Source organism: Alkalibacillus haloalkaliphilus, assembly GCF_007991275.1.
In the GTDB taxonomy this organism is placed as follows: domain Bacteria; phylum Bacillota; class Bacilli; order Bacillales; family Alkalibacillaceae; genus Alkalibacillus; species Alkalibacillus haloalkaliphilus.
On the sequence record NZ_BJYA01000016.1, the window covers coordinates 1 to 40,540 of the forward strand.

The window sequence follows — 40,540 nt, forward strand, 5'->3', positions numbered from 1 at the left end:
TATTTATTTGGCGTTCGCACATCATAATTTGGCGTTCATGTTATTTATTTGGCGCTCGCACATCATAATTTGGCGCTCATGATATTTATTTGGCGTTCGCGCATCATAATTTGGCGTTCATGTTATTTATTTGGCGCTCGACCCTATTAATTTGGCGCTCGCACCAAAACGCTCTTCTCGCACCTACACAAAAAAACGCAGATGAGCTTGTCTCATCTGCGCACCTTTATAAACTATTTTACTTTATACCAACCTAAACCGATGCCGCCTTCACCGAGGTGTGTGCCGATTACTGGTCCAAAGTAGCTGATAACAAATTCTACGTTTGGATATTTTTCTGATAGCTCGTCCTTCCACTTCATAGCGATTTCTTCTCGCTCGGCGTGGATGATGACTGCTTTCATTTGCTCGGCTTCTTGTGCTGCTTCGCTTAGTAAGTTTTCCATACGTTTGTAAGCTTTTTTGCTTGTACGGATTTTTTCGAATGGGACGATTTTTGTGTCTTCAAAGTGAAGTAATGGTTTCACTTGTAATAAGCTTCCGACCATTGCTTGTGCACCTGTTAAGCGACCACCACGTGCTAGGTGGCTTAAGTCGTCTACCATGAAGTATGCGCTCATGTCTTGTTTCATTTCTTTAAGACGATTTAAAATTTCATCAGGTGTTGCACCGTCTTGTGCCATTTGAGCCGCTTCTAGTACGTAAAAGCCTTGTGCCATACAACTAATTTCAGAATCAAATGGATGAACTTCTAATCCTTCAACCATATTGCCTGCTGAAACAGCCGCTTGGTATGTCCCACTAATTCCACTTGATAAGTGAATTGAGACGACGGCATCATAGTCGTTTGCGATCTCTTCAAATTTCGTTGTGAAGTCACCTACTGACGGCTGGCTTGTTTTCGGTAAATCTTTTTCAGTTCTTACTTTTTCATAAAACTCTTTAGTTGTTATATCAACTAATTCACGATAACTTTCATCACCAAATGTGACACTGAGCGGCACCATATATATATTCCAATGATCTAATTGTTCTTGAGGTATGTATGCCGTGCTATCAGTTAAAACAGCTGTTTTCATACCATCGACCTCCCTAATCCATATTTTACAATAACGTGTACCTTTTTGCATCGATAATTTTAAAAGAAAAAATCACCACTCACAATTCGTGAGTGGTGACTTTCTACCTTACAAGTACCCAGCCATTTTTAATTGCTGTAACAACGGCTTGTGTTCTGTCGTTTACATTCATTTTTTGAAGAATGTTAGAGACGTGGTTTTTCACCGTTTTTTCACTAATATAAAGATCTTCTGAAATCCCTCTATTGCTGCGCCCATCTGTCATCAGTTGTAAAACTTCGCATTCGCGGCGAGTAAGTAGATGAAGGGGCTTTCGATATTCGATATACTCAAATGCTGCATCTTGGCTTTCGCCACCAACATTTGATAGTCGGCGATATTCATTGATTAATCGGTGCGTCACTTTTGGATGGATGTATGATCCACCTTTGCTGACGACTTTGATGGCATTCACTAGTTCTTCTGTGTCCATCTCTTTTAGCATATATCCTAGTGCACCTGATTTAAGAGCGTGTGTAACGTAAGATTCATCATCATGGATTGATAGAATAATGACTTTAAGGTCACCGTGTTGTTCGATTAATTGTTTAGTAGCCTCTACTCCATTAACATCCGGCATGTTAATATCCATAATAACGACGTCTGGTTGATTATCCTCAATGACAGCCAAAGCTTCTGACCCATCGCTAGCTTCAGCAACGACATTAAAACTTTCTTCAAATTCTAAGATGCGTTTAATTCCTTCGCGGAAAAGTTTATGATCGTCTATAAGAACGATATTTGTTGACATGATACTCCTCCTTCAATCCTAATCGTTACTCAAGCCGCTCTTGATCCCCCGTAAAATATTAATATAATTATACTACAAATATGGTCATCTAGGTACTATTTCATGCAAATTTATAAATAAAACTGAATTACTAATACATAATTGGCAATGAAATCGAAACTTTAGTCCCTTTACCCTCTGTAGACTTAATGTCCATTTGACCATTTAACATTTCTACACGCTCGCGCATTCCTGTTAAGCCAAAGGAATCTTCTTTTTTCTCATCGACATTGAACCCTTTCCCATAATCAACAATATGGATGTTCAACTTATTATACGCCTGTTCAAAGCGTACTTGAATTAAGCTCGTATTGGCATGCTTAATTGCATTTTGAACACCTTCTTGCACTAACCGGAAAGCAGCAGCTTCAAATTTTTGTGAGTAACGATCTCCGTCTTTGTTTGGTTTAAATTCAACTTTTATGTTGTGATATTCTTCAATTGTAGATAAATATTTTCTCAATGTCGGAACTAGACCTAAATCATCTAACGCCATTGGTCTTAAGTCATAGATAATTCTTCTTACTTCATACAAAGCCCCACGAACCATTTCCTTAACGTCTTTCATCTCTTTCAACGCTTCGTCAACACCACGCTCACGAATCGTCTTCTGCACAATATCTGAGCGAATCATAACATTAGCTAACATTTGCGCTGGGCCATCGTGTATTTCACGTGACAGCTTTCGGCGCTCTTCCTCTTGAGCATCAATAATTTGTAGGCCGAATTCATATTTTTCTTTCGCTGAAGAGATCGCTTCATTTACATTTTGGAAATCGTTCACTAAGTAATTTAACACGACATTAACTTTACCAATGAGGTTCTCTGTTCTCTCAATATTTTCATCTAAACCTCTAATACGATGTTCTAATTCGTCTCGTCGCTTAATAAGTCCAACTTCTTGTTGGCGCTGGACAACTAATTTTGTCTGTAATTCGTGTGTATCATTGTAAGCTTTCTGGACTTGCTCTTCAGAATACTTACTGAAGTTTCGACTAACTTCAGTTAACCGTTGACGAGCTAACTTCAACCTTCGCTCCAGTTGGTCATTTTCGTCAATCATTTTGCTAACGTCTTTACGAATTTGCAGAACTTCTTTAGCAAGCTCTTGTTGTTCTTTACGGGCATTTTCACCTAGGTCAAATATTTCTTCTTTACTATTTGAAACGACTTTGACCATTTCTTCGATGATTCGATTTAAGGCTTGGTCTTGTTCTAAAACTTTTGACATAGAGATTCCTCCACCATTATTACTATATTGTTCGTCTTTTATGCAAAAACTTTTGGGGGTTTTGATTTATTTTGTCCTTTTTTTCATTTCCCTGTAACTAAATGGGTATAAAATTCGTCTATATAATTGCCCAACATATTTAGTTTCTATATAATGATAGTTTAGGAGGATATCATTATGTTAGAAAATTACTTAACTGTAAAAAATGAAGGAAAACATGAAATCAATATACAAAAATCACGATTTATCGGTCATATCAAACGTACCGAAACTGAAGAAGAAGCGCAAGCATTTATACAAAAAATCAAAAAAGAACACGCTAGTGCAACACACAATTGTTCTGCCTATATGATCGGTGAACAAAATTTAATCCAAAAAGCACAAGATGACGGTGAGCCAAGTGGTACAGCTGGTGTGCCAATGCTTGAAGTGTTAAAACAAATGGACTTAAAAGACACAACGGTTGTCGTCACTCGTTATTTTGGAGGAATTAAGCTTGGTGCAGGTGGTTTAATACGCGCTTATTCTAATTCAACTTCAGAAGCAATTCGCCAAATTGGTGCTGTTAAACGCTCTTTAATGAGAGAAGTTATTATTACTGCTGACTATGGCATGTTAGGGAAGCTTGAAAATGAACTAAGAAACCATAAGCAGTTAATTGAAAACATCGATTATACTGAGCGAGTATCTTTCCACGTCTTAGTTCCAGTATCAGATGTCGATTCGTTCAAGGGCTGGATTATTGATTTTACAAGTGATCAAGTCGAAATGCGTGATGGTGAGGAAAAATATATTGAGCGTGATATTCAAATATAAAAGGGGAATCCGAAATGAGTTTTAAGAAAAAGTTATTAATTGGAACACTGGTGACTTTCCTATTAGCAGCTGGTGGTGTTACCTATTACTTTTTCAACCTTTATCAAGAAGCTGAAAAAGCGGTAACAGAATCATATCAAGACCTTGAACGAGGTGAACACTCTGAACAACGTGAGGAAGAAGTTGACCCGAGTGAAGACAATATTTCTATTTTGTTCGTCGGTGTCGATGATAGTGATACAAGACAAGGTACATCAAGCTTAGCAGACGCACTTGTTCTAGCTACATTTAACAAAGATGATCTATCAGTCAATATGGTTAGTATTCCACGTGATTCATATGTCGATGTAAGTTATCAATATTCAAAGGATAAAATTAATCACACCCATGGATTCGGCGGCCTTGATGAAACGGTCTCAGTAGTTGAAGACTTATTAGATGTTCCAGTTGATTATTATGTTAGGTTAGACTTTATGGCTTTTGTCGATACGGTTGATGCTTTAGGCGGAGTAGACTTCGATGTCCCTTACTATTTAGAAGAAACAGATAGCACAGATCAAGGAACTGTCGTCATTCAACCTGGTGAACAAACGTTAAACGGCGAAGAAGCGCTTGCGATGGCAAGAACGAGGCAACATGACAATGACCTTGAACGCGGTAACCGTCAAATGGAAATACTTGAGTCAATTATCGATCAAACGTTATCGTTCTCCTCGATTACTCGTTACAATTCGTTAATTCAATCAATTGGTGACCGAATGACAACGAATATATCATTTGACCAGCTTGTTAGTTTACACGAATACGTAACAGGTAACGATGGACTTGAAATAGAACAACACCAACTAGAAGGTAATGACTTGTGGGCTAATGATATTTATTATTTTGATTTAGATGAACGTAGTATTAGTGATATTAGTAAGGAGTTGCGATCGCACTTACAAATTGATAGCCAGTATGTTGAAGCGAAAAATGAAGATGATGAAGATCAAGGGCTTTAAAGCTAGGGTTAATACTCTAGCTTTTTTTATTGCAACAAAGTGCTTGGAACAAAAAAAGGACCACCTAAACGAATTAGGTGGCCAAGAAAAAAGATAGCGTCTAATCAACCTTTATGATCGAGGTTAATTACATTTTATTATAGTTATATACCATTTACAATCCTTTCGACATTGAAAAATAAATTCAAATAACGAACAACAAGATGGTAAATAAACAAAACTTTAAACAATTTTTTAGAATTATTATAAATTAATAATCATTATTTATCTTCGTCTTTATTTAACTTAAACTTCTCTTCTCCTAAGATTAAGTAAGCTAACTCTTCTCTTGTGTACTTCATTAGCTCTTTACGACGACCAATATAGAAAATGGCACCAATTACAACCCAGACTAATAACGCAATTAGAGATTCAATTCCTAATGCAGCTGGTGATGCTGGGTACAACAACAATACTAAGAAAGATAAACTTGCGACCATACCTAATAATGTAACGACCTTTTTACCAGGTGATACGATGTGCAGTTCTGGGTCGAATTTAGGATCTTGATCATTCCATCTTAATAATTTATAAGCTGTGTACGTTGTGTAGAAAAAGGCAATTGATACACCAACTGATGACATATCGACAATCCAACCTAATACTTCACGGCCAAACCACGGTGCAATAATAGCAACAATAGCAGCAAAAATGATCGCAAAGTAAGGTGTATTATACTTTGAATGTAAATTAGAGAAAGCTTTCGGTAACACTTTACCTCTCGACATCGCAAATAGGACACGGCTTGATGAAATTAAGAAACCATTCAAACCAGTGAAAATTCCCATCGTTAATGCTGTCGCTAACACAATTAAACCGCCTGTACCTAATACTTCTTGTACGACAACACCAGTTCCCCAAGCGTGGTTCGCTTCAGAAAGTTGTTGCCACGGCATTGCGACACCTGTTGCAACGATCATTAATGAATAAATGGCAGCCGCAAAGGTAATAGCCAGTACGATTAGGGTTAACGCTTTTTTAGAGGAAAACTTAAACTCCTCTGCTGCTTGCGGTACATTATCAAAACCAACGTAAGCAAACGGAGCGATCGCCACAATAGTTAATATGGCAGCAAGTGCGGATATTTCTGGTGTAAACACCGGCGTTAAATTACTAAACGACGTCTCTGCACTTGATGTCATTCCGATTGTAATCGTTAAAACACCTGCAATTAATATAGCAACAAAAATAAACTGCAATCGACCTGAGATCGTTGTTCCTCTAATGTTTAATAGAGTAAAAATACCAATTAATACAGATGCGATAATAATTTCAGTTAAATAAACTTCCCAACCTGCTATTTCATAAACTTTTACTTGTTCGATAAAATTCGGGAAAATAAATTTAAGCATTAATGAGAACGCAGTTGCATTAAGTGCGACAATACATATGTAACCAAGCGTTAAAAACCACCCACTAATATACGCATGTAATCGACTTAAACCAAGAAAAGCGTAGGCGAACTCTCCGCCTGACACTGGATAATTACGAATTAGTACACCATAGCTAATGGCAATAATAATCATGAGCAATGCACCAATCGTTAAACCTAAAATAACACCTAACGGACCAGATTGACCCATCCAAGTGTCCGGCATAACGAAAGAAGCCCAACCTATAGACGAACCAAGTGCGATCGCCCATACCCAATGTGGTTTGAGTGTTTTGTCTAATTTCTTCCTTGTTAAATTCTTACCACTCACACAGAAAACTCCTTTATTGAATATTTTTAAAACTTCGACACTTATTATCCCACACTAAAATTGCATTTGAAAATAGTATTTTTAATAATAAATAAGAGTATTTGCTAGGATTTATCCATAACAACCGACGGGGTTTGCAAGGAAACAGTATACCGAGAAAATTAGCTAAAAATGTCTAATTTTCTCGGTATAAAAAACTAAAATTTGGGCAACAATGCTTGCAGAAAGGTAGGTCGTCTACGATGCGCAAAATGTTTTTAGTTATGACCTTTATTACTGCTTATGCCGTTTACCACTTTTCTTTTCATTACTTGGACTTCTCGAACACACCATTTAATGAAGAACAAAATGAAGATGAAGTGGATGAACATACATATGCTCAAATTATTGAAGAAGATTACTTGGAAGTCTCCTACGCCAACCAAGTCATTCATATGGAAGAAACTGATTTAGTTGCGCAATATGAAGAGCAATTTGATGAATTAGAACAATCGATCTTAAGTGACATTGAATCGTTAAAAGACGATGTTTTAGATGAGGTTGGGTCAGGTCAAAGTGTTTTAACTCAAGGGTTTAATCTATTGAAGTATGAACGCGAAGCAAATGAAATAGAAGAAAAAGCTGACCAACAGTTTGAAACGCTTATAGCGGAAATGGAATCTGCAGCTGATGATCACTTAATTCCTAAACAAACAATTGACGAATTTAAAGAAGAGTACGAAGCGAGAAAAGATAGTATTAAAAATTCTATTTTCAAAGAGGTCAATAGTTGGTTAGAAGAAAGTGAAGCTTTCTGACAATTTTAGGTTCATTTACCTATAAAATTTAAAAACAACCTATTATTTTGTAGAAATTTTTGGATGAAAAGGGGCTATTAAATCTTTGAAAAAAACTATAATATTATAATTAGAATAATAATTTCGGTGTAGAAAAAGGCAAACCTTTTGAAAGAAAGGGACGCAAAGCTGTTGGTCTAAGGGGGAACCTATGATTGCAAAGCTACCTCATCTATTTGGGGGAATGAGGATGCGTACATTGGCTATGGAAGTTCGTTTAATCAAGGGGCTTGACAACGAGTGGGTTCAGCTAATGAAAGAAGCAAGAGAGGCCGGAATTAGTAAAGACGAAATTAGAGAGTTTTTAGCTGCAAGTAAGGTAACGGAATAATTAAACGGGGTGGCTCTTCGCCACCCCGTTTAGTTATTTTTCTCATATTATTCACTTGAATATAAATAACTAGTCAACTCTAAAAACTGATCCTTATCCCCTAGAACTAATGATCGATCAATTAGGCGATAAATATTTTGCTCTACTAAATGTGATACAACTAAATCAACTTCGGCTTGTGTCACACGAGGCTGCTCATCAAAGTATTCATCTGTTATATTGTTTAACTGCTCTTCGAACGATTCAAACTTCATCAGTTTATAGAGTGGCAACTTAATATAGTTAACCCCTTTTTGAAACACAAACTGGTCCTGTTTATTAACAATTTCACGATTGTAACGGTCAATCACAATTTCTCTTGCTTCTAACGGAATGAAATGATATAGCTGTTCATCCATAACAACTGAAAAGTATTGGAAAGCTAATATAATACGAACAAACCGCTCATCTTTCTTCACGTAATAAGGTTTTAACATTTTTACAGATTGCATGGCCACCACCCCAGAATTTGAAAGTTTGAATATTCTGTTTATTATAATTATGCACGAAAACCTAAAAAAATTAAAGAAAAACACATTTTAATTTACTGTATAACTTATATAAACCTCCAAAATTAGATATAATAATAGATAATAGTTTCACATTTTTTTCCGCTATATTAGAATAGTAACAAATGGAGAGAGAAACCAAAGAGAGTTGGTGAGATTCAATGCCAGATGGAAAATGGTTTAGAGTTGGTTACGGGATCATTATTTTTTTCTTAATTATTTTTCTAGCGACACAAGTTAGTTTTATTTTTCAGCCCATTTTTGTGCTTTTTCAAACCTTATTTATACCTATTATTATCGCTGGAATTTTATACTACTTAACCCGTCCTTTTGTGGACTTTTCTTCAAAATACATACCAAGGCCGTTATCTGTTTTGTTAGTTTTCGTGGCAGGACTTGGTATTATTACTGGTTTAGTCATGGTCATCGCACCAGAATTACAACGACAATTTAACAATTTAGTTAATACATTGCCGGATTTAATAGAAGACGCTAATCAAATGTTATTAAGTATTCAAGCGAGTGAATGGTTTTCCCGCATATCACCAGAGGAAGATGCGATTACTGAGTTTTTTGAAGGGTTGCAACAAAACATAGATAACATTCTTTCAACAATCGCATCACAGATCACACACTATCTCGGTGTTGTGGCGAACATTTTAATCTCAATTATCGTCGTACCTTTTATTTTGTTTTACTTATTAAAAGATGGCGAGCGCCTACCAAAGCGTATTCTTGGATTCTTACCGAAACGTTACCAAGATGATGTTGGAGGTATTTTAGATGAGATGGATGATGCACTTAGCTCATACATTCAAGGTCAAATCATCGTGAGCTGTTTTGTCGGTGTGCTTGTTTTTATCGGTTACACGATTATCGATTTACAATTTGCGTTAATATTAGCAGTCGTTGCTTTGTTCACGAACTTCATTCCGTTTATCGGACCGTGGATCGGGACAATTCCTGGCGTTATCGTCGGTTTGTTAGAATCACCATTCCAAGCATTGCTCGTAATCATTATTGTTGTTATTATCCAACAATTAGAGAGTAACTTGATCGCACCACAAGTCATGGGTAAAAAATTGCAAATACACCCAATCACCATTATATTCCTCTTACTGTTCGCAGCTCGATTCGGTGGTATTTTAGCCATGATCATTGCGGTACCAACCTACGCAGTAGCGAAAGTAATCGTCAGTCACATTTATCGAATTATTAAATTAAGGAATAAAGATGCCTTCGAGTAAATGAAGCGAACGTCGAATGACGTTCGCTTTTTTATGTGAGCTCTGATTTTTGTGTTGAGCGCTGATAAACTTGCCTGAGCGCTGATAAACTTGCCTGAGCGCTGATAAACTTGCCTGAGCGCTGATAAATAAATCGCTGGGCTTCACCCAGCGATTTATTTCCTACTTCTCAACAATACATGGCTTTCCATCAATAAACGTCTGCACAACATTTATATCTTTTATAGTCATCGGATCAATCGTTAATGGATTGCGATCAAGTACTGCGAAATCCGCTTCTTTTCCAACTTGAATTGAACCATTCGTCTCCTTTGTATCGTTTAGTCGTGCACCATATAAAGTCATCGTTTTCAACGCTTCGTACGTGTCAATTTTTTCACTTTCACCTAATACATGGCCATCACGAGTCACGCGATTAACCGCTGCCCAAATTGAAAATAGCGGCGAGATCGCAGTTATTGGATTGTCTGAATGTAGTGTATACAACAGTCCATGCTCTCTGACACTGTTTAGCGGATCAAGTTTTTCTGCGCGCTCTGGGCCTAAAAAGATATCGCGGTGACGATCGCCCCAATAATACACATGGTTTATAAATAAAGACGTGGCGATATCATATTCGGCCATCCGCTTTAAGTCCTCTTCTCTCACCGTCTGAAGATGCTCAATACGATGTAAATGACCTTCACGAGGAAACCTCTCTAAAGCATTCGTCAACGCTTGAATAATCGAGTCGATTGCCAAATCACCATTACCATGACATGCAATTCTAAACCCGCGATCATGAGCGTTTTGGAACATTTCATTTAACGTTTCTTGTTTATGAATAAGCGCTCCATTATGTTCAGGGTGCAAATGATAGCCATCTCGAAGTGCACCCGTATAGCCTTGAATCGAACCGTCTTGGAAAAACTTCGCACTATCAAGGCGCGCTTGACCATTTGACTGAAAACTAATATAAGAGTCTACTTCATCAGCTGTCATGTCGGCAAAAGGCTTTTCATTTAACACATCGTCCATTACCATATAACGCATCTTCAGCTTAAAATCAGTGTGCGTGACTGCGCGAATGTGCTCTTCGTACTCTGAAAAGCCTCCATCAAGCCCAACTGCTGCATCTGTATTCGTCGTAATGCCTTCTTTAATATAATCTTCAGATGCTTCGATCATTAGGCGAGTCAATTCATCGCTCGTTAGTTGATCTAAATGGCGCATCACTTTTTCTAACACAGGTATCTCATACAACACGCCGTCTAACGTACCATCTTCATGACGCCCGTAGTGACCACCAGAAGGGTCCTCGACCTCATCACTAATGTCACTTAATTCAAGTGCTTTTGAGTTCACAACAGCTAAATGACCAGAGATGTGACGAATGAAGACTGGATGATTAGGTGCAACACGATCAAGCTCTTCTCGTGTAATATGACGCTGTTCTTCAAGCATCGTGTCATCATATCCGTACCCAATAATCCACTTTGCTTTATCTTGATTTTTCGCTTCTTTTCCTAGCTTATTTAACAAACGATCGACACTATTACTTTCAGGCGGGCCACAATAGACCTGACTTTTCATTTTTGAATACATTAAAATGTGATTATGCGTGTCAATAAAGCCGGGAATGAGCGTTTTTCCCTCAAGGTTATACCACTCTTTCGCCGTTACTTCCTCTGAGTCAAAATCACCTGTCCAAATTTTCGTAATCGTACCGTCTTCTACCCCAACGGCTTGAACATCGATCAGCTCTTCTTCAAGCGTAATAATGTCACCGTTGTAAATGATTAAATCATAGGTCATGAAATCACCTTTCTGACTACGTTCTCGTATTAAAATCTTCTTTATATACAGCTTTCACGTTCTCAGCTTTTGAGTGTTTCGTTAGTAAGCTGACTACAATTAAGACGATAAACGATGTTAAGAACCCGACAATCGTTTCATCGAAAAAGGCTGTAATAACTTCAATCGTATCAGCCGCTAACATGTCCGCTGTCATATTAGAAAACCATGCGATTATTTCTTCTTTGAAATAAGGCCAAATAATCGTTACAGCACCTGCAATCATCATGGATGATAGCGCACCTGCTGTCGTTACACCTCTCCAGAACATGATTGCTAAGAACGGTAATACTAGTGTAACAGCTGACAATCTTAACGCCCACTGATACAACGTGACAATATCTTGTACTTGGAATGCGATGATCAGACCTAAAACTGAAATAATGATGACTGTTAAACGAGAGACGAACATCATTTTTCGATTGTCTGCGTGCGGGTTAATCATACGTGCATATAGATCTTGCGTTAAGTTTGAACTACCTTGCAAAATAAACGAGTTCGCACCTGTCATTAAGGCTGATAATAAACCGACTAACACTAAACCACCGATAAATGGCGGAAGTAACTCAACTGTTACGTAAGAAAAGATTAAGTCAGGGTCAATATCACTCGGAACGTATTGACGAGCCATCACACCGATCGCATACGGTAAAATCGAAATTGCCGTACCTATTGCAATCGCAGTAAGACCAGCTTTTTTCGCCACTTCTTCTGTACGAGCAGCAAAAATACGTTGCCACGTCGACTGCCAAATTAAATAGAACGGACCGACAGACAAGGCGAAGATTAATACAGCTAATCCACCTTGTTCACCAAACGGCGTTAAATAATGAGCAGGCGTGTTTTCAAGTACTTCTCCTATGCCACCGCTATAATTCAAACTTGCGACAAATAAGACGACTATTCCAATTGTAAGAACAATTGACTGTAGTGCGTCTGTAATAATCGTCGCTGGTAAACCACCTAAAATAGTAAAACCTAAAATAAGCGCAAATGCGACTAAGATTCCCGTTTGTGGTTCCATATTAAACGCGATATTAAACACTGTCGACATACCGACAATTTGTAGCGCTAAGGTTGGCACAGCATAAATGAACGCTGACAAGATTGAAGGAAAAATACCAAGCCTTCCCCCAAAACGTTCACTAAACAAATCCGCCAACGTATAAAGCTTCTGACGTCTTAACTGTTTAGCAAAAAAGACGACTAAAATTAATGTGAAGAAATAAGCTGGCAATGCAAACTCGAAAAAGCCTGACATACCAACTGAGAATCCCATACCGACCCAACCGATAAAGACAGCAGCTCCACAAAACGTACTAATAATCGTACCGACGATCGGCCAGAATCCCATATTCCAACCTGCAATTAAATAGTCATCGGAATCTTTAACTTTAAAATAATAATAAATTCCAAAACCAAAAACAATACCAAAATATACGAAAAAATAACCTATGTACCAGGCCATGATTCATACTCCTCCTTGTAAAACAGATAGGGTCAAGGATACCCGTTTTAAAATTAATTGACGAACATCCGATGAACTAACATATAAAAGCATATAAGAATAATTTGGTGATTTTTGTCGAAAAAATACGCGAGAATGGACGAAATGACTAATTTTAACCGAAAAAAACTAGCGCCCTTAACGCGAACGCTAGTTTTTAAATAGGGATTACCTATTTAGTAATTTTTTAGTGATTTTCCAAGAGAAGAATAGTGCGATTAGAGCACCGAGCCAATATAGAATAAGGCTTAATGCATCTGAAGAGTTATGAGGAGCCATTGAAGATAGCATTAATCCTCCTAACAAAGCACTACAAAACGGAATTCCAAAAGCAAATAATGGATGTAACGATCTGAACATGAGAAACTCTCCACTATATTCAGAAGGCGACTTTTCATAAATAACGATCGCTAATACTGTGAAAACTAAGCCAGCAATCACTGGAACCCAAATGTTTAATTCATCGAAGAAGAAGTTATTTAAATAATTAAACCAAAATAGATCTTCAAACACCCAGCCTGTTAATTCAACCTCGCTGAAATCAAATCCATGTACATTAAAGAATTGTCCAACTAAAACAAAAATGCCTTGTGGGAAAACTAAAAATATAAGTGTCAGCGCGATTTGTGATTTTATTTCACCAGAGATTGTTCCGATAAACATCGCAAATGAGTAAATCACAAAATAGGCAGCTAATGGCAACCAATACGAGTTAGTGAGATCTACTTCAGCTAACAACTGACTAAACTCTGACTGATAAATCGCAAAGTAAGCTAGCCAAAATGATAAATTATAGCCGATTAATACGACCGCTAACCCCATGGCATATTTCGTTAAAAACATCTCTCTTCTTGAAAACGGTAAAGCCATGGCAAAATCATGACGCTTCGTATTTTTCTCCAAACCTATTAGGAAGCCTGCCATTAAAATAACAACACCGACCGCAATCATGCCAAAAAAGTTAGGTTCAAAAATACTATTAACTTCAAAGGCTTTTGCATGTTCCCAGTGATCAGGCTGATGTTCTTGATAAAAACGCCAAGTATCAAAACGCATAAAGGCAGATACAACATAAGCTAATAAAAACGCAACTAACAGCCCTAGTGATACTAAGAAATTATGCTTCCATTCTTTCTTCCATAACGCTTTATGAAACATATAGGTCACCTCCTAATTTGGCAACGAAAATATCTTCTAACGATAACGGTAATTCTTCATATAAAATAGGGTCATAGTTTTGAAGAATTGCTTCGCCATCTTCATCGTCAGAATCCAATAGCACAACGCCTACACGACCATTCTGACTTAACACTTCAAGGTTTTGTAATACGTCTTGAGGGAATTCACCTTGGTAAGCAACTTGCACTTTCTTATACTGCTCTTTTAACGTTTCCATTTCGACTTCTGAATCGACTGAGCCATCTTTTAAAACGACAATATGATCCGCCATTTTTTCTAACTCATCTAAACGGTGTGATGAAATGATGATCGAGACGTCTTTATGAGCGACTTGCTCGGCAATAAACTGCAATATTTCTTTTTTGATAATGACATCTAAACCATCAGTAGGTTCATCAAGTAAAATGTACTTTGCATTTGTTGAAAAGGCTAAGATTAATGAAAATAATGCCTTTTGCCCTTTTGACATCTTCTTAATTTTTCCCGATTTATTAAATTTGAATTGATCTAATAAAGAATAATAATACTCTTCATCGAAATTTGGATAAACGACTTTATAAAACTTCACAATTTCTTTAACCGTATATGTTTTTAAAGCATCTGTTGAGTCAGGAACAAAAACAATATCTTGTTTAACTCGAGGTTGTTGAAATACATTCTCACCTTCAACAGAAATATCACCTTGATCAGGTTTTATAATGCCTGAAATCATTCTAAGTAGCGTCGTCTTGCCCGCACCATTTCGACCAACAACACCTGTGATCGTCCCTGGCCTTACGTTAAATTGAACATCGTTTAGGACTTCAGTTTTATGAATTGTTTTTGTGACGTTTCTGACTTCAATCATGATCCCCACCACCTTTTTGAAATATTTCATCGATCCATTGCTTCATTTCTTCTTTTGAAACGCCAGCTTGTTTGGCTGACTGGACTAATTTTTCAGCTTGCTCTTTCAAATGTTCCACTTCCTTTTCTTGTACAAGCTCATGAACATCCTCATTAATGAACGTCCCTTTTCCTCGGAAAGTGACAAAGATCCCTTCACGTTCTAGCTCTTTGTACGCTTTGCTAACTGTGTTTGGGTTCACCGTTAACTGCGCAGACAACTCTCGAACTGACGGCACTTTATCCCCTGCTACAACAACACCTTGCAAGATCCGCTCTTTAACTTGTTGGATGATTTGTTCGTAGATCGGCTTGTTGCTCGTTGGGTTTAACAGTATATGCAAACAATCACCTCTTTCTTATCTGTATTAAGTGTACTACACACAATAGTACACTTGCAACAGTTTTTTATTAGGGATTTTGGTGCTATAATGTCATAAAACGTGTGGGGAGTGTTGAGAGTGGAGAAATTTTTTAGTTATTTACAGTCGCTCGAAGCTGAGTTAGTCGAGTTTAGAAGAGATTTACATATGTATCCTGAAGTGTCACACGAAGAAGTTGAAACACCGAGAAAAATCGCTGCCTATCTCGAAAAGTTAGGGTTAGAAGTTCGAACGGGTGTTGGCGGTCGTGGCGTTTTAGGCATTTTACATGGAGGTCAGCCTGGTCGGACAGTTGCTCTGCGTGCAGATTTTGACGCTTTGCCAATTCAAGATGAAAAGGATGTAGACTATAAATCGCGTGTTGACGGTGTGATGCATGCGTGCGGTCATGATGTGCATACCTCAGCGTTGTTAGGTGCCGCGAAAGTTTTATCTCAGTTTAAAGATGAAGTGCCTGGTACAATTGTGTTCGTCCATCAGTTTGGCGAGGAAATGACCCCAGGTGGAGCAAAGCCGATGATCGATGACGGCTGCCTGGACGGTGTTGACGTTATTTATAGTGCTCACGTTATGTCCAATTTACCTGTTGGGCAGTTCGGTGTGCGCGCTGGTTATATTTCGTCAGCACAAGATGATTTTACAATTGAAGTGCACGGAAAAGGTGGCCACGGTGCTATGCCGCACATGACAGTTGACGCGCTCGTAACAGGAAGCCAACTCGTCACTAACTTACAACAAATCGTTAGCCGCCGCGTAAGCCCAATGGACTCAGCAGCTGTAACAGTCGGGTCATTCCATAGCGGCGAAGGCCATAATGTCATTCCTGAAAAAGCAGTATTGAAAGGAACAGTTCGGACTTACAGTGCTGAAGCGCGCGACATGATCGAACAAGCACTCCACAACATCACGAAAATGACTTGCGAAGCAGCAGGCGCAGGATATGAAATCGACTACGTCCGCGACTGCCCGTCAATGTATAATGATCCATTAGAAACAGAGCGAATTAGACAATTAGGCGTTGAGGTTTTCGGCGAGGATCATACAGTTGAAGCCGAACCACTCATGGGAAGCGAAGACTTCGCCTATTTCCAAGAAGAAGTCCCAGGCGTCTACTTTATACTTGGTGGCGGAAACCCTGAAGTTGGCGCTGATTATCCGCACCACCACCCAATGTTCAACGTCGACGAACGCGCGATAGGGAATATTGCTAGAATGATGTTGACTGCTGTGATGAAATAGATTGGTTAGATCCCGCCGCGGCGGGATCTTTTTATTCTATGAGCTATTTTTTCGATCCTATGAGCCATTTCCCCAAGTCTATGAGCTATTTTTTTAATCCTATGAGCCATTTCCACGATTCTATGAGCTATTTTTTTAATCCTATGAGCCATTTCCACGATTCTATGAGCTATTTCATCAATTCTATGAGCCATTTCCACGATTCTATGAGCTATTTCAAATAATCAAAGTCTTTTTCGTAATCATAGTTTAATAAATACTTGGTGTGCCGACGACTTCCGACCTTTTGAAGACCTGCATCTTGCAAAATATTCCTTACTGTATGTCGTGATTCAATCCCTGAGAAATCGGAAAACTCGCTGTTAGTTATTTCATTACCTCGAAGTAAGTAATAATCTTTTAATGAATGAATTGCTGCACCTTGATCTCGCAATCCACATTTTATACATTCTAGTCTCTTCCTTATCATTCTCATCGTTAACAATCCGCATTTATTGCAATACGTTCCTTTTACTAGTTCTTCAGACGCTACCCCAAACCGCTCCAATATATCAGGATCGTAATCTTCATGGCACTGTTTGAAGTAGTAAGCGAGTTGGCGGGCGTTATTAATTGATAAGACTCGCTGGTTATACCGTTCATTTACGGTGCGGATGTAGGCTGGTAGTTTGGCGATTGGGATGACTTTTTTGACATGCTCTTCATGCGACGGGTGGATGTTCATGCGGACGTTTGGGCTAGTCATGACGACGACGGTTTCGATTGGAACCTTTCCGTAAGATCTTTGTTCAAGCCAGTTAACGAGTTGAAATTTTTGTTCTTCTACTTGGTTGAGTGGGTCGTCGTACGTTTGGTTGTGGTGAAAAATTTGGTGGGATCCTTCTTTCATCATGACTTCTCCGCTCATATTTTTTGACTCGATGATCAAAATGAAATTTGACGTCACTAGTAAAAAGTCCATTTGAAAGTGTTTGTTGGAGAAAGCGGTTTGAAGTCTTGTGTTGTGAAGGACAAAATTCGGGAAATCCAATTTTTTCAGCGGATATAGTACTCTCTTTTCGCCTATGTAGCCAGATTGTTCGCGACGGATTCGGTCTCGCACTTGTTCGTATTTTTTGTGATAAGGGTCGAGGCGGTTGGCTAAGCCTAACAACTTCAGATAGTACGGCGTGAATGAAATGTCTTTTACAATCATGAGGGAGGGCCTCCTTGCGCGGGGATTTCTTAAAAAAATGGCTTGCCTCAGCAAGCCATTCATTTAAAAATATACTATTTTCCTGAACATTTGTCCATTGCTTGAATGATGGCGCCGCGGAAGCCGTTTTGTTCTAAGGCATCGACGGCTTTGATCGTCGCACCTCCTGGTGTACACACTTGGTCTTTTAGTTCGCCTGGATGATAGTCAGTGTCTCTTACCATTTTGGCTGCGCCTAGCAATGCTTGGGATGCATACTCATAAGCTTGTTCGCGTGGAATGCCTTGTTTAACTGCGCCATCTGCTAATGCTTCAATAAACAGATAACCGTATGCTGGTGAGGAGCCGCTAACAGCTGGAATTGCATCCATTAACTTTTCACTAACTTGATCAACCTCGCCGTACAGTGAAAATAACTGCTCAACTAGTTGAATGTCTTCATCTGTCACATGCTCATTAGCGCAATAAACTGTCATTCCCTCTCCGACCATTGATGGTGTATTCGGCATCGAGCGTATAATTTTCGTTTCCTTACCGAAAGCCAATTCAATATCTTTTAACCGTACGCCGATCGCAATTGTAATAATAATCGTGTTTTCATTAACATGTTTGCGGATCTCTTCAATTACGTTAGGGTACACGTGTGGTTTAACAGCTAGAAACAACAAGTCACTCTCACTGGCGATTCGTTTATTGTCACTTGCAATGTCGATTTCAAATTTCTCTCTCACGTAATCAATCGTTTCTTCGGTTACAGCAGAGGCATGGATTTGTGCCGGATTAATGTTGCCGTATTGAATCATCCCGTTAATAATCGCTTGAGCCATCTTGCCACAGCCGATAAAACCAATCTGTTGGTCAACCATTAATAAAAATCCTCCTTCATGACGACTTTCTAGTACATTCCATTGTACGCATTTTCGCAAAAAAATACCAACTGTACATAAAAAGTCTACCTAGTAAAAGATTTTCAAACATTCTTCATTTAATAGAAAAAGAAGTTGATGCCTTAATTAGCACCAACTTCTTATGTTTACACGAGATCGACTGTTTCTTCCGTTTGTAAAAATTGACCGACTTGCTCTGCTACTTCACGACCTTCGCGAATCGCCCAGACGACTAGGCTTTGACCACGTCTAGCATCTCCGGCCGCAAAGACGCCCGCTTCACTCGTACTGTAGTCTTTCGTTCCATCAACAGTCCAAATGCGACCTCTTTCATCTAACTCAAGGCCAAAGTGTTCTAACACTTCACGCTCTGGACCTGTAAAACCGATGGCGACAAGTACGAGATCAGCTTCCCAAATTTCTTCTGAATTAGGAATTTCTTTCGTCACAAGTTTGCCGTCTTCCATCACTTTTTCTACACGGACAGTACGTAGAGACTTCACGTTACCGTCTGCATCTGATTCAAACGCTTGAGTTAAAATTTCGTATTTACGCGGGTCTTCTTCATTTGCTTCTAAAGACTCTTTGTAGCCGTAATCTAATTTAAAAGTCATTGGGAATAACGGCCACGGGTTATCTTCCTCACGATCTTCAGGGCTCGCTGGGTGTTTACCGAATTGTACGACTCTGTTACACTCCTGCCTTAGAGCCGTTGCAACACAGTCTGCTCCTGTGTCACCGCCACCGATGACGATGACATTTTTACCACGTGCGTGAATTGGAGCTTGATCAGGGTCAGTTTTTAAAGCTTTCGTTGACTCTGTTAAATAATCCATCGCAAAATGAATCCCTTTACTATCACGATTTTCAGCAGGGACATCACGGTGTTCTTGTGCGCCAGTACATAAAATAACGGCGTCATACTGCTGCTTCAACTCTTCACGTGTAATATCTTTTCCAACTTCAGTATTACACTCAAACATAATACCTTCTTCTTTTAGCAAGTTGACACGACGATCAATTGTATCCTTTTCTAACTTCATATTAGGAATACCGTACATTAACAAGCCACCAGGACGATCGTCACGTTCATAAACGGTGACATAATGGCCTTGTTGATTCAGCTGATCCGCTGCTGCTAAACCAGCCGGACCAGAGCCAATTACGGCGACATGTTGACCTGTTCGATGTTGAGGAGGGTTTGCTTCAACCCAACCTTCATCGAAACCGCGCTCGATAATTTCATTTTCAATTGTCTTAATTGCGACAGGGTCATCGTTAATCGCAAGCGTACAAGATCCTTCACAAGGTGCTGGGCAAACACGCCCTGTAAACTCAGGGAAGTTGTTCGTTTCTTCTAATCGTTCAAGCGCGTGCTTCCAGTCACCTTCACTTACTAACTCATTCCACTCAGGAATAAAGTTGTTAACAGGGCAACCGATATCTGATTGATCAAAATTAATCCCTGTATGACAAAATGGCGTACCACAATCCATACAACGTGCGGCTTGTTGTTTTAAATCTTTATCATCTAAACGAATCGTATATTCTTCCCAATCTTTAATTCTTTCAATTGGGTCTCTTGTTTCTTGGTCTTTTCGGGAAAATTCCATAAAACCTCTTAAATATCCCATTTGCGCACCTCCTTAACGGTTATTGAACGACTTTGCTAGTCTGTTTATCTTCTTTTTCTTTAAGGAGCTTTTCTTTATATTCGATCGGGATGACTTTAACTAATTGATTAGCCGCTTCACTCCAGTTGTTAAGCAAATGTTTAGCCCGTTTACTACCTGTGTATTCAACATGATTGACTAACATTTGTTTCACTTCATTAAGTTCTTCTGACTCTTCAATTGATTCGAACAGTACCATGTCGTGGTTTGATTTTTCTTTAACAGCTTCTAAATCTTGGTTCCAGATATATGCAATACCACCTGACATACCAGCTGCAAAGTTTTTACCAATCTCACCTAAAATAACAACACGGCCACCTGTCATATATTCACAACCGTTATCACCGACACCTTCGACAACAACTCTAACTCCACTATTTCTAACAGCAAAACGCTCACCAGCAGCACCATTAACGTAAGCTTCACCACTCGTTGCACCGAAAAATGTTACGTTACCGATAATTGTTTCTGCCATACGGTGAACGGATGGTGGATTGTGTGGCTTAATCGCCAATTTACCACCTGAAAGACCTTTACCGACGTAATCGTTCGCATCACCCGTAACGTGCATCGTAATTCCTCTCGGTAAAAAGGCGCCGAAACTTTGACCCGCAGAACCAGTAAAGTGTAGGTTAATTGTATTTTCAGGCAATCCTTCTTCACCGTAACGCTTTGTTACTTCATGGCCTAATTCAGTACCTACCGTTCTGTCGGTATTCCCGATCGGCAAGTGTAACGTCGTTGGCTTTTTCTCATCTAAGCTTGCTTGAACGTTCGGTAAAATTTCAGTTTGGTCGATGTGCACTTCATCGTAACGGTTAATGTGAGGACGCTCACGTTTTAACCATTCATCATTTGAATATTGCATTAATGGCTCTAAGTCTAACTGTTTAGCTTTATGATGACTTTGTTTACGACGGTGAACTTTTAATAAGTCAGTACGTCCAATCATTTCATCTAATGAGCGAATACCTAACTGAGCCATAATTTCACGGACTTCTTCAGCGATAAATCGCATGTAATTGACAACATGGTCTGCTTGGCCGGTAAACTTTTTACGTAAGTCTGGATCTTGTGTCGCAATTCCGACCGGACACGTATCTAAATGACAAGCACGCATTAAAATACAGCCTAATACGACCATTGGTGCTGTAGAAAATCCATACTCTTCAGCTCCTAATAATGCTGCTTTCACAACGTCTTTACCTGTCATTAATTTACCGTCAGTTTCTAATCTAACTCTTTCACGTAAGTCGTTTAACACTAATGTTTGGTGTGCTTCTGCTAAACCTAACTCCCACGGCAATCCTGCGTGGCGAATACTCGTTTTTGGTGAAGCACCTGTTCCACCTTCATAACCGCTAATTAAAATAACGTCAGCTTTACCTTTAGCGACACCAGCAGCAATTGTTCCGACACCCGCTTTTGATACGAGTTTCACGTTAACGCGTGCATTTGTATTCGACTTTTTCAAATCATAAATAAGCTGTGCTAAGTCTTCGATTGAGTAAATATCATGGTGTGGTGGTGGTGAAATTAAGCCTACACCTGGTGTTGATTTACGAACATCCGCAATCCACGGGTGGACTTTCTTACCTGGTAAGTGACCACCTTCACCTGGCTTAGCACCTTGCGCCATTTTAATTTGTAGCTCTTCAGCATTAGATAAATAATGACTCGTAACGCCGAAACGACCAGAGGCAATTTGCTTAATCGCACTGCGACGATGGTCACCATTTTCATCTGGCGTAAAGCGATCAGGGTCTTCTCCGCCTTCACCACTATTACTTTTACCGCCAATACGGTTCATCGCAATTGCTAAAATTTCGTGTGCTTCTTGACTTAATGCACCATATGACATGGCACCTGTTTTAAACCTTTTCCATATCGATTCCACCGATTCAACTTCTTCTAACGGAATCGGGTCTTTACCTACAACATCAACGTCTAATAAGTCACGTAAATACGTCACTTTTTCGTTAGCGACTAAATCAGTAAACTGATCATATTTATTACGATCGTTCATTCGAGCTGCATGTTGCAATGTGTGGATCGTTTTCGGATTAAAGGAATGGTGTTCACCATCACTGCGCCATTGCATATCGCCACCAGAAGGAAGTGTTCCTTTCGTCAGTGGATATGCTTGACGATGACGTTCTAAACTTTCTTCAGCAATCGTCTCTAAGTCAATTCCACCAAGTTTAGAAGCTGTACCTCTAAAGTACTTTTTCATTACATCTTCACTTAAACCAATCGCTTCGAAAATTTGTGCCCCACGATAACTTTGAATCGTCGCAATACCCATCTTAGACATGACTTTAACGATTCCAGAAGTCGCCGCATCACGATAACGGTCAAATGCTTCTTCACGCTTGAAATCAGTAATATATTCATCATCAATTAACTTATCAATCGAACGATAAGCTAAATACGGATAAATCATATCAGCACCAAAGCCGATTAACGTTGAGAACTGATGGACATCACGTGCTTCTGCTGTTTCAACGATTAAACTCGCTTTCGTGCGCAAACCTTTTTCTACTAAATAATGGTGCAAGCCACTAACAGCAAGTAGTGACGGAATGGCTATTTTGTCTTCTGACTGCTTTTTGTCCGTTAAAATGACTAACGAAACACCTTGGTTAATCGCTCTTTCGACACGTTTAAACAGTTGATCTAATGCTGGTTCAAGTCCTTTAGCACCGTTTTTCACATCATAACAAGTGGATACTTTTTCAAAACGGAAATCACTGCGCGAATTGTGAACAACCGCATCAAACTCAGCCTTTTTCAAAATCGGTGTGTACAGACGGATCCTCTTACAATGCTCAGGTCCATCGTCTAACACATTCGGTTTTGGCCCTAAGTAAGACGTAGTTGACGTCACTAACTTTTCTCGGATTGCATCAATTGGCGGGTTCGTTACTTGGGCAAACAGCTGTTTAAAGTAATTAAACAATAGTTGCGGTTGCTCAGATAGTACCGCAAGCGGCGTATCATTACCCATCGAGCCAATCGGATCGCGTTGCTCTTCAACCATTGGCAAAATGTTTTTCATCACTTCTTCTTTCGTAAAGCCATTAGCCATTTGGAACTGAAGCAACTTTTCATCGGAAATGTTCTCGTTATATGGATCCATCGGCAGCCCACTTAATTGGACTAGTGAATTGTTTAACCAATCACGATAAGGGTACTTCGTTGCAATTTCTCGCTTAATATCATCGTTATAATAAATCTCATTATCTTCTAAATCGATTAATAGCATATCACCAGGGCCTAGACGTCCTTTTTCAACAACGCTGTCAGGCTCCACATCTAATACACCGACTTCAGATGAATAAATAATCCGACGGTCATCCGTAATGTAATAACGAGCCGGCCTTAAACCGTTACGGTCGATCGATGCACCGATTCGTTTACCATCTGTATAAGCTATCGCTGTCGGTCCATCCCAAGGCTCCATAATACAGCTTAAATACTCAAAACATGCACGCTCAGGGTCACTCATTTGTTCATTTAAATCCCAAGCTTCTGGAACCATCATCATCGCTGTTTCCGACAACGTACGTCCATTCATCACTAAATACTCATACGCTTGGTCAAGCATCCCTGAGTCACTTGACGTCTCATCAATTACGGGTAAAAGGTCTTTGTGACGCTCACCGTAAACGTGTGATTTCGCCGCTGTTTCTCTAGCTTTCATCCAATTGACGTTACCTGTAATCGTATTAATCTCACCGTTATGCATGAGCATACGGTTCGGGTGTGCACGCTCCCACGATGGGAATGTATTTGTACTGTAACGCGAGTGGACCATACCGAAGTTCGTCTTCGCACTCGGGTCAGCTAAATCTAAATAAAATTGGTCAAGTTGCTCGGCTGCAAGCATGCCTTTATAAACGATTATATTTGGAGAAAGACTCGCCACGTAAAACGGCCCTTCTTTTAATTGTTCATCTAATTCTACTTTTTTCTCTACTATTCTACGAATCAAGTAAAGATCACGAGTAAACTTCTCCTCTAACTTTACTGACTCGGATTTTTTAATAAAAATTTGCGAGATGAAAGGCATGTTCCCTTTTGCAGCATCAGAAATAACACTTTCATCAACCGGAACATCACGCCAACCGATGACACGATGACCTTCGCGCTCTACTGCTTCATTAAATAGTGTTTGTGCCTTCTCACGTCTTACTTCGTCTTGAGGTAAAAATACCATTCCAACAGCATACTCGCCCCGCTCTGGTAACACCTCATTCCACGTACGACGAAAAAGTTCATCAGGTATTTCTAACATGAGTCCAGCACCGTCACCTGTGTGACCATCAGCACCGCGACCACCTCTATGATCTAACCGAATTAATATCGTAATCGCATCTTCAATCATTTGATGAGTCGAAACACCATCCATCTGTGCGACAAAACCTATTCCACATGCATCACTTTCAAACTTTGGATCATATAATCCTTGTTTTTGTGGAAAACCTGTTCGTATCATCGTGTCACCTCATCTTTCGATAGTTTAAATTTTCAGACAGTATCGTGTTTCTATCTTATGCTTTTTCTGTTATGCTTTCAATATATATATTCGATCATATTAATCGCAAAATTAGATAAAGCGCTTACAAAGGTTGGTAGACATGGAGTTAAGACAGTTAAAGTATTTCATAAAAGTTGCAGAGTTAGAGCATGTAAGTGAAGCAGCTGACCAATTACATGTGGCACAATCAGCTGTCAGTAGACAAATTGCTAATTTAGAAGAAGAACTAGGCGTCGAGCTTTTTCTTCGTGGTGGAAGGAAAATTCGTTTAACACCCGTTGGAGAAGTCTTTTTAGAACGAATAAAAATGGCGATGACAGAGATTGAAAATGCAGAGCGAGACGTTCGTGAATTTTTAAACCCTGAATCTGGTACAATTAGACTTGGTTTTCCAACAAGCCTTGCAGCGAAAACGTTGCCGTCAGTTATTTCAGCATTTCGAAAAGAACACCCACAAATCGGGTTTCAACTACAGCAAGGAACTGTGAATGATTTAATTGCTGCTGTTAAAATTGGACAGATCGATTTAGCTTTCGTATCACCAGTACCTCTTAACAATCCAGATGTTAAAGGGGATATCTTTTTTACTGAAAAGATTCAAGCGTTACTGCCACGTCACCATGAATTTGCCCAAAACGAACATTTACGACTTGACCAATTAAAACACGAACCGTTCGTATTGTTCCGCCAAGGATATATTATGCGTGATTTAGTGACGAAAGCTTGTCAGCAAGTTGGGTTCGAACCGAGAGCGGCATTCGAAGGCGAAGATGTGGACACGATTAAAGGGTTAGTGGCTGCAGGGTTAGGCATTAGTTTACTACCGGAGATTACATTGAATGAAAGACCGACTAGAGATACACGAATTATTAATGTTGTTGAGCCTAATATGACCCGAACAGTAGGAATGGTGCGCCCAAAATATCGTGAGGTCGCACCATCAGAACAAATTTTCTTCGATTTTCTACTGAATTATTACCGTAAACTAGATCAATTCGGTTGGTAATTATCCGACGATATTTTCTAAAACACCGACATCTTCAATTTCAATGCGAATGCGATCGTCTGGTTTTAAAAATTTCGGCGGGTCAAAACCTTTACCGACACCACTTGGCGTTCCTGTCGCGATTACATCCCCTGCCTGTAACGTCATCCCATCTGATAACGTCTCAATCAGTTCACCGACAGAAAAAATCATTTGTGACGTGTTCGAATGTTGGCGCAACTCATCATTAACATACGTTTTAATGTCTAAGTTTTGTACGTTACCGACACGGTCTTGTGTAACGACAGCTGGACCAAATGGCGCGAACGTATCTAATGATTTACCTCGGAAGAACTGCTGGTGCTTCTTTTGTAAGTCGCGTGCTGTAATGTCATTTAAAATCGTATAACCGAACACGTAATCTAAAGCATCTTCACGTGAGATGTTTTTACCAGGCTTTCCGATCACCACAGCGAGTTCACCTTCATAATCAAGCTGACTAGTATCCATCTCGTGTGCATCAATCGTTGCATTCGGACCGATAATTGCACTTGGTGACTTCGTGAAAATGACTGGCGCTGTTGGCACTTGGCTTTCGTCATTACCTGTCATCTCAAGTGCATGCTCACGATAATTTTTTCCGATACACATAATGTTCTTGTTCGGGCGAAATGGCGCTACTATTTCGACTTCATGAAGTGGAACATACTGATTAATTTCTTGGAAAAAATTAATTCCACCGTAGTTCTCAATTACTGAAAAAAGCGTCGGGAAAATGTTGACGAGCTTATCCGAATAGTAAACACCATCTTCCTCTTGAACTCCCCAAAATGTTTGATTTTTAAATTTAAACGTAATAAAGCGCATGCGAGTTCCTCCAAGCAACCTATTTTCTTTTAGTTTATCACGAATGTGGTGTTCATCGTTAATACGAACAATGAATTTTTACCCTAAAATGATCAGTAAGACAGAGATCGATACGACACTTAAAATTGTCGAAACTAACGTAACACTTGAGACGAGTTCAGGTTTAGCTTTAAATTCTAAAGCATACATCGTCGTCGTTGCCGCTGTCGGCATTGCGGCTAGTACTATTAGTGTCGTAGCTACCGTTGAAGATAATGGCATAAACGACACAAGAGCCCATGCGATTAATGGAGAGACAACTAAACGAACCGTCGTCCCTGTAACGACTTTACCTGTCTCAAACTCTTTGAATGAAATGTTCGCTAACTGCATACCTAAGCCAACCATCATGAGGGGTAGGGCAACGTCAGCCATGAATTCAATCGTCTCAGCAGTACTTCCCGTAATTTCGATATTTAGTGATTGCGCTATAAACGCAGCAATGATGGCGTATGTCGCTGGCATTTTCATGACAGCTATTAGGGCAAAACGAATGCCACTTGAGCTTCTAGATGCATAATAAACCCCGAAAAAATTCATAATTAACGCTTGAAGTGCCAAAAATACAACAGCAATCACAAACGCTTCTTGACCGAAAGCGAATAAAACAACAGGCGCACCATAGTTACCAGCGTTCATAAAGGCACTAGAGAGAATCATGCCGCTTTCTTCTTCCTCATCCCACTTCATGATCCACTTTAAAATTTTATTTAAAAGAATTAGCGCAAATAATAATAGAAACCCAAACAATACAATCGTCCAAAACTCTTGTCCTAACTCAGTCTCATAAAAAGACTGGAAAACGAGCGCAGGGATAAATACGTAGATCGTCACGGCGGACACAGAGCGAACGTCAAGTTTACGCCACTTTTGTAAGACGTAACCGATAAAAAATATAAGGACAATTGGTAAAACAACTTCTATAAATACACTCAAAACGGACACCTTCCTAAATGGAAACGGGAGATCGGAACATGACTTTCCGGCGATTTCCCTTGCTTTTCCGGCGAAAAATCTAATATTCCGGCGAATTTTTTTATATTCCGGCGATAATTTTAATAATCCGGCGAAACGTATTAATTTTCCGGCGAACTGACTTTCCAATACAATAATAACTTTATTTTAAAGTTTCATAACTATACTGTACACTATGAGTAGAACATTCGGAAAATTTTTAAGCTCTAATAAGGGGGTTACAAAATTGAAATTTTCATTATGCCAAATGGACATTGTACCTGGAGATCCTGAAGCGAATCGCAAGCGCGTTCAATCGTGGGTTGAATCGATCGTAAAGGAAGAAAAACCTGATACGATCGTTCTTCCTGAAATGTGGACGACTGCCTATACGTTACCGCAACTTGAGGAAATAGCTGATCATGACGGCGAGCCGTCACGCACTTTTTTACAACAACTTGCACAAAAACATGACGTCAACTTAATTGCCGGGTCTGTTGCTAATAAAAAAGACGATGGAATTTACAATACAGCGATCGTCATTGACCGTAAAGGTAATGCCGTCTATGAATATGACAAAGCTCACCTTGTGCCGATGTTAGATGAACCAAAGTATATGCAAGGCGGGAAGAAACGACCTGAAGTGTTCGAGCTTGAAGGGTTAAAGATTGGCCTGATCATTTGTTATGATTTGCGTTTTCCAGAAATTATACGCCCACTTGCCTTAGACGAAGCGCAAGCATTATTTATCGTTGCGGAGTGGCCTGAAGCTCGCGCAAACCATTGGGAACACTTGCAAATTGCTCGCGCGATCGAAAACCAAATGTACGTCCTATCTGCCAATCGAATTGGAAGCTATAATAATGTAGAATTTAGCGGGCGCTCGATGGTCGTCAACCCATGGGGCGATGTCCTTGAAAAAGGATCGCAACATAAAGAGGAAGTCATCACGACAACGCTAGATTTAGAGAAAGTGAAACAAGTTCGAAAAGACGTGCCGATCTTCGAAAGTCGCGTGCCTCATTTATATGATTGAGGTTGGGGTGAGCGCTGATAAATCTGGTGCCAGCGCTGATAAAACTTCGTGAGCGCTGATAAATTCGGTCCGAGCGCTGATAAATTTCTGTGAACGCTGATAAGTTCGGCACGAGCGCTGATAAATTTTCGTGAACGCTGATAAATTCGGTCCGAGCGCTGATAAAATATTTGAACACTGCCCCCATCCCCTCAACACCAAAAAAAGATCCAAGCGAAGTCATCATACCTCGCTTGGATCTTCTATTACATTAGTAAGAAAACGATCAATAGTGTTTAGGACATCTTTTTGCTCCTCAAAAACTAGCGAAAAATGGTTGGCATTTGTCATTAGCACATTAATTCGTGGAACAATCTTTTCTAATTCAGAAAATGACTCGTTGAAATAAAGCGGTCTGCCTGCTCCTATGTGACCCATCGCTTTAACTAAAAGGACGGGCACTGTAATGTGTGGCAATACTTCTTCGTGATGAAAATCAAAAAAACTATCGAAGTCTTGTTTGATCACTTCAGCTTTTGAGCGGTGACGCACCACCTTTTCACCGACCACTTCTGTTTCATATCGCGCAATCTCTTCTAGCTGTCGTGACCAGTTAACACCTAACTTTTCATACGTACGTTTTGTAAAATCAATATAATCAGCTTTGGATTGATAAGCTTTTTCTAGCCGTTGTAATGACGGTAAAATGAGATCTTTTTGACCGTAATCAGCGACCCCTGCACCATCTAGTAAAATGAGCGAACGAACGCGACTACTTAGAGCTGTCACTTTGGCACAAATATAACCACCTATTGAGTATCCGACTAATGTGACCTTGTTAAGATTTAACGTCATTAATAAGTCTATTAGATCACCTACATGGTGGTCAATCGAAGTGGGATGATCAGCTCCATCACTTAACCCCCGTCCTCGTAAGTCATAACAAATGACACGATGGTTGTTAGCGAGTGCGTCTTGATAGTAAGCCATTTGTTTATAATTACCGGTTAAACCGTGAACTAAAATAACAACATGTTCTCCTTCGCCCCGCTCACATACGCGAAGCTTTTTACCGTTAGTTAATTTAACATGACGTTCCAATGCGAACACCTCAGCTTTTAATTCAATTCCCCAACTTGATAAATCGAGTAAATGACCTTCCCTGCCATCTGCTTTCCACGAGATACAAACAAACGATTGTTCAACCATTGATACTGATTAGAAGCCGTCTCGAAAATCGGTGCTGTATGAAAATAGTACTCATCGATCGGTACTTCAACACCATCATCTAACGTTTTAATAACTGAACGATCGCCTGTCCGTATTCCTTTGTCAGACATCATAATTAACTGTTTATCATTCGTTTCTAACAAAATGCGTACGTCTTGAATCACCGTGCCATCATCACGGACGGTGATCCAATCATCGCCACCTGGGACAACATTGCCTTGAAGCCTTTCCCCTTTGAAAGCACCACCTGTCACACGAAACACTTGCCGATTGCCAACGGGGGTTTTTCCTACTAAATGCGGCTTTTCCACCGTTAACTCTAAATCAAACAAGTGAATGACCTCTGGCTTTGGTAACAACGGCATATTTACACCCAACCTCCTTTACAACTGAACGCTTTTTGAGGTTAATCTAAACTCTAGCAATTACTCACTTCTCTATCACTACATTCTATGTCCTATATGAAAAAATAGACCACTAGAGTATGTAGAATGCCTTTAAAACACAAAAAATCCCTAACGTCTTAATTGACGTTAGGGAAGATTATAATTCATTATTTTGGAACAATCTTCGAAAACTGACCACAGTAATAACCTAAAGGTTTCCCTTCATCATAATCATAGTTTTTCACTTCACCTATGAATAACACATGATCACCGCCATCATGCTCAGCCCATGGTGCACACTCAATATGTGCCAAACTATCTTTAACTCGCTGACCACCTTCAGAACTTTCCCATTCAAATGGAGGTTCTTCATTCGGCTTACCAGCGAAATGGATTGCTGTATCTTGTTGCTCTTCTTTTAAAACATTGACAATAAAATGATTGCCGCGTATTTTTTCTAAAGCTCTCGTATTCCGGTCAACTGAAACTAACACTAATGGCGGCTCTAATGAAACAGAAGTAAATGAGTTTACTGTAAAACCGTGTGTCTCTCCGTCTGCTTCACATGTAACGACTGTGACACCTGTTGCAAACTTCCCCATGCAATTACGAAAATCTCGTTGGTCCATTTAAACCTCTCCTTTATACCTTACTACAACCGGTTACTACTAAAATTATTCATATAATAACGCAATATGCTTGTTATAAATGTGACCTCTATTAAATCCACCAACAACCCTATCATACTAAACTTAATCTATAGAAAAAAGCCTCGAAGACCGAGGCTTTTCATTAAGAGTATGGGAATTGACGTTTTTTATGTTGAATTGAAATCCACTTCTTAGTTGTAAATGCTTCTAAACTCTCGTTACCGTTCAATCGACCGACTCCAGACATTTTTTCACCGCCAAAGGCTACGATTGGTTCATCATTAATTGTGCCATCATTGACGTGGATCATGCCTGTTTCAATACGCTTACCTAATTCTGCACCGCGCTCAGTGCTAGCAGTATGAACAGCACCACTTAAACCAAAATCAGAGGCATTCGCAATTTCGATCGCTTCTTCATCTGATTTGAAAGTAGTAACAGCTACCGCTGGGCCAAACATCTCTTCGTTCGCTACACTCATCTCTGGTGAAACGTCTGTTAAGATCGTCGGTGTTACAACATTACCATTCACTTCACCACGAATTAATGGTACTGCACCTTCTTCAATACTTTTCTCAATCGTATTTTCTAACGTCTCAACTTGTCGTTTATTAATTAGTGGGCCGATAATGGTATCATCTTCTCGAGGGTCACCAGCTTTTAATGACTCTACTTTGCTTTTATACTTTTGTAGGAATTCGTCTTTCACACTTTCATGAACTAACACTCTATTTGCTGACATACAAATTTGACCTTGGTGTGTGAAACGGCTAAACACAGCCGCACTTACTGCGTAATCAATATCTGCATCATCTAAAATAATTAATGCACTGTTACCACCCAGTTCAAGAGAAGCCTTTTTAAGGTTTCTACCTGCTACTTCTCCAATTTTTCTGCCAACTACTGTAGAACCTGTAAATGAAACAACTTTGTTTAATGGATGCTCTACAAAACGGTCACCTATTTCTGAGATCTCAGTGACAATGGAGTTTACTAAACCTTTTGGTAAACCAGCTAATTCAAAAATCTTAACTAGTAATGTACCGCCTGTTACTGGCGTATCTTCATGTGGCTTAATGACTACTCCATTACCAGCACCAACCGCTGTCGCAACCGATTTCATTGATAAATAAAATGGGAAGTTAAACGGACTAATAACCCCAACTACACCTACAGGCTCCTGATATACTCGATTTTCTTTACCATCTACAGGAGATGGCAAAATCTCACCCGTCATTCTTAAAGGATATGTAGATGCTTCCTTAATAATATTAGTAACTAAACCAATTTCAAATCCAGCCTTTAACCTTGTGCCACCTAATTCTTCGATGATTAGCTCTGTAATTTCATCATGGTTTTCTTCTACTACTTTCGCCGCTTGTAATAGTAAGTCACGACGTTCATATGGATTTATATTAACCCAATCCTGCTGAGCCTCATTTGCACTTTCATAAGCTTGATCCAAATCATCCTTAGACGCGCTTGTCATTGTAGCAATAACTTCCTCACTAAAAGGGTTTAAGTTGTTCATTTCAATTGAGCCTTGGCCCTCTCTCCACTTTCCACCGATTGCTTGTTTTGATAATTGATCAAAATTAAAATGTGTCATGTATCAATTCCTCCAATGTTATCTCTTTAAGTTGTCATCAATTAGAGTGCTTAACTTTTCTACATCTTCTAAAACATCTTGAACGGCTTGCGACATACTTTCCATAGCATCCGACTGTTCAGCTGATTGTTGATTCACGTTTTGTACCATTTGCTCGAAATTTTGTACATTCTCAACTAATGCTGAAGTAATATCGCTTATTTCTTCTGAAGACTTCTTAGATTCATTTGCTAACTTTCTAACTTCATCAGCTACAACGGAGAATCCTTTTCCATATTCTCCAGCTCTAGCAGCTTCAATTGATGCATTCAGTCCTAGAATATTGCTTTGATCAGAAATTTTAGTCACATCGCCTGAAAACTCATCAATGCTCTTAATGTTTTTATTCATATAACTGAACTGATCTTTTGTTTCTTCCAAGTTTCGAGATAACTCATCACTTGTTGATGTCACTTCTTCAATCACTGAAGTTATGTTTTCAAACGTTTCATATAACTTATTACTAACTTCTGAGAGTACTTCTGCTCTTTCTATGCTTGTCCCTATTCCGACGCCACCAATAATTTCTCCGTAATCATTTCTTAGCGGAATCGCTCTAGCAATTACAGGTACACCAAAAACCTCTTTAGGTACTCTCATCGTTTGTGGCTGCCCTTCACTTATAGCTTTTGTAATAATATCCCCTTCTTGTAACGGGTCACCTTGTTGTACTGGTAACTGAAAAGTCTCACCTGGAATGTTGATTAGTAGTTTTTCAGTATCATAAATCCCTACTGTTACATCCTCTTGTATTAAAGGGTTTAATAATGGTGCAACTTTTTGAAATGCTTCTAACAAACTTAAATCACTTTTAACTGTTTCCAAACTTTAACCTCCTTAAAAATTGAGGTAAACCGTTTGTAGTCTCCCCGGCAGCACGGCCACCATAGCAATCGCCTTAGGTCCGTAACTTTGCGTGTCATTTTTTCAAATGACTTGCCACTCTTTTCGGTTTACATAAAAATTTCCTAACTTATGAAGCTTATCACACTTCATAATCAATTGTCCTATCAGACGCTTTTAGTTTGAATAAACATCTCAACCTCTTCTTTCGATGGCATGCCAGACTGCGCACCTAACTTACTAACCGATAAAGCTCCAACTGCATTTCCGAATAAACAACCTTCAGCTAACGAATCACCTCGCGTTAATGCAACAGCCAACGCGCCATTAAATGAATCGCCAGCTCCTGTCGTGTCGACGACTTTCACAGAAAATCCAGGAACTAAGTGTGACTGACCATTTTCAAAATACTCGACACCTTTTGATCCGTGAGTGATTACGAATTTTTCACGATTTTGTTCATAAAATGTCTTCTTCTCTTCATCATCTAATAGCACCGCTAACTCATGCTCATTCGGTGTTATATAATCGACTGAAGCCATAACTGAAATTGAGATCGGTTGAACAGGTGCAGGGTTTAAAATAACACGAACACCGTGCTTATTCGCCAACTCTACCGCTTTTTCTACCGATTCAATTGGAATTTCGAACTGAAGTAAGATCGTCTCACTCGCTGCAATGACATGTTCATATTTCTCGACTAACTGTGGCGTAACAGCATGATTAGCACCAGGAACAACGATAATATGATTATCATTCTCGGCAATTGTAATCGACGCAACACCCGTTGGTTCGCCTGGAGCTTCTTCAATATAATTTGTATTGATCCCTTGAGTTTCAAAATGTTGGTTTAACGTTTTAGCAAAAGCATCATTTCCAACACAGCCAATTAAATTAACATTCGCACCAAGTTTACTTGAAGCAACGGCTTGATTAGCCCCTTTTCCACCTGGGATGGTTGAAAAAGATTTCCCTAAAATCGTCTCACCTTTATTCGGAAATTGAGCTGCTTCAGTCACTAAATCCATATTAATACTTCCAATCACTGTTACTACTCCTGATGACATAATGCTCCTCCTTAACTTACTTATATGACACTCACCGACAATTATATGTAAATTTCCCGGGAAATTACGTTACTTCATTTTACATAAAAAGCTATAAAGTGCCTACGCACAAGACATAGGCACTTCATTACTCTATTGTTCCATTAAAATGAATTGGTATAACTTATAGTCTATTTTCCCTTGTTCTTGTTCTCTTTCTTCAAAGTTCTCCGAATGAATATAACTTCTTAATGCTTTATAAAACGTTTCATCGGTAACGTCTGTCGCATCGTGTAAATAGCCTAATTGTGTAAAGCGACGAACGAGCTTTTCACGTTTTTCTGCATCAATGTCCATAATATCTTCCGCTTCCGGGCGAGTGAAGTACAATTGATGCAAACGATAAATTCGCTCGAGTTCATTAATTGGCGTTTCATGATCATCAACTCTTAAATCAACCATACGATCATTTAAGCCAGCATAACCGCCTTTTTCTTTAACGATAAATAGAGCGGCTGACTGCATACCACGTGAATCTCCACCAGCTTTTTGCCCTTCTTTTAAAGCATGGAGAAGTTTTTCAGCTAGCGGCTCACCAGGTTTCTCTTCAAAACCTTTTGCCATTGCGCTAGCCGTCTCTTCACTTACAAGGATATTACCTTGTGCGGCATAGTTTTCTCCTGTTTTGCCGCCAGCCCAGTCGTAACAACCATCACCTGTAAACGTTGCAACGCCACCATTAGCATCAACGATTCCAGCTTGACGCATCGCTTTGTCTGGATCTTTTTCGACTAAAATATCCATAGCTTCTTGTGCAGACTTACCTTCTTTCAACAATTGTAAACCTTCAGGACCATATGTCGTATTGGCCATCGACTGTGTCGCAACCGCTCCTACACCTGCTTCAGCCCATGGAACAACAGCACCAACACCTAAAAACTTTGACTGTACAGCAATACCAAGCTCTCCTGTTTCAGGATCTCGACCGACAATTGAAAATGTTGCGACTAAATCGTTAGGAATTTTACTCATTATAAATCCTCCTTAAAATTGGTAAGGCTCTTTTTTAAATATTAGACTAAACGCAATAAATGCGATTAATGATAAAAATACTGGGATCGTGACAGCATGGACGCCAAATAAATTACCGTAAGTCTCATTGTACTGATAGATTGCAATATACGAACCAATCCCGACAACCATAGAGGCAATCGCACCGTGTTTATTAGCATACTTCCAATAAAGTCCGAGTACAACCGGCCATATAAATGCCGCTTCTAAACCACCAAATGCAAATAAATTTAAATAGATTAATAGTTCAGGTGGATTAATCGATAGTAAAAATACTATAACACCTAAAATAGCGGTAAATCCAATACTTACCTTTTTCACATGAGCACGGTTAGCATCAGGCTTGAAATAATTAATATAAACATCCTTCACAACCGATGAACTGACGAGTAATAATAACGAGTCAACCGTCGACATCATCGCTGCAAGTGGCGCTGCTAACACAATACCTGCTACCCATGGCGGTAACGTCTCCATCGCAATGAGTGGAATGACTTGGTCAGCCACTTCAATCCCTGGTAAAACAGGTCTTGCGAACACCCCAATTAAGTGCATATTTAACATAATAAAACCGACAACAATAGTCCCGATCATTAGCGCGCGGTGCATCGAACGTGAATCACGATAAGACATTGCGCGCACTGCTACTTGCGGCAGACCGACAACCCCAACACCGACTAAAATCCAAAACGACGTGACATAAGCTGCCGTCAACTGGCCATCATGACCAAATGGTGTTACTAAGTTCGGATTTTCAGTCATTAAATCAGTCATAATTTGATCGATTCCACCGCCTGCAATGACGACACCAATTAATAAAACAAGTGTTCCGACAAACATAATGATCCCTTGCGTTGCATCGGTCACAGCTACAGCACGAAAGCCACCAATAATGACGTAAATTAAGACGGCAACCGCAAATAAAAATAAAGCCCCTAAATACGACAAGCCTGTCACCGTTTGAATTAAGTAAGCTCCACCGATCCATTGTGCAGCCATCGCCGCAAATAGGAAAATGACGATACTAAATGCTGAAATTAAAACGACTGATTTACTTTGGTAACGTTCTTTTAAAAAGTCGATCAATGTGACAGCTTTGAACCTTCTCGTGACGATCGCGAACTTTTTACCTAACACAAGTAAGACGAAATAACCTGTCGCCACTTGTGTCATCGCAAGTAACACCCAGCCTAATCCGATCGTATAAGCAGCACCTGGTCCACCTAGAAAACTGGATGCACTGCCATAAGTCGCAGCCATTGTCATCGCCAAGACAAGTCCACCGAGCTCACGACTTCCTAAAAAGTAGTCACTTAAAAACGAAGTCGACTGCTTCAGTTTTCGGTTCGACCAAATACCGATTAAAAATATAACAAACAATAAGGCTAAGAGAGGAACTAACACTTCCCAATTCAACGCTCGTCACTCCCCTCTTCGTCAAATGGCACTTCTTTTAATACAAATTTCACGACTAAATAGACGAGAAATACCATGACAATAAAGCCCATTATACAGCTCCAAAAGAACCATGCTGGAAAACCAAATATATATGTATAATCTTCAGGTGGTTTAGACCCTAATGTGTAGGCGAATCCATACCACCAAATGATGTTAAAAACCGCTAACGCACAACCAATTAACGCTTCTCGGTGCGCAATCCGAAAACGCCAATCTGTTCGCTTTTCCCCCTTCGGCAACTTCAACATCCCCTTTCAGCATACTAAAGTGTTGAATACTTCCATTGTAAAGCAAGGTGAAGTAAAAATCATTGGGGTTTTTTAAAATTAGTTCGCCCCACCTTCAGCAGTTACTTAACATTTAAAAAGCGAGCCGTAATTGGCCCGCTTTATTACTTACTATATGTCGCTAATGCGTCTGATAGTAGACCCCAGAATTTTTCTTGGTTTAAGTCTCGTGCAAATTTTACATTTGGCTCGCGACCTGTTACAGCAAGTAAGTCCACACACGTCATACCATAAGCAAACTCACCTTTCGTTTCAATATCGACACGTACATCAACCGTATCAAAGATCGATGGGTCAATTAAGTACGCAACTGTACAAGCATCATGTATTGGCGCTCCGTCGAATCCGAACACTTCTTTATACGTCTTTTTAAAGAAACGAAGTAAATCAACAACGAATTCAGATACAGGGTTATCAATTGCGGCAAAACGATCAATCGTCTCATCAGTCGCTTGCGCTTCATGTGTCACATCTAAACCAAACATCGCAATTGGAACACCACTTTCGTAAACGACTTTCGCCGCTTCAGCATCAACCCAAATATTAAACTCAGCAGCTGGCGTCCAATTACCAAACGTTCCGCCACCCATTAGTACGATTTCTTGAATTTTCGGAACGATCTTCGGCTCTTTTACCATCGCCATCGCAATATTCGTTAAAGGTCCAGTTGGCACTAATGTTAGATCATCATCTGACGCCATCACTTTTTCAATAATTAAATCAACAGCGTGTTGTTCTACGACAGGCGTATCCGGTACATCAGGTAAATTAGGTCCGTCTAACCCAGAATCACCGTGAATCGATTCAGCAATTTGTGTTTCCCGAACCATCGGGCGATTTGAACCTTGTGCAACCGGTACATCTAAACCGATAATGTCACAAACACGTCTTGCATTTAAAGTCGTTTTATCAACTTCTACATTACCTGCCACCGTCGTGACAGCTTCTATTTTTATTTTGTCATTCGCATGCGCTAATATCATCGAAATCGCATCATCATGACCAGGATCACAATCTAAAATGACTCTACGTTGTTCTACCATATTATGCCTCCTATACCTCTCAAATGTTGCTACAATGCTTAGTCTAATAGAAAACGCTTACAAAAGATAGACATTTGACTTGAAATTTCGACAAGGAATTTAGTGGTATTTCTAGAAATAGAACAAGAGAAAGGGGAGTATGTCCATGGAACAAAAAGGTTGCATTAAATGCGGCAGTCGCGATGCCGATCAAAAAGAAGTCGCCATGACAGGAACAGGTTTTTCAAAAATGTTCGACGTTCAACACAATAAGTTCATCGTCGTTTTCTGTAATAATTGTGGCTACTCTGAGTTTTATAATTCAAATACTTCAACAGCTAGTAACGTGTTTGACTTCTTTTTCGGTGGATAGCAACATTTAAGCCAGTTCAATTCATTAATGAGCTGGCTTTTCTATGCTAAAATATAGACAATCTCATCATTAGGAAGGAGCTACATTTTGAAACCGATCATCATTAGACCAATTGCGACGCTTTTAATGGGGACGACTTATTTAATCTCACAATTTGTCGACCGTGACATACTTCCGATCTTAGTGAGCTTATTTGCACTTATGACGATTATTTCTTTTATCCCTTATTTGAAAAAAGTACCGATGATTTTAATTAGCTCACTACTCGGTTTATCTTTTATATTTTTTATTCAAGGTGAAGGTCTATGGGGAATGTTTCTCGGACTAAATACGAACGTGTCAGTTTTAGCAATTTTTATTTTCGTCCCGCTAATATCAATCCCAATTTATCAAGGAAATTACTTACTCTATTTAGAAACGGTGTTTAACTATTACATTAAAACGACTAAGCAACTTTATATTTACGTTAAGTCAGCTTTAATGGGTGTTGGCTCGGTTATGAATTTAGGGACTGTTCCGATCTTGTTCCAACTGACCGACACTGAATCGTACAAGCCATATCGAATGTTAAGAACGCGCGCTTTAGGGCGTGGTTTTGCGATGGCTTTCATGTGGTCGCCATACTTCATTTCTGTTGCTTTAATCATTTCTTACTTTGACGTTGAATGGATTCAACTTTTCCCATTAGGCATTGTGATGGCAGTGATTGGTATTGTGTTAGGCAGTTTTTTTGAATCGAAACATGATGCTGTTATTTCGACCGGCGAGGAAATGGAGTCGAACGTCTCAATCGATCAAGCGAAGAAAAAGTTACTCGAATTACTCGTCATCATTATCGTGATGACAGCTGCAATAATGGTCATCGAATACTTTGTTGACCTATCTGTTTTAACGATTATTCCACTCATTGCGATTGTTCTGTCGATTGGCTGGGGACTTGTTTACCAGTCACCAAAAGAACTTGGACGAAGCTTTTTCAACTTCACACAAGAACGACTGCCAGCTATGGGCAATGAACTGTCGTTATTTATCGCAGCAGGTGCTTTCGGTGCAGCTATTTTAAGCGCCGGTGCAAGTGATTGGATCATTTATTTTATCGACGTATTCGGCATTTCACATATACTCGTTTTAATACCTGTCTTATTAATCGTCGTTAACCTGCTATCATTCGTTGGCGTTCACCCGATCATTACGATGACTGCTCTAGCGATTACACTGAGCTCATCACCGATTTTTATCGATGATCACTTTTTATTAAGCTTCGGCTTACTATCAGCTTGGATGGTATCCGTGATCTCATCACCATTTTCAGGACTGAACTTGCTCATGTCCGGCTTAGCGCAAAGTAATCCAATCGCAATCGGCCCGAAAAGCAACTTGCCATTCGCACTGACATTGTGGGGAATTGCTTATGTGATTATGGTTGGGTTGTATTTTGTGATATGAGGGTGGGCGTGTGAGTGCTGATAAATTGTGCCGAACGCTGATAAACTTTGTGTGAGTGCTGATAAATTGGGCTGAGTGCTGATAAAGCTTGCGTGAGCGCCGATAAATTGAGCTGAACGCTGATAAAGCTTGCGTGAGCGCCGATAAATTGGGCCGAATGCTGATAAAGATTGCGTGAGCACTGAAAATTTTTGCTGGGCGCTGATAAAGTTTAGCGCCAAATAATTTTTGTGAGCGCC

37 protein-coding genes and 2 riboswitches are annotated in these 40,540 nt (G+C 39.6%); of the genes, 10 read left to right on the forward strand and 27 right to left on the reverse strand.

From position 1 onward, the window contains the following. Positions 1 to 233 precede the first annotated feature (233 nt). The 3 genes from AHA02nite_RS11625 to AHA02nite_RS11635 all read right to left on the reverse strand — a co-directional run bounded on the left by AHA02nite_RS11625 (position 234) and on the right by AHA02nite_RS11635 (position 3,139). The gene (locus tag AHA02nite_RS11625) at positions 234 to 1,079 is read right to left on the reverse strand and encodes a DegV family protein (protein WP_246118852.1); all 846 of its coding nucleotides are present in this window, start codon (positions 1,077 to 1,079) and stop codon (positions 234 to 236) included. A 103-nt stretch (positions 1,080 to 1,182) separates the two neighbouring features. After that, complete coding sequence (locus AHA02nite_RS11630; protein ID WP_146817480.1) at positions 1,183 to 1,869, reverse strand: response regulator transcription factor; 687 nt, start codon at positions 1,867 to 1,869, stop codon at positions 1,183 to 1,185. Between the two features lie 130 nt (positions 1,870 to 1,999). Next, positions 2,000 to 3,139 carry a sensor histidine kinase gene (locus AHA02nite_RS11635; protein ID WP_146817482.1) on the reverse strand — a complete coding sequence of 380 codons (1,140 nt, stop codon included), beginning with the start codon at positions 3,137 to 3,139 and terminating at the stop codon, positions 2,000 to 2,002. A gap of 177 nt (positions 3,140 to 3,316) precedes the next feature. Between AHA02nite_RS11635 and AHA02nite_RS11640 the strand changes: the two genes are divergently transcribed. Further along, positions 3,317 to 3,955: a YigZ family protein gene (locus AHA02nite_RS11640; RefSeq protein WP_146817484.1), complete on the forward strand. Its 639-nt coding sequence runs from the start codon at positions 3,317 to 3,319 to the stop codon at positions 3,953 to 3,955. 14 nt (positions 3,956 to 3,969) lie between these two features. After that, a complete protein-coding gene (locus AHA02nite_RS11645) occupies positions 3,970 to 4,956 on the forward strand; it encodes an LCP family protein (protein ID WP_146817486.1) in 987 nt (328 codons plus the stop codon). 260 nt (positions 4,957 to 5,216) lie between these two features. Here AHA02nite_RS11645 and AHA02nite_RS11650 read toward each other — a convergent pair whose 3' ends face one another. Next, a complete protein-coding gene (locus AHA02nite_RS11650) occupies positions 5,217 to 6,698 on the reverse strand; it encodes an APC family permease (RefSeq protein ID WP_146817488.1) in 1,482 nt (493 codons plus the stop codon). Positions 6,699 to 6,940: 242 nt separating this feature from the next. Between AHA02nite_RS11650 and AHA02nite_RS11655 the strand changes: the two genes are divergently transcribed. Together AHA02nite_RS11655 and AHA02nite_RS11660 are read left to right on the forward strand one after the other, a co-directional pair. Continuing rightward, a complete protein-coding gene (locus AHA02nite_RS11655) occupies positions 6,941 to 7,495 on the forward strand; it encodes a hypothetical protein (protein ID WP_146817490.1) in 555 nt (184 codons plus the stop codon). Positions 7,496 to 7,622: 127 nt separating this feature from the next. Continuing rightward, positions 7,623 to 7,705: riboswitch (cyclic di-GMP riboswitch) on the forward strand. After that, on the forward strand, positions 7,686 to 7,865 hold the full coding sequence (locus AHA02nite_RS11660) for an anti-repressor SinI family protein (protein WP_246118853.1): 180 nt from the start codon (positions 7,686 to 7,688) through the stop codon (positions 7,863 to 7,865). (Overlaps the previous riboswitch by 20 nt.) 47 nt (positions 7,866 to 7,912) lie before the next feature. On the opposite strand, the gene AHA02nite_RS11665 is transcribed toward AHA02nite_RS11660, so the two are convergent. Beyond that, on the reverse strand, positions 7,913 to 8,356 hold the full coding sequence (locus AHA02nite_RS11665) for an IDEAL domain-containing protein (protein ID WP_146817492.1): 444 nt from the start codon (positions 8,354 to 8,356) through the stop codon (positions 7,913 to 7,915). A gap of 218 nt (positions 8,357 to 8,574) precedes the next feature. Between AHA02nite_RS11665 and AHA02nite_RS11670 the strand changes: the two genes are divergently transcribed. Next, the gene (locus AHA02nite_RS11670; RefSeq protein WP_146817494.1) at positions 8,575 to 9,660 is read left to right on the forward strand and encodes an AI-2E family transporter; all 1,086 of its coding nucleotides are present in this window, start codon (positions 8,575 to 8,577) and stop codon (positions 9,658 to 9,660) included. A 162-nt stretch (positions 9,661 to 9,822) separates the two neighbouring features. On the opposite strand, the gene AHA02nite_RS11675 is transcribed toward AHA02nite_RS11670, so the two are convergent. From AHA02nite_RS11675 to AHA02nite_RS11695, 5 genes are all read right to left on the reverse strand, one after another. Beyond that, a complete protein-coding gene (locus AHA02nite_RS11675; RefSeq protein ID WP_146817496.1) occupies positions 9,823 to 11,454 on the reverse strand; it encodes an amidohydrolase in 1,632 nt (543 codons plus the stop codon). A gap of 16 nt (positions 11,455 to 11,470) precedes the next feature. Beyond that, the gene (locus AHA02nite_RS11680; protein ID WP_146817498.1) at positions 11,471 to 12,961 is read right to left on the reverse strand and encodes a sodium:solute symporter family protein; all 1,491 of its coding nucleotides are present in this window, start codon (positions 12,959 to 12,961) and stop codon (positions 11,471 to 11,473) included. A gap of 207 nt (positions 12,962 to 13,168) precedes the next feature. Beyond that, positions 13,169 to 14,158, reverse strand: coding sequence for an ABC-2 transporter permease (locus AHA02nite_RS11685; protein ID WP_146817500.1), 990 nt, complete (start codon positions 14,156 to 14,158; stop codon positions 13,169 to 13,171). Next, on the reverse strand, positions 14,148 to 15,026 hold the full coding sequence (locus tag AHA02nite_RS11690) for an ABC transporter ATP-binding protein (RefSeq protein WP_146817502.1): 879 nt from the start codon (positions 15,024 to 15,026) through the stop codon (positions 14,148 to 14,150). The genes AHA02nite_RS11685 and AHA02nite_RS11690 overlap by 11 nt, the downstream gene beginning before the upstream one ends. After that, positions 15,019 to 15,408 carry a GntR family transcriptional regulator gene (locus tag AHA02nite_RS11695; protein WP_146817504.1) on the reverse strand — a complete coding sequence of 130 codons (390 nt, stop codon included), beginning with the start codon at positions 15,406 to 15,408 and terminating at the stop codon, positions 15,019 to 15,021. The genes AHA02nite_RS11690 and AHA02nite_RS11695 overlap by 8 nt, the downstream gene beginning before the upstream one ends. Positions 15,409 to 15,525: 117 nt before the next feature. Between AHA02nite_RS11695 and AHA02nite_RS11700 the strand changes: the two genes are divergently transcribed. Beyond that, the gene (locus AHA02nite_RS11700; RefSeq protein ID WP_146817506.1) at positions 15,526 to 16,686 is read left to right on the forward strand and encodes a M20 metallopeptidase family protein; all 1,161 of its coding nucleotides are present in this window, start codon (positions 15,526 to 15,528) and stop codon (positions 16,684 to 16,686) included. 211 nt (positions 16,687 to 16,897) lie between these two features. Here the strand turns inward: AHA02nite_RS11700 and AHA02nite_RS11705 are convergent, their stop codons facing one another. The 4 genes from AHA02nite_RS11705 to gltB all read right to left on the reverse strand — a co-directional run bounded on the left by AHA02nite_RS11705 (position 16,898) and on the right by gltB (position 24,939). Then, the gene (locus tag AHA02nite_RS11705) at positions 16,898 to 17,881 is read right to left on the reverse strand and encodes a nuclease-related domain-containing protein (protein ID WP_170236089.1); all 984 of its coding nucleotides are present in this window, start codon (positions 17,879 to 17,881) and stop codon (positions 16,898 to 16,900) included. A 74-nt stretch (positions 17,882 to 17,955) separates the two neighbouring features. After that, positions 17,956 to 18,747: a pyrroline-5-carboxylate reductase gene (proC, locus tag AHA02nite_RS11710; protein WP_146817543.1), complete on the reverse strand. Its 792-nt coding sequence runs from the start codon at positions 18,745 to 18,747 to the stop codon at positions 17,956 to 17,958. Between the two features lie 167 nt (positions 18,748 to 18,914). After that, positions 18,915 to 20,402: a glutamate synthase subunit beta gene (locus AHA02nite_RS11715; protein ID WP_146817510.1), complete on the reverse strand. Its 1,488-nt coding sequence runs from the start codon at positions 20,400 to 20,402 to the stop codon at positions 18,915 to 18,917. A 19-nt stretch (positions 20,403 to 20,421) separates the two neighbouring features. Continuing rightward, the gene (gene gltB, locus AHA02nite_RS11720; protein WP_146817511.1) at positions 20,422 to 24,939 is read right to left on the reverse strand and encodes a glutamate synthase large subunit; all 4,518 of its coding nucleotides are present in this window, start codon (positions 24,937 to 24,939) and stop codon (positions 20,422 to 20,424) included. 142 nt (positions 24,940 to 25,081) lie between these two features. Here gltB and AHA02nite_RS11725 point away from each other — a divergent pair, with 142 nt between their 5' ends. After that, positions 25,082 to 25,987, forward strand: a complete 906-nt coding sequence (locus AHA02nite_RS11725) for a LysR family transcriptional regulator (RefSeq protein ID WP_146817513.1) — start codon at positions 25,082 to 25,084, stop codon at positions 25,985 to 25,987. Here AHA02nite_RS11725 and AHA02nite_RS11730 read toward each other — a convergent pair whose 3' ends face one another. Continuing rightward, on the reverse strand, positions 25,988 to 26,833 hold the full coding sequence (locus AHA02nite_RS11730; RefSeq protein WP_146817515.1) for a fumarylacetoacetate hydrolase family protein: 846 nt from the start codon (positions 26,831 to 26,833) through the stop codon (positions 25,988 to 25,990). Positions 26,834 to 26,911: 78 nt separating this feature from the next. After that, on the reverse strand, positions 26,912 to 27,808 hold the full coding sequence (locus AHA02nite_RS11735; RefSeq protein ID WP_146817517.1) for an AEC family transporter: 897 nt from the start codon (positions 27,806 to 27,808) through the stop codon (positions 26,912 to 26,914). Positions 27,809 to 28,073: 265 nt separating this feature from the next. On the opposite strand from AHA02nite_RS11735, the gene AHA02nite_RS11740 reads away from it, so the two are divergent. Further along, the gene (locus tag AHA02nite_RS11740; RefSeq protein WP_246118854.1) at positions 28,074 to 28,862 is read left to right on the forward strand and encodes a carbon-nitrogen family hydrolase; all 789 of its coding nucleotides are present in this window, start codon (positions 28,074 to 28,076) and stop codon (positions 28,860 to 28,862) included. A 222-nt stretch (positions 28,863 to 29,084) separates the two neighbouring features. Here the strand turns inward: AHA02nite_RS11740 and AHA02nite_RS11745 are convergent, their stop codons facing one another. The 10 genes from AHA02nite_RS11745 to AHA02nite_RS11790 all read right to left on the reverse strand — a co-directional run bounded on the left by AHA02nite_RS11745 (position 29,085) and on the right by AHA02nite_RS11790 (position 38,503). Then, complete coding sequence (locus tag AHA02nite_RS11745; protein ID WP_218025422.1) at positions 29,085 to 29,942, reverse strand: alpha/beta fold hydrolase; 858 nt, start codon at positions 29,940 to 29,942, stop codon at positions 29,085 to 29,087. A gap of 17 nt (positions 29,943 to 29,959) precedes the next feature. Next, positions 29,960 to 30,436, reverse strand: coding sequence for a DUF3237 domain-containing protein (locus tag AHA02nite_RS11750; protein ID WP_146817521.1), 477 nt, complete (start codon positions 30,434 to 30,436; stop codon positions 29,960 to 29,962). 188 nt (positions 30,437 to 30,624) lie between these two features. Next, positions 30,625 to 31,086 carry a flavin reductase family protein gene (locus AHA02nite_RS11755; RefSeq protein WP_146817523.1) on the reverse strand — a complete coding sequence of 154 codons (462 nt, stop codon included), beginning with the start codon at positions 31,084 to 31,086 and terminating at the stop codon, positions 30,625 to 30,627. A 163-nt stretch (positions 31,087 to 31,249) separates the two neighbouring features. Continuing rightward, complete coding sequence (locus AHA02nite_RS11760; protein WP_146817525.1) at positions 31,250 to 32,716, reverse strand: aldehyde dehydrogenase family protein; 1,467 nt, start codon at positions 32,714 to 32,716, stop codon at positions 31,250 to 31,252. 18 nt (positions 32,717 to 32,734) lie between these two features. Next, positions 32,735 to 33,355, reverse strand: coding sequence for a methyl-accepting chemotaxis protein (locus AHA02nite_RS15390; RefSeq protein ID WP_170236090.1), 621 nt, complete (start codon positions 33,353 to 33,355; stop codon positions 32,735 to 32,737). Between the two features lie 268 nt (positions 33,356 to 33,623). Further along, a riboswitch (cyclic di-GMP riboswitch) is annotated at positions 33,624 to 33,706 on the reverse strand. A 59-nt stretch (positions 33,707 to 33,765) separates the two neighbouring features. Continuing rightward, positions 33,766 to 34,665, reverse strand: coding sequence for a ribokinase (gene rbsK, locus AHA02nite_RS11770; protein WP_146817529.1), 900 nt, complete (start codon positions 34,663 to 34,665; stop codon positions 33,766 to 33,768). 132 nt (positions 34,666 to 34,797) lie between these two features. Next, a complete protein-coding gene (locus AHA02nite_RS11775) occupies positions 34,798 to 35,676 on the reverse strand; it encodes a DUF1028 domain-containing protein (RefSeq protein ID WP_146817531.1) in 879 nt (292 codons plus the stop codon). 12 nt (positions 35,677 to 35,688) lie between these two features. Continuing rightward, positions 35,689 to 37,131: a sodium/pantothenate symporter gene (gene panF / locus AHA02nite_RS11780; RefSeq protein WP_146817533.1), complete on the reverse strand. Its 1,443-nt coding sequence runs from the start codon at positions 37,129 to 37,131 to the stop codon at positions 35,689 to 35,691. Then, positions 37,128 to 37,412 (reverse strand): YhdT family protein, encoded by a 285-nt coding sequence (locus AHA02nite_RS11785; RefSeq protein ID WP_246118855.1) that lies wholly within the window; start codon positions 37,410 to 37,412, stop codon positions 37,128 to 37,130. Before AHA02nite_RS11785 ends, panF begins: the two co-directional genes overlap by 4 nt. Positions 37,413 to 37,564: 152 nt before the next feature. After that, positions 37,565 to 38,503, reverse strand: a complete 939-nt coding sequence (locus AHA02nite_RS11790; RefSeq protein WP_146817537.1) for a nucleoside hydrolase — start codon at positions 38,501 to 38,503, stop codon at positions 37,565 to 37,567. A 145-nt stretch (positions 38,504 to 38,648) separates the two neighbouring features. Between AHA02nite_RS11790 and AHA02nite_RS11795 the strand changes: the two genes are divergently transcribed. Both AHA02nite_RS11795 and AHA02nite_RS11800 read left to right on the forward strand, forming a co-directional pair. Then, a complete protein-coding gene (locus AHA02nite_RS11795) occupies positions 38,649 to 38,855 on the forward strand; it encodes a zinc ribbon domain-containing protein (RefSeq protein ID WP_017186851.1) in 207 nt (68 codons plus the stop codon). A gap of 87 nt (positions 38,856 to 38,942) precedes the next feature. Then, positions 38,943 to 40,301: a hypothetical protein gene (locus tag AHA02nite_RS11800; RefSeq protein WP_146817539.1), complete on the forward strand. Its 1,359-nt coding sequence runs from the start codon at positions 38,943 to 38,945 to the stop codon at positions 40,299 to 40,301. On the opposite strand, the gene AHA02nite_RS15230 is transcribed toward AHA02nite_RS11800, so the two are convergent. Next, the coding region (locus AHA02nite_RS15230; RefSeq protein WP_218025423.1) for a hypothetical protein at positions 40,265 to 40,540 on the reverse strand (276 nt) is incomplete at its 5' end. The two genes, AHA02nite_RS11800 and AHA02nite_RS15230, sit on opposite strands and share 37 nt — an antisense overlap.

Excerpts from the sequence above, each read along its gene's own strand:
- AHA02nite_RS11630 (WP_146817480.1), bottom strand. The coding sequence starts at position 1,869 with ATGTCAACAAATATCGTTCTTATAGACGATCATAAACTTTTCCGCGAA.
- AHA02nite_RS11730 (WP_146817515.1), bottom strand. The coding sequence starts at position 26,833 with ATGCGCTTTATTACGTTTAAATTTAAAAATCAAACATTTTGGGGAGTT.
- proC (WP_146817543.1), bottom strand. The coding sequence starts at position 18,747 with ATGGTTGACCAACAGATTGGTTTTATCGGCTGTGGCAAGATGGCTCAA.
- AHA02nite_RS11775 (WP_146817531.1), bottom strand. The coding sequence starts at position 35,676 with ATGAGTAAAATTCCTAACGATTTAGTCGCAACATTTTCAATTGTCGGT.
- gltB (WP_146817511.1), bottom strand. The coding sequence starts at position 24,939 with ATGATACGAACAGGTTTTCCACAAAAACAAGGATTATATGATCCAAAG.
- AHA02nite_RS11750 (WP_146817521.1), bottom strand. The coding sequence starts at position 30,436 with ATGCCGTTGTTACCAAAGCCAGAGGTCATTCACTTGTTTGATTTAGAG.
- AHA02nite_RS11725 (WP_146817513.1), top strand. The coding sequence starts at position 25,082 with ATGGAGTTAAGACAGTTAAAGTATTTCATAAAAGTTGCAGAGTTAGAG.
- AHA02nite_RS11660 (WP_246118853.1), top strand. The coding sequence starts at position 7,686 with ATGATTGCAAAGCTACCTCATCTATTTGGGGGAATGAGGATGCGTACA.
- AHA02nite_RS15390 (WP_170236090.1), bottom strand. The coding sequence starts at position 33,355 with ATGAGAGTACCTAAAGAGGTTTTTGGTGTACCTGTAATTGCTAGAGCG.
- AHA02nite_RS11665 (WP_146817492.1), bottom strand. The coding sequence starts at position 8,356 with ATGCAATCTGTAAAAATGTTAAAACCTTATTACGTGAAGAAAGATGAG.
- AHA02nite_RS11670 (WP_146817494.1), top strand. The coding sequence starts at position 8,575 with ATGCCAGATGGAAAATGGTTTAGAGTTGGTTACGGGATCATTATTTTT.
- AHA02nite_RS11760 (WP_146817525.1), bottom strand. The coding sequence starts at position 32,716 with ATGACACATTTTAATTTTGATCAATTATCAAAACAAGCAATCGGTGGA.
- AHA02nite_RS11675 (WP_146817496.1), bottom strand. The coding sequence starts at position 11,454 with ATGACCTATGATTTAATCATTTACAACGGTGACATTATTACGCTTGAA.
- AHA02nite_RS11705 (WP_170236089.1), bottom strand. The coding sequence starts at position 17,881 with ATGATTGTAAAAGACATTTCATTCACGCCGTACTATCTGAAGTTGTTA.
- AHA02nite_RS11690 (WP_146817502.1), bottom strand. The coding sequence starts at position 15,026 with ATGATTGAAGTCAGAAACGTCACAAAAACAATTCATAAAACTGAAGTC.
- AHA02nite_RS11625 (WP_246118852.1), bottom strand. The coding sequence starts at position 1,079 with ATGAAAACAGCTGTTTTAACTGATAGCACGGCATACATACCTCAAGAA.
- AHA02nite_RS11680 (WP_146817498.1), bottom strand. The coding sequence starts at position 12,961 with ATGGCCTGGTACATAGGTTATTTTTTCGTATATTTTGGTATTGTTTTT.
- AHA02nite_RS11685 (WP_146817500.1), bottom strand. The coding sequence starts at position 14,158 with ATGTTTCATAAAGCGTTATGGAAGAAAGAATGGAAGCATAATTTCTTA.
- AHA02nite_RS11755 (WP_146817523.1), bottom strand. The coding sequence starts at position 31,086 with ATGGACCAACGAGATTTTCGTAATTGCATGGGGAAGTTTGCAACAGGT.
- AHA02nite_RS11655 (WP_146817490.1), top strand. The coding sequence starts at position 6,941 with ATGCGCAAAATGTTTTTAGTTATGACCTTTATTACTGCTTATGCCGTT.
- AHA02nite_RS11635 (WP_146817482.1), bottom strand. The coding sequence starts at position 3,139 with ATGTCAAAAGTTTTAGAACAAGACCAAGCCTTAAATCGAATCATCGAA.
- AHA02nite_RS11790 (WP_146817537.1), bottom strand. The coding sequence starts at position 38,503 with ATGGTAGAACAACGTAGAGTCATTTTAGATTGTGATCCTGGTCATGAT.
- AHA02nite_RS11645 (WP_146817486.1), top strand. The coding sequence starts at position 3,970 with ATGAGTTTTAAGAAAAAGTTATTAATTGGAACACTGGTGACTTTCCTA.
- AHA02nite_RS11715 (WP_146817510.1), bottom strand. The coding sequence starts at position 20,402 with ATGGGATATTTAAGAGGTTTTATGGAATTTTCCCGAAAAGACCAAGAA.
- AHA02nite_RS11795 (WP_017186851.1), top strand. The coding sequence starts at position 38,649 with ATGGAACAAAAAGGTTGCATTAAATGCGGCAGTCGCGATGCCGATCAA.
- rbsK (WP_146817529.1), bottom strand. The coding sequence starts at position 34,665 with ATGTCATCAGGAGTAGTAACAGTGATTGGAAGTATTAATATGGATTTA.
- AHA02nite_RS11640 (WP_146817484.1), top strand. The coding sequence starts at position 3,317 with ATGTTAGAAAATTACTTAACTGTAAAAAATGAAGGAAAACATGAAATC.